Annotated in this window: 58 protein-coding genes and 2 pseudogenes (1 of these 60 only partly in view); 28 read left to right on the forward strand and 32 right to left on the reverse strand. The window is 72.1% G+C overall.

Features of this window, described 5'->3' with window-relative positions:
* Positions 1-21: 21 nt before the first annotated feature.
* Positions 22-306, reverse strand: a complete 285-nt coding sequence (locus ACFPFQ_RS33265) for a hypothetical protein (protein ID WP_379626041.1) — start codon at positions 304-306, stop codon at positions 22-24.
* 87 nt (positions 307-393) lie between these two features.
* On the opposite strand from ACFPFQ_RS33265, the gene ACFPFQ_RS33270 reads away from it, so the two are divergent.
* The 3 genes from ACFPFQ_RS33270 (at position 394) to ACFPFQ_RS33280 (ending at position 3,189) form a co-directional block, all read left to right on the forward strand.
* The gene (locus ACFPFQ_RS33270; protein WP_379626043.1) at positions 394-2,118 is read left to right on the forward strand and encodes a WXG100 family type VII secretion target; all 1,725 of its coding nucleotides are present in this window, start codon (positions 394-396) and stop codon (positions 2,116-2,118) included.
* Positions 2,118-2,453, forward strand: coding sequence for a hypothetical protein (locus ACFPFQ_RS33275; RefSeq protein WP_379626045.1), 336 nt, complete (start codon positions 2,118-2,120; stop codon positions 2,451-2,453). Before ACFPFQ_RS33270 ends, ACFPFQ_RS33275 begins: the two co-directional genes overlap by 1 nt.
* A 406-nt stretch (positions 2,454-2,859) precedes the next feature.
* On the forward strand, positions 2,860-3,189 hold the full coding sequence (locus tag ACFPFQ_RS33280) for a hypothetical protein (RefSeq protein WP_379626047.1): 330 nt from the start codon (positions 2,860-2,862) through the stop codon (positions 3,187-3,189).
* 164 nt (positions 3,190-3,353) lie between these two features.
* Here ACFPFQ_RS33280 and ACFPFQ_RS33285 read toward each other — a convergent pair whose 3' ends face one another.
* Positions 3,354-3,527 (reverse strand): hypothetical protein, encoded by a 174-nt coding sequence (locus tag ACFPFQ_RS33285; protein WP_379626251.1) that lies wholly within the window; start codon positions 3,525-3,527, stop codon positions 3,354-3,356.
* Between ACFPFQ_RS33285 and ACFPFQ_RS33290 the strand changes: the two genes are divergently transcribed.
* Together ACFPFQ_RS33290 and ACFPFQ_RS33295 are read left to right on the forward strand one after the other, a co-directional pair.
* On the forward strand, positions 3,483-3,608 hold the full coding sequence (locus ACFPFQ_RS33290; protein ID WP_379626049.1) for a hypothetical protein: 126 nt from the start codon (positions 3,483-3,485) through the stop codon (positions 3,606-3,608). The genes ACFPFQ_RS33285 and ACFPFQ_RS33290 overlap by 45 nt on opposite strands.
* 48 nt (positions 3,609-3,656) lie before the next feature.
* Positions 3,657-5,633 (forward strand): M13 family metallopeptidase, encoded by a 1,977-nt coding sequence (locus tag ACFPFQ_RS33295; RefSeq protein WP_379626051.1) that lies wholly within the window; start codon positions 3,657-3,659, stop codon positions 5,631-5,633.
* Between the two features lie 45 nt (positions 5,634-5,678).
* Here ACFPFQ_RS33295 and ACFPFQ_RS33300 read toward each other — a convergent pair whose 3' ends face one another.
* Positions 5,679-6,257 carry a TerD family protein gene (locus ACFPFQ_RS33300; protein WP_379626053.1) on the reverse strand — a complete coding sequence of 193 codons (579 nt, stop codon included), beginning with the start codon at positions 6,255-6,257 and terminating at the stop codon, positions 5,679-5,681.
* Between the two features lie 138 nt (positions 6,258-6,395).
* On the opposite strand from ACFPFQ_RS33300, the gene ACFPFQ_RS33305 reads away from it, so the two are divergent.
* The gene (locus ACFPFQ_RS33305; RefSeq protein WP_379626055.1) at positions 6,396-7,052 is read left to right on the forward strand and encodes a GntR family transcriptional regulator; all 657 of its coding nucleotides are present in this window, start codon (positions 6,396-6,398) and stop codon (positions 7,050-7,052) included.
* A gap of 26 nt (positions 7,053-7,078) precedes the next feature.
* Positions 7,079-8,083, forward strand: a complete 1,005-nt coding sequence (locus ACFPFQ_RS33310; RefSeq protein ID WP_379626057.1) for a 1-aminocyclopropane-1-carboxylate deaminase — start codon at positions 7,079-7,081, stop codon at positions 8,081-8,083.
* Here ACFPFQ_RS33310 and ACFPFQ_RS33315 read toward each other — a convergent pair.
* Both ACFPFQ_RS33315 and ACFPFQ_RS33320 read right to left on the reverse strand, forming a co-directional pair.
* The gene (locus tag ACFPFQ_RS33315; protein ID WP_379626059.1) at positions 8,062-10,272 is read right to left on the reverse strand and encodes a DEAD/DEAH box helicase; all 2,211 of its coding nucleotides are present in this window, start codon (positions 10,270-10,272) and stop codon (positions 8,062-8,064) included. The two genes, ACFPFQ_RS33310 and ACFPFQ_RS33315, sit on opposite strands and share 22 nt — an antisense overlap.
* A gap of 49 nt (positions 10,273-10,321) precedes the next feature.
* Entirely contained in the window at positions 10,322-10,675 is a 354-nt protein-coding gene (locus ACFPFQ_RS33320) for a hypothetical protein (protein WP_379626061.1), read from the reverse strand.
* 59 nt (positions 10,676-10,734) lie between these two features.
* Between ACFPFQ_RS33320 and ACFPFQ_RS33325 the strand changes: the two genes are divergently transcribed.
* Entirely contained in the window at positions 10,735-12,738 is a 2,004-nt protein-coding gene (locus ACFPFQ_RS33325; protein ID WP_379626063.1) for an ADP-ribosylglycohydrolase family protein, read from the forward strand.
* 261 nt (positions 12,739-12,999) lie between these two features.
* Here ACFPFQ_RS33325 and ACFPFQ_RS33330 read toward each other — a convergent pair whose 3' ends face one another.
* From ACFPFQ_RS33330 to ACFPFQ_RS33340, 3 genes are read right to left on the reverse strand one after another with little or no spacing between them, the layout of a single operon-like run.
* Positions 13,000-13,461 carry a MarR family winged helix-turn-helix transcriptional regulator gene (locus tag ACFPFQ_RS33330; RefSeq protein WP_379626065.1) on the reverse strand — a complete coding sequence of 154 codons (462 nt, stop codon included), beginning with the start codon at positions 13,459-13,461 and terminating at the stop codon, positions 13,000-13,002.
* Positions 13,462-13,480: 19 nt separating this feature from the next.
* Positions 13,481-14,044, reverse strand: coding sequence for an NADPH-dependent FMN reductase (locus ACFPFQ_RS33335; protein ID WP_379626067.1), 564 nt, complete (start codon positions 14,042-14,044; stop codon positions 13,481-13,483).
* A 45-nt stretch (positions 14,045-14,089) separates the two neighbouring features.
* A complete protein-coding gene (locus tag ACFPFQ_RS33340) occupies positions 14,090-14,803 on the reverse strand; it encodes a FadR/GntR family transcriptional regulator (protein WP_379626069.1) in 714 nt (237 codons plus the stop codon).
* Between the two features lie 117 nt (positions 14,804-14,920).
* Here ACFPFQ_RS33340 and ACFPFQ_RS33345 point away from each other — a divergent pair, with 117 nt between their 5' ends.
* The 4 genes from ACFPFQ_RS33345 (at position 14,921) to ACFPFQ_RS33360 (ending at position 19,667) form a co-directional block, all read left to right on the forward strand.
* On the forward strand, positions 14,921-16,702 hold the full coding sequence (locus ACFPFQ_RS33345) for an FAD-dependent monooxygenase (RefSeq protein WP_379626071.1): 1,782 nt from the start codon (positions 14,921-14,923) through the stop codon (positions 16,700-16,702).
* Between the two features lie 11 nt (positions 16,703-16,713).
* Positions 16,714-17,556, forward strand: coding sequence for a fumarylacetoacetate hydrolase family protein (locus ACFPFQ_RS33350; RefSeq protein WP_379626073.1), 843 nt, complete (start codon positions 16,714-16,716; stop codon positions 17,554-17,556).
* A 14-nt stretch (positions 17,557-17,570) separates the two neighbouring features.
* Positions 17,571-18,485: a VOC family protein gene (locus ACFPFQ_RS33355; RefSeq protein ID WP_379626074.1), complete on the forward strand. Its 915-nt coding sequence runs from the start codon at positions 17,571-17,573 to the stop codon at positions 18,483-18,485.
* Positions 18,486-18,614: 129 nt separating this feature from the next.
* The gene (locus ACFPFQ_RS33360; protein WP_379626075.1) at positions 18,615-19,667 is read left to right on the forward strand and encodes an alcohol dehydrogenase catalytic domain-containing protein; all 1,053 of its coding nucleotides are present in this window, start codon (positions 18,615-18,617) and stop codon (positions 19,665-19,667) included.
* 95 nt (positions 19,668-19,762) lie between these two features.
* On the opposite strand, the gene ACFPFQ_RS33365 is transcribed toward ACFPFQ_RS33360, so the two are convergent.
* Complete coding sequence (locus ACFPFQ_RS33365) at positions 19,763-20,215, reverse strand: DUF5709 domain-containing protein (RefSeq protein WP_379626077.1); 453 nt, start codon at positions 20,213-20,215, stop codon at positions 19,763-19,765.
* Positions 20,212-20,901 carry a GNAT family N-acetyltransferase gene (locus ACFPFQ_RS33370; RefSeq protein ID WP_379626079.1) on the reverse strand — a complete coding sequence of 230 codons (690 nt, stop codon included), beginning with the start codon at positions 20,899-20,901 and terminating at the stop codon, positions 20,212-20,214. Before ACFPFQ_RS33370 ends, ACFPFQ_RS33365 begins: the two co-directional genes overlap by 4 nt.
* Before the next feature lie 158 nt (positions 20,902-21,059).
* On the opposite strand from ACFPFQ_RS33370, the gene ACFPFQ_RS33375 reads away from it, so the two are divergent.
* Positions 21,060-21,677: a hypothetical protein gene (locus ACFPFQ_RS33375; protein WP_379626081.1), complete on the forward strand. Its 618-nt coding sequence runs from the start codon at positions 21,060-21,062 to the stop codon at positions 21,675-21,677.
* A 21-nt stretch (positions 21,678-21,698) separates the two neighbouring features.
* Here ACFPFQ_RS33375 and ACFPFQ_RS33380 read toward each other — a convergent pair whose 3' ends face one another.
* Together ACFPFQ_RS33380 and ACFPFQ_RS33385 are read right to left on the reverse strand one after the other, a co-directional pair.
* Positions 21,699-21,977, reverse strand: a complete 279-nt coding sequence (locus tag ACFPFQ_RS33380; RefSeq protein WP_379626083.1) for a hypothetical protein — start codon at positions 21,975-21,977, stop codon at positions 21,699-21,701.
* A gap of 96 nt (positions 21,978-22,073) precedes the next feature.
* Entirely contained in the window at positions 22,074-22,928 is an 855-nt protein-coding gene (locus ACFPFQ_RS33385; protein WP_379626242.1) for a PaaX family transcriptional regulator C-terminal domain-containing protein, read from the reverse strand.
* Between the two features lie 21 nt (positions 22,929-22,949).
* Here ACFPFQ_RS33385 and ACFPFQ_RS33390 point away from each other — a divergent pair, with 21 nt between their 5' ends.
* Complete coding sequence (locus ACFPFQ_RS33390) at positions 22,950-23,639, forward strand: VC0807 family protein (RefSeq protein ID WP_379626085.1); 690 nt, start codon at positions 22,950-22,952, stop codon at positions 23,637-23,639.
* 10 nt (positions 23,640-23,649) lie between these two features.
* Positions 23,650-23,745, forward strand: a pseudogene (locus ACFPFQ_RS33395) (HIT family protein); the annotation flags it as partial.
* Positions 23,746-23,975: 230 nt separating this feature from the next.
* Here ACFPFQ_RS33395 and ACFPFQ_RS33400 read toward each other — a convergent pair.
* Positions 23,976-24,374, reverse strand: coding sequence for a hypothetical protein (locus tag ACFPFQ_RS33400; RefSeq protein ID WP_379626087.1), 399 nt, complete (start codon positions 24,372-24,374; stop codon positions 23,976-23,978).
* 84 nt (positions 24,375-24,458) lie between these two features.
* On the opposite strand from ACFPFQ_RS33400, the gene ACFPFQ_RS33405 reads away from it, so the two are divergent.
* Together ACFPFQ_RS33405 and ACFPFQ_RS33410 are read left to right on the forward strand one after the other, a co-directional pair.
* Positions 24,459-24,770, forward strand: a complete 312-nt coding sequence (locus ACFPFQ_RS33405) for a hypothetical protein (RefSeq protein WP_379626089.1) — start codon at positions 24,459-24,461, stop codon at positions 24,768-24,770.
* Between the two features lie 56 nt (positions 24,771-24,826).
* Complete coding sequence (locus ACFPFQ_RS33410; RefSeq protein WP_379626091.1) at positions 24,827-25,396, forward strand: hypothetical protein; 570 nt, start codon at positions 24,827-24,829, stop codon at positions 25,394-25,396.
* Here the strand turns inward: ACFPFQ_RS33410 and ACFPFQ_RS33415 are convergent.
* Both ACFPFQ_RS33415 and ACFPFQ_RS33420 read right to left on the reverse strand, forming a co-directional pair.
* Positions 25,351-26,415: a hypothetical protein gene (locus ACFPFQ_RS33415; protein ID WP_379626093.1), complete on the reverse strand. Its 1,065-nt coding sequence runs from the start codon at positions 26,413-26,415 to the stop codon at positions 25,351-25,353. The two genes, ACFPFQ_RS33410 and ACFPFQ_RS33415, sit on opposite strands and share 46 nt — an antisense overlap.
* A gap of 85 nt (positions 26,416-26,500) precedes the next feature.
* Entirely contained in the window at positions 26,501-26,965 is a 465-nt protein-coding gene (locus ACFPFQ_RS33420; protein WP_379626095.1) for a hypothetical protein, read from the reverse strand.
* Between the two features lie 89 nt (positions 26,966-27,054).
* Between ACFPFQ_RS33420 and ACFPFQ_RS33425 the strand changes: the two genes are divergently transcribed.
* Positions 27,055-27,720: a plasmid pRiA4b ORF-3 family protein gene (locus ACFPFQ_RS33425; protein ID WP_379626097.1), complete on the forward strand. Its 666-nt coding sequence runs from the start codon at positions 27,055-27,057 to the stop codon at positions 27,718-27,720.
* 142 nt (positions 27,721-27,862) lie between these two features.
* Here ACFPFQ_RS33425 and ACFPFQ_RS33430 read toward each other — a convergent pair whose 3' ends face one another.
* Together ACFPFQ_RS33430 and ACFPFQ_RS33435 are read right to left on the reverse strand one after the other, a co-directional pair.
* Entirely contained in the window at positions 27,863-29,065 is a 1,203-nt protein-coding gene (locus tag ACFPFQ_RS33430; protein ID WP_379626099.1) for a glycoside hydrolase family 10 protein, read from the reverse strand.
* Positions 29,066-29,105: 40 nt separating this feature from the next.
* Entirely contained in the window at positions 29,106-29,543 is a 438-nt protein-coding gene (locus ACFPFQ_RS33435) for a MarR family winged helix-turn-helix transcriptional regulator (RefSeq protein ID WP_379626101.1), read from the reverse strand.
* Positions 29,544-29,639: 96 nt separating this feature from the next.
* Between ACFPFQ_RS33435 and ACFPFQ_RS33440 the strand changes: the two genes are divergently transcribed.
* Positions 29,640-30,302: a DUF4386 domain-containing protein gene (locus tag ACFPFQ_RS33440; protein ID WP_379626103.1), complete on the forward strand. Its 663-nt coding sequence runs from the start codon at positions 29,640-29,642 to the stop codon at positions 30,300-30,302.
* A 30-nt stretch (positions 30,303-30,332) separates the two neighbouring features.
* A complete protein-coding gene (locus ACFPFQ_RS33445) occupies positions 30,333-30,713 on the forward strand; it encodes a nuclear transport factor 2 family protein (RefSeq protein WP_379626105.1) in 381 nt (126 codons plus the stop codon).
* A gap of 24 nt (positions 30,714-30,737) precedes the next feature.
* On the opposite strand, the gene ACFPFQ_RS33450 is transcribed toward ACFPFQ_RS33445, so the two are convergent.
* The 3 genes from ACFPFQ_RS33450 to ACFPFQ_RS33460 are packed head-to-tail and all read right to left on the reverse strand — an operon-like array spanning position 30,738 to position 32,376.
* Entirely contained in the window at positions 30,738-31,286 is a 549-nt protein-coding gene (locus tag ACFPFQ_RS33450; RefSeq protein ID WP_379626107.1) for an NADPH-dependent FMN reductase, read from the reverse strand.
* Positions 31,283-32,140, reverse strand: a complete 858-nt coding sequence (locus ACFPFQ_RS33455; protein ID WP_379626109.1) for a DMT family transporter — start codon at positions 32,138-32,140, stop codon at positions 31,283-31,285. The genes ACFPFQ_RS33450 and ACFPFQ_RS33455 overlap by 4 nt, the downstream gene beginning before the upstream one ends.
* The gene (locus tag ACFPFQ_RS33460; RefSeq protein WP_379626111.1) at positions 32,134-32,376 is read right to left on the reverse strand and encodes a hypothetical protein; all 243 of its coding nucleotides are present in this window, start codon (positions 32,374-32,376) and stop codon (positions 32,134-32,136) included. Before ACFPFQ_RS33460 ends, ACFPFQ_RS33455 begins: the two co-directional genes overlap by 7 nt.
* A 320-nt stretch (positions 32,377-32,696) precedes the next feature.
* On the opposite strand from ACFPFQ_RS33460, the gene ACFPFQ_RS33465 reads away from it, so the two are divergent.
* The 3 genes from ACFPFQ_RS33465 (at position 32,697) to ACFPFQ_RS33475 (ending at position 36,014) form a co-directional block, all read left to right on the forward strand.
* Positions 32,697-34,454: a sensor histidine kinase gene (locus ACFPFQ_RS33465; protein WP_379626113.1), complete on the forward strand. Its 1,758-nt coding sequence runs from the start codon at positions 32,697-32,699 to the stop codon at positions 34,452-34,454.
* Positions 34,451-35,107 carry a response regulator transcription factor gene (locus ACFPFQ_RS33470; RefSeq protein WP_379626115.1) on the forward strand — a complete coding sequence of 219 codons (657 nt, stop codon included), beginning with the start codon at positions 34,451-34,453 and terminating at the stop codon, positions 35,105-35,107. The genes ACFPFQ_RS33465 and ACFPFQ_RS33470 overlap by 4 nt, the downstream gene beginning before the upstream one ends.
* 61 nt (positions 35,108-35,168) lie before the next feature.
* A complete protein-coding gene (locus ACFPFQ_RS33475) occupies positions 35,169-36,014 on the forward strand; it encodes a PhzF family phenazine biosynthesis protein (RefSeq protein WP_379626117.1) in 846 nt (281 codons plus the stop codon).
* Between the two features lie 23 nt (positions 36,015-36,037).
* Here the strand turns inward: ACFPFQ_RS33475 and ACFPFQ_RS33480 are convergent, their stop codons facing one another.
* The 4 genes from ACFPFQ_RS33480 to ACFPFQ_RS33495 form a co-directional block, all read right to left on the reverse strand.
* Positions 36,038-37,018, reverse strand: a complete 981-nt coding sequence (locus ACFPFQ_RS33480; RefSeq protein ID WP_379626119.1) for an LLM class F420-dependent oxidoreductase — start codon at positions 37,016-37,018, stop codon at positions 36,038-36,040.
* Between the two features lie 62 nt (positions 37,019-37,080).
* Positions 37,081-37,395: a DUF2695 domain-containing protein gene (locus ACFPFQ_RS33485; RefSeq protein ID WP_379626121.1), complete on the reverse strand. Its 315-nt coding sequence runs from the start codon at positions 37,393-37,395 to the stop codon at positions 37,081-37,083.
* Positions 37,396-37,596: 201 nt separating this feature from the next.
* Positions 37,597-37,833, reverse strand: a complete 237-nt coding sequence (locus ACFPFQ_RS33490) for a hypothetical protein (protein WP_379626244.1) — start codon at positions 37,831-37,833, stop codon at positions 37,597-37,599.
* A 237-nt stretch (positions 37,834-38,070) separates the two neighbouring features.
* Positions 38,071-40,323, reverse strand: coding sequence for a helicase-associated domain-containing protein (locus ACFPFQ_RS33495; RefSeq protein ID WP_379626123.1), 2,253 nt, complete (start codon positions 40,321-40,323; stop codon positions 38,071-38,073).
* A 155-nt stretch (positions 40,324-40,478) separates the two neighbouring features.
* Between ACFPFQ_RS33495 and ACFPFQ_RS33500 the strand changes: the two are divergent.
* Positions 40,479-41,905 (forward strand): annotated as a pseudogene (locus ACFPFQ_RS33500) (amidase).
* A 6-nt stretch (positions 41,906-41,911) separates the two neighbouring features.
* Here ACFPFQ_RS33500 and ACFPFQ_RS33505 read toward each other — a convergent pair.
* The 6 genes from ACFPFQ_RS33505 to ACFPFQ_RS33530 form a co-directional block, all read right to left on the reverse strand.
* Positions 41,912-42,979 (reverse strand): VWA domain-containing protein, encoded by a 1,068-nt coding sequence (locus ACFPFQ_RS33505; protein WP_379626125.1) that lies wholly within the window; start codon positions 42,977-42,979, stop codon positions 41,912-41,914.
* Positions 42,979-43,965 (reverse strand): vWA domain-containing protein, encoded by a 987-nt coding sequence (locus ACFPFQ_RS33510; protein ID WP_379626127.1) that lies wholly within the window; start codon positions 43,963-43,965, stop codon positions 42,979-42,981. The genes ACFPFQ_RS33505 and ACFPFQ_RS33510 overlap by 1 nt, the downstream gene beginning before the upstream one ends.
* Positions 43,962-44,873 (reverse strand): DUF58 domain-containing protein, encoded by a 912-nt coding sequence (locus tag ACFPFQ_RS33515; RefSeq protein ID WP_379626129.1) that lies wholly within the window; start codon positions 44,871-44,873, stop codon positions 43,962-43,964. Before ACFPFQ_RS33515 ends, ACFPFQ_RS33510 begins: the two co-directional genes overlap by 4 nt.
* Before the next feature lie 5 nt (positions 44,874-44,878).
* A complete protein-coding gene (locus tag ACFPFQ_RS33520) occupies positions 44,879-45,889 on the reverse strand; it encodes an AAA family ATPase (RefSeq protein WP_379626130.1) in 1,011 nt (336 codons plus the stop codon).
* Between the two features lie 27 nt (positions 45,890-45,916).
* Positions 45,917-46,684, reverse strand: a complete 768-nt coding sequence (locus tag ACFPFQ_RS33525; RefSeq protein ID WP_379626132.1) for a S1C family serine protease — start codon at positions 46,682-46,684, stop codon at positions 45,917-45,919.
* Positions 46,685-46,871: 187 nt separating this feature from the next.
* Positions 46,872-47,591, reverse strand: a complete 720-nt coding sequence (locus tag ACFPFQ_RS33530) for an ABC transporter ATP-binding protein (RefSeq protein ID WP_379626134.1) — start codon at positions 47,589-47,591, stop codon at positions 46,872-46,874.
* 494 nt (positions 47,592-48,085) lie between these two features.
* Between ACFPFQ_RS33530 and ACFPFQ_RS33535 the strand changes: the two genes are divergently transcribed.
* Positions 48,086-48,577, forward strand: coding sequence for a tautomerase family protein (locus ACFPFQ_RS33535; RefSeq protein WP_379626136.1), 492 nt, complete (start codon positions 48,086-48,088; stop codon positions 48,575-48,577).
* Positions 48,578-48,666: 89 nt separating this feature from the next.
* The gene (locus ACFPFQ_RS33540; protein WP_379626138.1) at positions 48,667-49,641 is read left to right on the forward strand and encodes a helix-turn-helix domain-containing protein; all 975 of its coding nucleotides are present in this window, start codon (positions 48,667-48,669) and stop codon (positions 49,639-49,641) included.
* Between the two features lie 22 nt (positions 49,642-49,663).
* Here the strand turns inward: ACFPFQ_RS33540 and ACFPFQ_RS33545 are convergent, their stop codons facing one another.
* A complete protein-coding gene (locus tag ACFPFQ_RS33545) occupies positions 49,664-50,509 on the reverse strand; it encodes an LLM class flavin-dependent oxidoreductase (protein ID WP_379626140.1) in 846 nt (281 codons plus the stop codon).
* A gap of 84 nt (positions 50,510-50,593) precedes the next feature.
* Entirely contained in the window at positions 50,594-51,328 is a 735-nt protein-coding gene (locus ACFPFQ_RS33550) for an aspartate/glutamate racemase family protein (protein WP_379626246.1), read from the reverse strand.
* Positions 51,329-51,607: 279 nt separating this feature from the next.
* Between ACFPFQ_RS33550 and ACFPFQ_RS33555 the strand changes: the two genes are divergently transcribed.
* Positions 51,608-53,083 carry an MFS transporter gene (locus tag ACFPFQ_RS33555; RefSeq protein ID WP_379626142.1) on the forward strand — a complete coding sequence of 492 codons (1,476 nt, stop codon included), beginning with the start codon at positions 51,608-51,610 and terminating at the stop codon, positions 53,081-53,083.
* A gap of 39 nt (positions 53,084-53,122) precedes the next feature.
* On the forward strand, positions 53,123-53,880 hold the 5' portion of the coding sequence (locus tag ACFPFQ_RS33560; RefSeq protein ID WP_379626144.1) for an ABC transporter substrate-binding protein. The gene runs 145 nt beyond the window's last position; 758 of the gene's 903 nt are visible here — the first part of the coding sequence; its start codon is at positions 53,123-53,125; its stop codon lies off the right edge, out of view.

Below are 53,880 nucleotides of genomic sequence, written 5' to 3' on the forward strand. Positions count from 1 at the left end.
ACAGCACGACATCGACCAAGGTCACCTATGACACTTCGACCTCGCTCTCCGTCTTCGTGGCACACAGAAGACCTCGGGATCGTCGGCGATCAGGGCGTGCTTGACCCCTTCATCCACGACCCGGGCGCCCAGGATCGGACCGTCGGGGGCGGCGGCGCCGAGCGCCTCGATGTCGGAGCGGCGCAGCGGCCGCTCCCACACGAACCCCTTCGCCTTCACCCGCCAGCTCGGGGTGTCGCGCGAGGAGTACTCGTCGGTCTCGGGCAGCGCCAACGCGATACGGCGCACGTCGTCCCAGGTGGCCACGGGGGCAGTGTAGGGCGGCTCCGTGGCAGTTCGGCCAAACGCCCACGGTGCGGGGTGCCGTCGTGAGACGGTCGCGGGGTGCGAGTGATGGTGCGGCCCGAGGCACTGGGGAGCTGGTCGAGCGCGGCGCGCAGCAGCGCCGGTCGGCTCACCACCACGTTCGCCGGTCTCGACGGCGACGTCGCCCGGCTCGCGCCGGTCTGGAGCGGAGCGGCGGCCACCGCCTTCGCCCACCACCAGCAGCGGTGGCACGCGGCGTCGGCGGGCCTGCTCACCACACTCACCCGACTGATCACGCTGGTCAACACGGCCGAGACCAACTACCGGGCCGCGGCCACCGCCAACGCGCAGATCTGGTCCGGCACCGCCGGCACCGTGACCGTGGCGCCGGCTGCAGCGGGTGGTCGTGGCGGGATCGACGCGGAGACCGAGGACATCCGAGCGGCCGTGGTCGCGCTCGTCGAGATCGGCGACGCGCTGGCACGGGCCTGGGCGCAGCTGGCGGCCGCACTCGCCCCGTCGACGGCGATGGCAGGCGATGACGACGTCGGTAGCGGCTTCGGCCGTGATCACGACGCGATGGTGGCCGCGAGCTGGTCGGGCTGGCGCGGCACCACGATCCTCGTCGACGCGCTCGCGGGCGGACTCGCGCAGACCGGCAACAACATCATCACCGCGGAGCGCGCCTCCGGAGCCGGCACCGGCGATCCGATCACCGCCTCGGCGGCCCCGGTGCCGGCGCCTGCGGCGCCACCGGGATCGATCGGCGACAACGGCAACCGCTCACTCGTCCCCCCGCTGTCCTGGTACTGGCCGACGGCCGACCCGGCGCTGCTGCGGGCGGCGGCTGCGGCCTGGCGCTCGTCGTGCGCCGACCTGCGCGACCTCACCACGCGCGCCCGTGCGACCGTCACCGGGCTGGTCGCGGCCAACCCGGACCCGGCGCTGGAGCAGATGCGCACGTTCACCGACCAGGTGCTCTCCCCCGACCCGGTGAGCGGGTTGGTGGGTGTGTTGCAACTGTCCGGCATCGATCTCGCCGACGCCTGCGAGCGCCTCGCCGACGCCACGGAGCAGACCCGCACCCGGATGCGCGCCGTCGTGGCCTCGATCCTGGACGGCGACGAGTGGTTCCACCCCGTCGCCGCGATCCTCGACGCCGTGCTCACCCGCGGAATGGCCCACCTCGTCGCGATCGGCGGCGACGCGCTGATGCTCGACCTGCGACTGTCGGAGATCCACGACGACCACGCCCGCACGGTCGCGCTCATCCGCCACGAGATCGGCCCCGCGGCGGTCGATCACCTGGCCCGCCTCAGCTCGGCGCTCGTCCCGCCGACACCGGTGGTTGCGGACACCTGCGCCGTCATTTCCCCCGCGGGGAGTTCCGGGGCGCCGCTGGCCGACGCCGACCGCCAGTCGCTCATCAACGAGCTGGTGGCGCGGGGTACGAAGATCAACGCGGCCGAGGTGCTGCACATCGCCCGGGCGCCGGATGGACGGATCGTGTGGATCGAGCGGGGGAACGGCATGGCCGGGTTGAGCCACATCCTGCGAGCGGGGCGGATCCGCGACTTCCTGAATATCGGGGTTTCACCGACCGACGTCCCCAGGCTGGCGATCAAAGCAGTGATGGACGGCATGCCGCTGGGCCAGGTTGGAAAGGATGGCGTCGCCTACGACGTCGACATCGGCGGAGGACGGCGGGCGATGATCGTCGTCATCGTGGGCTCCAACGGATTCGTTGTGTCCGCCTACCCGGCGGGGAAGCAAACGAAGATCGTTCCGTTCGAAGAAGGAGGTGGCAACTAATGGCCAAAATCATCCGTCTGTTGTGCGATTGGGGCCTCTACCCGTTCTACTTCGACAACGGTGACGGGCTCTTCGACCTCATCGATCCGGACGACTTCCAACAGATGTTCGGGCTCCCCGAGCATGTCATGCGGGAGCTCCTCGACTGGGACAAGCTCTACGAGAGCACCCTTAACTGGGACGACCCGCTGAGCTCCGGCTGGGCCACGCCGGAGGACGAGGAGCACTACCTCGAATGTGGCCGCAGAGCGGCAAAGGTGCTGCGCCAACACATCCCGGCAGATGTCTCGATCATGTACGTCGCCGAAGGCAACAGCCCGGTTGAGTTCTTCTGAGACGGAGGTGGACAGGAGCGTGATGACCATCCGCCTGATGTCCGACTGGGGCCTCTACCCGTTCGATGTTGACGACGGCAATGGGCTCTACGAGCTGACCGAGCCCGAGGACTTCCAGCCAAGGAGGGCCGCGCCGCCGCACGCTTGCTCCGCCAACACATCCCACCCGAGGTCCAGATCCGCTACCTCGGAGCCGACAACCTCGCCGCATGCACCGAGCGAACGGCACTTTCGTCCACTCGAGGGGTACGAACGTGCCGTTCGTTCGACTGCGCGGGGCGCTCATCAAATAGCTGGTGGCACGAGACACGAAGATCAGCACGGCCGTATGCCGTGGACGCCGGCGGTGGACGGCGCACAAGAGTCGAAGCTCAGGCCACTGTGATGGGGGTGATGCGCTGTGACCATGCCCATCCGTCTCATGTCGGACTTCGGGCTCTACCCGTTCTACGTCGACGAGGGCAACGGGCTCTACGAACTCACCGAGCCCGAGGACTTCCAAACCATGTTCCAACTCCCCGACCACGTCATGAAGTCGCTCCTGGAGTGGGATCAGATCTACCAGCGCCGGATCGACTGGGATGACCCTGCCAGCGTGGCGTGGGCCAGCCAGCAGGACGAACTCCACTACATCGAAGAGGGCCGCGGCGCCGCCCGCCGGCTCCGCGACCACGTTCCACCCGATGTCCGCATCGAGTACACCGGCGCCGACAACATCGCGTCCGAGTACTACTGAGCACCCGACCTCGCCGCAAGCACCACACCACCACCGAGCGAACGGCACCTTCGTCCACTCGCGGTGTACGAACGTGCCGTTCGTTCGACTGCGCGGGGCGCCGAGATCTGCATGAGCGTGATCACCGCCGCGCCCGTCGCCGGGCGGCCTTTCACGCCCACGATCTACCTGTTCACCCGCCGGGCGTCCGGGACCGGCTGGCCCGCAACGCCCGCGCCGACCTGGACGGACAGCTGGAGGCGACGATCGCGGCGCTGCGCGACCTGCCGGCGGCCCAGCGCGACGTCGTGGTGATGCGGATCGTCCTGGGCCTGTCCGCCGAGGAGACCGCGCAGCACCTGAGCACCACGCCGGGCGCGGTCCGCGTCACCCAGCACCGGGCGCCGGCCCGGCTCCGGAGGCTCCTGCCGCCCGAATGAGGAACGGCCTGCTCGACCGCACGGGCGCCGGCCAGGCAGGATTGGTGCATGACCACCTCGACACGGCCCACGGCCACCGGGCTGGACCTGCAGTGGGTCGATGCAGCCATCCGCCCCCAGGACGACCTGTTCGGCCATGTCAACGGCAAGTGGCTGCAGTCCTACGTGATCCCGGAGGACCGCTCGCAGGACGGCGCGTTCCGGGTGCTGCGCGACCGCGCCGAAGCCGACGTCCGCACGATCATCGACGAGACGGCCGCCGCGCGGGCCGAGCCCGGCACCGACGCCCGCAAGATCGGCGATCTCTACGCGTCGTTCATGGACGTCGAGCGCATCGAGGCGCTCGGCGTCGCACCGCTACAGCCCCTGCTCGCCGCGATCGACGGCGCCACCGACCGCGCGGCGCTCGCGCGGGTGCTGGGCCGCAGCCAGCGCCAGGGCCGCACCGCCCTGTTCGGCGCCTTCGTCAGCACCGACGCCAAGGACTCGTCGCGCTACCTGCCGCACCTGTCGCAGTCGGGCCTGGGCCTGCCCGACGAGTCGTACTACCGCGAGGACGGCTACGCCGAGATCCGCACCGCGTACGTCGAGCACCTGACGACGCTGGCCGGGCTGGTCGGGCTGCCCGATCCCGCCGGGCTGGCGGCCACCGTGATGGAGCTGGAGACGGCGCTGGCCGCCGTGTCGTGGGACCGCGTCACCAACCGCGACGCCGAGAAGACCTACACCCTGATGACGTTCGCGCAGCTGCGCGAGCACGCCCCGGCCTTCGACTGGGAGCCATGGCTCGCCGGGCTCGGCGCCCCCGATGCGACGTTCGACGAGGTCGTGGTGCGGCAGCCGAGCTTCGTGGCCGCGGCCGCCGAGCTGTGGGCGCAGCGCCCGCTCGAGCAGTGGCAGGCCTGGCTCACGATCCGCACCGCGTCGGCGTGCGCCGACTACCTGACCGAGGCCATCGTCGAGCAGGACTTCGCCTTCTACGGCCGCACCCTGTCGGGCACGCCGCAGCTGCGCGAGCGGTGGAAGCGCGGGGTCGGGCTCGTCGAGGGTGCGCTGGGTGAGGCAGTCGGGCAGCTCTACGTGGCGCGGCACTTCCCGGCGGCGGCCAAGGACCGCATGGTCACGCTCGTGGCCAACCTGGTGGAGGCCTACCGGCAGAGCATCAGCGCGCTGGACTGGATGGGTCCGGCCACGCGCGAGCGCGCGCTGGCGAAGCTCGCGCTGTTCACGCCGAAGATCGGCTACCCGGAGGTCTGGAAGGACTACTCCGCGCTGGAGATCCGCGCCGACGACCTGCTGGGCAACGTCTCGCGTGCCGGCGAGTGGAGCACCGACGTCGAGTTCGCGAAGATCGGGAAGCCGGTCGACAAGGCGGAGTGGTTCATGACGCCGCAGACCGTGAACGCCTACTACCACCCGCGACTCAACGAGATCGTCTTCCCGGCCGCGATCCTGCAGCCGCCGTTCTTCGACGCCGACGCCGACGACGCCGCCAACTACGGCGGGATCGGCGCGGTGATCGGCCACGAGATCGGGCACGGCTTCGACGACCAGGGCTCTCGCTACGACGGCGAGGGCAACATGACCGACTGGTGGGAGCCCGCCGACCGCGCCGAGTTCGACCGGCGCTCCCAGGCCCTGATCGAGCAGTTCGACGCGCTGTCCCCGCTCGGCCTGCCCGACCACAAGGTCAATGGCGCGTTGACGGTCGGGGAGAACATCGGCGACCTCGGCGGCGTCACGATCGGCCTCAAGGCCTACGAGATCGCGCTCGACGGCGCCCCGGCCCCGGTGCTCGACGGCCTGACGGGCATGCAGCGGGTGTTCTTCGGTTGGGCGCAGTGCTGGCGTGCGGTGACGCGGGAGGCCGAGGCCGTGCGCAGGCTCGCGGTGGATCCGCACTCCCCGCCGGACCTGCGCTGCAACGCCGTGGTGACGAACCTCGACGAGTTCTACGCGGCGTTCCAGGTGCACGAGGACGACGCGCTGTTCACCGCGCCGCAGGAGCGCGTGCGGATCTGGTGACCGTGTTCCGGCCTCGCACACCCCGCGCGAGGCCGGAACAGCGGTTCAGCCGACGTTGACGCCGTAGTCGCGGGCGATGCCCGCGAGGCCGGACGCGTAGCCCTGTCCGACCGCACGGAACTTCCAGTCGCCGCCGTGGCGGTAGAGCTCGCCGAACACCATGGCCGTTTCGGTGGACGCGTCCTCCGAGAGGTCGAAGCGGGTGAGCTCGGCGCCACCATCGCTGTTGACGACCCGGATGTAGGCGTTGTTGACCTGCCCGAAGCTCTGCCGGCGCGACTCCGCGTCGTAGATGCTGACCGGGAAGACGACCTTGGCGACATCCGGTGACATGGCCGAGAGGTTGACCTTGATGATCTCGTCGTCGCCCTCGCCCTCACCGGTGAGGTTGTCGCCGGTGTGCTCGACGGTGCCGTCGGGGCTGACCAGGTTGTTGAAGAACACGAAGTGCAGGTCGGAGATGACCTTGCCGCTCGCGTTGAGCAGGATCGCCGAGGCGTCGAGGTCGTAGTCGGCACCGGTGGTGGTGCGCACGTCCCAGCCCAGTGCCACGAGGACATTCGTGAGGCCTGGCGCTTCCTTGGTGAGACTGACGTTGCCGCCCTTGGCAAGACTGACGCCCACGTTCGCTCCCGTTCGCGGTCGAGGATGAAGACCTTCCGATCACGACCCTATCGGGAGCACCCGACAGCCGCTGCCGCCCGAGACCCGATCGACGCGGGCGGGCGACAAACACCCCATCCGTCCATTAACATGTTAGATGTGAGTCTCCCTCGGGTGCGCCGCACCCTGCTGCGCGACGAGGCGTACCGGCTGATCCGGGACGCGATCGTCGACGGCTCGCTGGCCGCAGGTGCCGTGATCCGCGACGCCGACCTGGCCGAACGGCTCGGCCTGTCGCGCGCCCCGATCCGCGACGCGCTGGCGCGCCTGTCCGCGGAGGGCCTCGTCGAGAGCAAGCCGCAGAGCTTCACGCGCGTCACGGCGCTGGCGCTGCGGGAGGTCCGCGACGCGGGCGTGGTGGTGGAAGCCATGCACGATCTCGCCGTGCGCGCGGCCGTGCCGCACATCGGGGAGCCGGAGCTCGCGGCCATGCGCGCGGCCAACGCCCGCTTCGCCGACGCCGTGCGCACCGCCGACGTCGACGCCGCACTGCTCGCCGACGACGAGCTGCACGACGTGCTCGTGCTGGCCTGCGGCAATCGCGCGGTCCTGGCCACGATCGAGCGCTACACGCCGCTGATCCGCCGGCTGGAGCGGCGCCGGTTCGCCAGCCTGTCGGGCCGCCGTTCCATCCGCCTGCACGAGCAGCTGATCGCCGCCTGCGCCGCGGGCGACGTCGATGCCGCCGCCGCGGTGAACCACGAGATCTGGTCGACCCTCGACGAGCTGATCGAGGCCGAGGAACAGCAAGCCTGAGCAACAACACACCCGAGGAGCCCGCCATGGCACTGCAGGACTTCGCTCGCCATCCCCTGCTGTTCGGACCGTCGCCGCTGCAGCACCTGCCGCGCCTGACCGCCCACCTCGGCGGCGCGCAGGTGTGGGCCAAGCGCGAGGACTGCAACTCCGGGCTCGCCTTCGGCGGCAACAAGACCAGGAAGCTCGAATACCTGGTGGCCGACGCGCTGGCCACCGGCTGCGACACGCTCGTCTCGATCGGTGGGGTCCAGTCCAACCACACGCGCCAGGTCGCCGCGGCCGCGGCGGTCGCCGGCCTGAAGTGCGTGCTGATCCAGGAGAGCTGGGTCGACTGGACCGATCCCGGCTACGACAAGGTCGGCAACATCCAGCTGGCACGCATGATCGGCGCCGACGTCCGGCTCGTGCGCTCGGAGTTCGGCATCGGCGTCAAGCAGAGCTGGGAGGCGGCCATCGCCGAGATCGAGTCGGCAGGCGGGCGGCCCTACGCCATCCCGGCCGGGGCCTCGGACCATCCGCTGGGCGGGCTCGGGTTCGCCAACTGGGCCGTCGAGCTCGCCGCGCAGGAGGGCCCGCTGGGCATCCGGTTCGACACGATCATCGTCTGCTCGGTCACGGGCAGCACGCAGGCCGGGATGATGGCGGGTTTCGCCTCGATGCCCGACGACGGGCCGCGGCGCATCCTCGGCATCGACGCCTCCGCGAAGCCCGCCGAGACCCGCGCCGCCGTCGACCGGATCGCCAAGGGCACCGCCGCACTGATCAATGCCGCGGAGCCGGCCCCTGCCGAGCTGGACGAGCGCTACCACGCCGGCGTCTACGGCATCCCCGACGACACCACGCTCGACGCGATGCGGCTCGCGGCCCAAACCGAGGGCATGATCACCGACCCCGTCTACGAGGGGAAGTCGATGGCCGGGCTGATCGACCTGGTGGGCCGCCAGGAGCTCGACCCCGGTTCCACGGTGCTCTACGCCCACCTCGGCGGGCAGCCCGCGCTCAACGCCTACAGCACGCTGTTCGGCTGAGCCTCCCCGTCCACGGGGAGTCCCAGTCGGTGCCACTCCGCCAGCAGGGCCCGCTGCTGCAGCGGCAGTGACTCGTCGTCGAGCGCCGCGGGCCGGTGCTCGGCGGTGTCGACGGCCCGGCTGTCGGCGTCCTTCGCGTCGCTCTTGCGCGCGAACTCGTCGAAGAGCAGGCGCTTGCCCTGCTGGATCTCGCGGATCCGCTCGTCGATGCCGTCCTTGGCCAGCAGCCGGTGCACTCCCACGGTGCGGACCTGGCCCATCCGGTGCGCGCGGGCGATCGCCTGCTCCTCGGTGCTGGGCTTCCACTGCGGCTCGACGAGGATCACCACCGACGCGGCCTGCATGTTGATGCCGACGCCACCGGCCTCGATCTGCGAGAGCAGCACGGCGTGACCGGCCCGACCCGTGAACCCGTCGACGAGCCCCTGGCGCAGCGCGGGGGCCACGGCACCGGTGATGGTGCCGACGACCGCGGCCCCGAGCGCCTCCCCGATCTCCCGGATCGCACCGAGGAAGTAGGAGAAGACCACGACCTTCATGCCGTCCTGCGCGGCCTCCTCGACGATCTCGGTGAGCCGTTCGAGCTTGGCGGCGCCGAACGTGGCCTGGCGCATGCCCATGAGGTTGCGCTTCGCGACCGCCGCCGCGTAGGCGGCCTCCTCGGCGGCGCCCAGCTGCACCCAGGCCTCCGTCTCGATCCGCTCGGGGAGCTCGGTGAGCACGTCGTCCTGGTTGCGGCGCAGGTAGACCGGTGCCACGGCGCGGCGGAACACGGTGGCGCCCGCGACGGCGTCGGCGGCGCTCACCGACCGTGCGACGGCGGGCTGCAGGTAGCCCACGAGCGAGCGGAACTCCTCGACGCGGTTCTCCATCGGCGTGCCGGTGAGGAACAGCGCGCGCTGGGCGTGGTCGACGGCCCGCCGCACCGCCCTCGACCGCGCGGCGTCGGGGTTCTTGACGTGGTGCGCCTCGTCGACGACGAGCATCGCCACATCGGCGTCGCGGACCTCGGCGGGCAGCCGGGCCAGCGTGCCGAACGTGGTGACGGCCACGCCGCCCTCGTGCAGCCAGCGCCGCCCGGCGGCGTCGCGATCGGGCCCGTGCAGGCCGTGGGTGTGCAGGAGGCTGTGCTTGGCGGTCTCGTTGAGCCAGTTGATCTGCACGCTCGCCGGGCACACCACGAGGAACCGGCGCTGCCCGCTCGCGGCGAGATGCGCGAACACCGCGAGCGCCTGGATGGTCTTGCCCAGCCCCATCTCGTCGCCGAGCATCGCGTGGCGCTGGTGGATCGCGTACTGCGCACCGAAGACCTGGTAGCCGCGCAGGGTGGCGGTGAGCAGCCCGGTGTCGAGCGGCACCGCGGTGATGCGCTGGCGCAGCTCATCGGGGACGAACCCGCGCGCGGCCTCCTCGTCCGGCGCGGCGCCACCACCAGCTCCGGTGCCGCCGACCGTCGACAGCACGGCGTTCGTGGTGGCGGCGTCGGTCAGGTAGTCGCGCCACAGCCGCTCGGGCGCGTGAGCGGCGGGATCGGCCACGTGCAGCCGCGCGTCGACGGCATGTTGCAGCCCGCCGATGGCGGGGTCGGCGAGCAGCTTCTCCAGCCGGGCGAGCGCTTCGAGCGCGGACTCCTTCGTGGCCCGCCGGGAGAACAGCATGGCGAGCCTGCTGCCGGCGCGCTCGGCGTCGGCGACGAGCGGGGTGGCCTCGATCGTGAAGCGCTGCAACGGTTGCCGCAACGTCGCCACGGCCGCGTCGGCGGCGCGCACGGCGGCCAGCGTGGCGAGCAGGTGGCCCTGCGCGAGATCCTGGCGGTCGGCGTCGAAGCGGAAGCGGACGTCGCGGTGCACCTGCTGCGCGACGGCCCGCGCTGCGCGACGCACCTCCGCCACGGTGGCCGGCCCGACACCGGGCACCTGGTCGAGCCGGTGGTCCGGCGCGGCGAGCACGGCCGCGACCGTGCCGTAGCCCGCCTGCTCCAGCGCTCCGAACCGGACGCCACGGCCTGCGACCTCCCGCAGCGCCCCGACCGGGGTCTGCTCCAGCCGGGCCTGCACCTGGGAGCCGTTGAGGATCTCGAGCTGGCGGCGGGCGCTCTCGCGCAGCACGCCCGGGGCGGCCAGCAGCGCCGCGGCGCTGTCGACGAGCTGCCGGACGGCCGCGATGGTGGCCCGCGCCGCTGCGCTCATGCCCGCCTCCCCCGCCTGTGCCGAGAACGGTAGCGGGGCTCCCCGACGGTCAGCCCCCGACGGCCGCGGCGTAGCCCGCGATCCCGGCCACGAGCGTCGCCACGCACAGCAGCAGCGCGCCGACCGCGAACGGCCACGAGATCCGCCGCCGCGTGATCCGCACGATCGCCACGACCATCCCGGCGAGCCCGATCACGACGGCGACGAGCAGTGCGATGCCCACCGCCGTCCAGGCGCCCTCCGCGCTGCAGCGCTCCGGCGGGCAGTGGTCGAGGAAGGCCACCGAGAAGAACCCGATCACCACGCCGCCCGCCACGAGCAGCCCGGTGAGGGCGAGCGCGATCACCGACAGCGTCACGTCCCAGGCGATGAGCGGGGGTTTCACCGCTGGATAGGGGGTCATGGGCGCAGATTCTGCCGGGCGGATCACCGCGCGGTCAGCCGTACTTCTACGTTCACCCCATGGCGCACACGATCTCGCGACGGCCCGACCGCCGCTCACGCGTGCGAGGCAGCCTGCTGGCAGGGGCCGTCGGTGACGCGTTGGGCGCACCGGTCGAGTTCCTGTCGCTGGCACAGATCAGGCAGCAGTACGGTCCTGCGGGGGTCACCGAACTGGTCGCGTCGTCCTACGGGCCTGCTGGCCTGGTCACCGACGACACGCAGATGGTGCTCTTCACCGCAGAGGGACTGCTCGCGCCGGATCCGGGTGACCTCGCCGAACGGCTCCACGCCGCGTACCGCCGCTGGCTCACGACCCAGCGCATCCCGCTCCCGCCCGAAGGCGCGAAGGGCCTCGCGGCCCGGCCGTGGCTCTACGCGCAGCGCGCGCCGGGCAACGCCTGCCTCTCCGGGCTGCAGGCGGCACAGCGCGGGACGCCATCGCACCCCGTCAACCCGGGGTCGAAGGGCTGCGGCACCGTGATGCGGGCGGCCCCCTTCGGCCTCTTCGCCGGCCTGACCAGCATCGACGACGTCGCGGACGCCGCCGTCACGGGATCGTATCTGACCCACGGGCACCCGACGGCCGGGATCGCGGCCGCCGCGTTCGCCGTGATCGTGCGGCGGTTGCTGGACGGCCGCACGCTCGCCCAGTCGGTGGACACCACCCTCGACCAGCTCACCGCCTTCCCCGGCCACGAGGAGACGATCTCGGCGCTGCGCCGGGCGGTCGACGCGGCCGCGGCCGGGCCGCCGTCCCCGGAGCGGTTGCGGGCACTGGGCGAGGGCTGGGTGGCGGAGGAGGCGCTCGCGATGAGCGTCTACTGCGCGCTGGCCCACCCGGGTCCCGACGCCGTGCGTGCGGCGCTGCTGCTGGCCGTCAACCACGACGGTGACAGCGACTCGACCGGCTCGCTCACCGGCAACCTGCTGGGCGCGCTGCACGGCGAGGCCGCGGTGCCGCCCGACTGGGCCGCGACCGTGGAGGGCCGCAACACGATCATGGGGCTGGCCGACCGGCTCGCGGAACCGGCCGCCGTCACCCGTCAGATCCCGGTGCGCAAGCCCAAGCCCGCCGACGTCGCCCGGTTCGACCGGCGCTCCCGGGTCCGCGGCATGGTGCTGGGGCTCGCGCTCGGCGACGCGCTGACCCGCCCCGTCCAGCCCGACGTCGGACGGCTGTTCGGCACCGCCACCTCGCAGCTGGTGTCCTTCACCCTCGAGGGCCTGATCCGGGCGATGGTGCGGGCCGACAACCGCGGCATCGGACCGTCGCCGACCGTCGTCTGGTCGGCCTACCGGCGCTGGGGACGCATCCAGGGTCTCCCCGTGCCCGCGCCGATCGATCTCACCGGCTGGCTGCACCGGGTGCCCGCGCTGCACGAGCGGCGCGGCGACGCCCCGACCACCGTCGCCGCACTGCTGGCGGCCACCGACGAGACGCCGGGGCCCGCGCCGATCACCGCCAGCGACCACCAGGCGCTCACCCGGTCCCTGCCGCTGGCGGCCGTCCCGGCGGGAGCGGGCTGGATCCGGGAGAACGTCACGGCCACCCACGGTGACCCCGGCACCGTCGACGCCGCCGTCCGGGGTGTGCTCCTGGTGCGCGACGTGCTGGGCGGCACGTCCATCGCGAACGCCGCGCGCAGCGCCGGCATCCCGGAGGCGGTCCATCCGACCACGCCGCTGGCGGCGCTGGCCCCCGACCGGACCGCGCTGGCCGCGCTGCGGGGCGGGGTCGCCGTCGCGGAGCGCTGCCCCGGCACGGCTGCCATCGCCGACGCGCTGCGGGCGGTGCGCGACCTGCCCGCGCCCGATGCCGTCGGCCCGATGGCGGGCGCGCTGCTCGGTGCTGCGCACGGGGCCGATGCGCTGCCCGTGGAGCTGATCGCCGATCTCGAGCTGGGCTGGGTGCTCGACACGCTCGCCCGCGACCTGGTCACGCAGCTCACCGACCGGCCTGCCGGCACCGAGTACTCGACGGGTGCCGATCCGCGCTGGTGGACTCGCTATCCGGGTGGGTGAGGTAGGGCGGGCAGTCACCTGGTTCCGGGTGGCTGCTCGCGGGGGAGCCCTGGACGGCTCGGGTTCGGGTAGCCACAAGGTCCCAGGTGGCTGGTCGCGGGCGGCTCTGGTCAGCGACAAGGATCCACAAGGCCGCTTGCGCACGGTCCGGGCAGCCACAAGGTTCCATGAGGCGCCCCGAGCACGCCTCAAGACAGCCACAGGGTTCCATGAGGCCGCACCACCAGGCATCGAGCAACAGCGCCCAGCCAGCGATCACAGCTATGAAGAAGGATCCCCCGGCAACCCCGCCACGATCCGCTCCATCACCCCGGCGAACATGTCACGTTCCACATCGGAGGCGAAGGCGTCGAAGAAGTAGCGCCGCACCGCCTCGACGTGCTGGGGCGCCCCAGCCTCGATCGCGGTGCGACCGGCCGGGGTGATGCGCACCATCGATCCGCGGGCGTCGCGCTCGCACTCCTCGCGGACCACCAGCCCGCGCTTCTCCATGCGGCTGACCTGGTGCGACAGCCGGCTACGGTCCCAGCCGACCGCCGCTCCCAGCTCGCGGGCCCGCACCACGCCCTCGGCGCTCTCCGAGAGCGTCACCAGCACGGCGTACTCGGGTCCGGACAGCCCGCCCAGCCGCTGCTCCAGCGTCGTGTTGAGCTCGGCGGCCAGCGTGCGGTAGGTCAGCCAGATCTGCGCCTCGCGCTCGTCGAGCCACCGCGGTTCGCTCATGATCGGAAGGGTACGACGGTCAGGCCGCGCGGACGGTCGCGAGCGCGTTGCTCCAGGACACCACCTGGTCGAGCATGGTGCCGACGGCCTCGGTCTGGTGAGCGCCCGGGTTGAACTCGCTGAAGTTGACGAAGTCGGTGAACAGCGACAGCGCCACCTGCGCACGCACGTCGGCGACCTGCAGCTCGCCCATGACCAGGCGCAGGTGCTCGACGGCGCGGGTGCCACCGGCGCTGCCGTAGCTGACGAAGCCCGCGGCCTTGTTGTTCCATTCGGCGTAGAGGAAGTCGATCGCGTTCTTCAGCGCGCCGGACGTGGAGTGGTTGTACTCGGGCGTGACGAAGACGTAGCCGTCGAAGGAACCGATCTTCTCGGCCCACGCCTTGGTGTGCGGGTGCGCGTACTGGCCCAGCGAGGGCGGCATGGCCTCGTCGAGGTGCGGGAGGTGGAACTCGGCGATGTCGACGAGCTCGTACTCGGCGTCGCTGCGCTGCTTGGCGATGTCGAACACCCAGCGGGCCACGGCCTCGCCGTTGCGGCCGGGACGGGTGCTGCCGATGATGATCGCAATCTTTGCTGACATGACAACAAAATAAGCCCGAAGATGCTGACGCGTCAACATATGTGTTCAGGGTGACGCGACGAGGCCGCTCTTCACCCGGTGCACCTCGATCAGGCGGTCCACCTCCGCCCGGTCGCCGGCAGCGATCGCCTCCACCAGATCGGCGTGCACCCGACACCGCGCCGCCATGACCTCCGCCATCGGCGCGGCGCCGTGCGGGAGCACCGCGATCAGGTGCGCCTCCACCACCTCCAGCAGGGAGAGGTAGATCGAGCGCAGCAGCGCACTCGGGTTGACCTCGGCGATCAGCGCGTGCAGCCGCCAGTTGGCCCGCAGGAACGCCACCCCGTCGAGCTCCTCGACCGCCGTCGCCATCAGGGCGACCTGCTCCCGGTAGCCCGCGAGCGCGGCGGGTGAGGAGTGCGCGACCGCGTCGCGGATCAGGAGCGGGTCGAGCGCGTCGCGGATCCGCACGGCGTCGGCGACGGTGCCGGCCTCGGCGTCGAGCGCGAGCACCGAGTTGCCCAGTCGCACCATCGGCGGCTGCTCCGCTACGAACAGGCCCCCGCCCGGACCGGGCCGTACTGCGACGATCCCCCGCGACTGCAGCAGCCGCAACGCCTCGTTGAACGTGCCGACCGAGACGCCGCACAGCTCACGCAGCTCGTTCTTGGTGCCCAGCCGCGCCCCGGACTCCGAGGCGCGAGCCAGGGCCGCGATCCGCTGCGCCGCCCGCTCCGAGCGCGGGAGTGCCGCCTCGTTGATGAGTCCGCTGGTCATCGGGCCTCCCAATTAGTCATGATGATTATGGCGCATCCCTTGACACCGGTCCAGAGCGGGTCCAATACTTCCACCATATTCATCATGATGGTTTCGGCGCACTGTCAAGGAGGACAGATGGACGAGATCCGGGTACCCGTGTTGATCGTCGGCGGCGGTGGCGCCGGGCTGACCGCATCGATGCTGCTCTCCCAGCTGGGCGTCGAGTCGCTGCTGGTGTCGCGGTACGCGGGCACGTCGCTGCTGCCGAAGGCACACGTGCTGAACCAGCGCACGATGGAGATCTTCACCGAGGTCGGGGTGGCCGAGGCGGTGCTCGCCCGCAGCACGCCGCCGGAGAACATGCGCTCCACCGCCTGGTACGCCGGCGTCGCGGGCGATCACGACGGCTACGGCCGCAAGCTGGGCGGGCTCGAGGTCTGGGGCGGCGGCTACACCGATCCCGACTTCGTCGCCGCGAGCCCGTGCCGCACCGCGAACCTGCCCCAGATCCGGCTCGAGCCGCTGCTCAAGGCCCGTGCCGAGGAGCTCGCGCCGTCCGGGGTCCGCTTCCACCACGAGCTCCTCGCGCTGGAGCAGGACGCCGACGGCGTCACCGCGACGATCCTCGACCGCGATGCCGCCGAGCAGTACCGGGTGCGCGCCGACTACCTCCTGGGCGCCGACGGCGGCCGCGCCGTCGGCGAGCTGGTCGGCATCGAGCTCAGCGGCGTCCGCAACATCATGCGGATGGTCTCCACGCACCTCACGGCCGACCTGTCGCCGTACCTCGACGATCCGGACGTGCTGATCCGCTGGCTCGTCAACCCCGACTTCGGCGGCTCCTGGGCGTCGGGCGTGCTCGTCGCGATGGGACCCGAGAACTGGGGCCCGCAGTCCGAGGAGTGGGTCTTCCACCTGCAGTTCGCGCCCGACGACACCGACGCCGCGGATCCGGACAAGATCCTCGAGCGGATGCGCGCGACGCTGGGGATCCCCGACTTCGCGCCGACGATCCACCAGATCAGCCCCTGGATGATGGAGGGGGTGCTCGCCGATCGCTTCCGGTCCGGGCGCGTGTTCCTGCTCGGCGACGCCGCGCACCGGCACCCGCCGACGGGAGGGCTCGGGCTCAACGGCGCCGTCCACGACGCCTACAACCTGTGCTGGAAGCTCGCAGCGGTGCTGGCCGGGCGCGCCGGTGACGCGCTGCTCGACACCTACGACGCCGAGCGGCGGCCCGTCGACAAGGCCAACGTCGACGCCGCCGTCGCGGCAGCGATGAACCACTTCGCGATCGACGAGGCGCTGGAGCTCTCGCCGGAGCGCACCGCGGCGGAGAACTGGGCCGCGGTCCGCCCGCTGTGGGAGGACCTGCCCGGCTCCGCGGAGAAGCGGCACGCTCTCAACCGGGCACTGGGCGCGCAGACCATCGAGTTCCGCCACCACAACGTCGAGTTCGGCTACACCTACGACTCCGCGGCGATCGTCGACGACGGGTCGCAGCCCTACGTCCCGCTCGACGCGGTGCGCCTCTACGAGCCCAGCACCCGGCCCGGCCACCCGATGCCGCACGCCTGGGTGGAGCGCGAGGGCACCCGGATCCCGTTGAACACGCTCGTGCACGGCGGCCACTTCGTCCTGATCGCCGGCGAGGACGGCCAGGACTGGGTCGACGCCGCCGAGAAGCTCGCCGCCGAGCGGGGCATCGCGCTGCGCGCCGCCCGCGTGGGCGTGCTCGACAGCGACTACGTCGACGTGCGCTGCGCCTGGCTCAAGCACCGCGGGATCACCTCGACCGGGGCGGTACTGGTGCGGCCCGACCGCTACGTCGGGTTCCGTTCCGCCGCGGGCGTCGATGATCCGCTGTCCGCCCTGACCACCGCCTTCGGCCAGATACTGGCCACCGATCCCCACTGAGGAGAACCACGATGCGTTCCGGAAACCTGGCCGGCAGGCTGACCCTGTTCACCGAGGGGGGTGCCGTCGACGTCGAGCGGGCGAGCGGCGGGCGGTTCGACGCCGACCCGCAGGCGGTGTACGCGCGGTGGGCCGAGTTCGTCGAGTGGGCGGCGACGGCGCCGGTCGACTCTGCGGTCGCGTTCGACGCCGCCGAGCTCGGCCCGCCCGCCCCGCGCCCAGCGCAGGTGTTCGCGATCGGGCTCAACTACCGCGACCACGCGGCCGAGGCCGGTCTGGCGCTGCCCGACGCCCCCGTCGTGTTCACCAAGTTCGTCTCGTCGTTCGCGGGTCCGGAAGGTGAGATCGTGCTGACCGGACCGACCGTGGACTGGGAGGTGGAGCTCGTGGCCGTGATCGGCACCGCCGCGCGCAACGTCCCCGTCGAGCGGGGCTGGGAGCACATCGCCGGGCTGACGGTCGGGCAGGACGTGTCGGACCGGACGGTCCAGTCGGCAGGCCCGGCGCCGCAGTTCAGCCTCGCGAAGTCGTTCCCCGGCTTCAGCCCGACCGGGCCGTGGCTGGTCACGCCCGACGCGTTCGCCGATCCCGACGACATCGCGCTCGGGTGCAGCATCGACGGCGAGTCGGTGCAGAAGGGTCGCACGTCCGACCTCGTGTTCTCGGTGCCGCAGCTGGTGGCCGAGCTGTCGGCCGCGCTGCAGCTGCAGCCGGGTGACGTGATCTTCACCGGCACTCCGGCCGGGGTCGGCATGGGTCGCAACCCGAAGCGGTTCCTCGCCGCGGGCCAGCGGCTCGACACGTTCATCGAGGGCATCGGCGAGATGCACCACCGGTTCGTCTCCCCCGCATAGGAAGGATCGCCACGATGGGACTGCACCGACTCACCGAGATCACGATCGGCGTTCCGAACGTCGCGGAGACCGCCGGCTACTACGCCGAGTTCGGTCTCACACCGACGGCCGACGGTTTCAGTACCGTCGACGGCGGCCAGCAGCTGCGGGTGGTGCACAGTCCGTACCGCAGGCTGATGTCGCTAGGGGTGGGCGTCGACGATCCCGATGACCTGGACCGGATCACCACGCAGCTGGCCCGCCTCGACATCGCGGCCGACCGCGACGGCGAGCGGCTCCGCGCCGTCGACCCCGCCACCCAGCTCGACGTCGTCGTGTCCGTCGCGCCACGGATCGAACAGCAGGCCACGCCGGCGCCGCCCTACAACGCGCCGGGCGACGTGGAGCGACCCGGGGTGCGGGCACCGGGGATCCTGCGCCCCGACCCGGTCCGGCCGCGCAAGCTGGGGCACGTGGTGTTCGGCTCGGTGGACCAGGAGGCGACGCAGAAGTTCTTCCAGCACGGCCTCGGGTTCAAGGTGAGCGACGAGGCACCCGGGCTGGCCGCGTTCATGCGCTGCTCCACCGATCACCACAACGTGCTGGTGCAGCAGGCGCCCGTGACGTTCCTGCACCACACGTCGTGGGAGGTCGACGACGTCGACGAGGTCGGGCGCGGCGCCACCGCGATGCTGGAGGAGCACCCCGAACGCCACACCTGGGGCCTGGGCAGGCACTACATCGGTTCCAACTTCTTCTGGTACCTGCGCGACCCGGCCGGCAACTTCTCGGAGTACTACTCCGACATCGACTGCATCCCCGACGACCAGCTGTGGGAGCCGGGCGTCGTGTCGGGGGCACGCAGCCTCTACGCATGGGGCCCGCCCCCGCCGCCCTCGTTCCTGAAGCCCGACGACCTCGCCGAGCTGATGGTGGGCGTGCACGGCTGAGCCGCGCGGTCCCGGCGGCGGCCCGTTCCGGACGTCAGCAAGGTGGCCCTCCTGACGTCCCGGTGGCCGCGTGACCCGTGACTCCGCACCCCGGCGACCCCGATACTCACCCGCACACCATCGGAAGGGGTGACCGCGGTGCGGGCCGTCGTCGTGGAGCGTTTCGGCACGCCCGACGTGCTGGTCCCGGCCGAGTTGCCCGATCCCGTCCCGGGCCCCGGCGAGGTGCGCGTCCGCGTGCAGGCCGTGGCCGTCGCCCGCACCAAGGACGTGGCGACGCGGGCCGGGAAGCCCCCGTTCGCCCCGGCCGTCACGTTCCCGCACGTGTTCGGCACCGAGCACGCCGGTGTCGTCGACGCGCGCGGCCCTGGCGTGCCGACGGACCTGCTCGGCCGTCGCGTCGCGGTCTCCGCGGTGCTGGGCTGCGGCGAGTGCCGCGCCTGCCGGACCGCGCGCGAGGAGGCGTGCCCGCAGCTGCGGCTCGTCGGCGTGCACCGCCAGGGCAGCTACGCCGAGTTCTGCGTGGTCCCGGCGGCCAACGTCCATCCGATCCCCGACGACCTCGACGTCGCCGAGGCGGCGGCGCTGGCGGCGAACGGCCCGGTCGCACGGGCGCAGCTCGACGCGGGCGGTGTCGGGCCGGGCTCCACGGTGCTGGTGATCGGGGCGGGCGGCGCGCTCGGCTCGGCCGCCGCCGCGCTGGCCGCGTTCCGGGGCGCCGACGTCATCGGGCTCGAACAGCTCGCCACCAAGCCCGGATCGCTCGACGGGCTGCCGCTGCACGCCGGGCTCGACGGGGACCGGCCCGACCTCGCCGACGCCCTGCTCGAGCTGACCGGCGACTGGGGCATCGACTGCGTCATCGACAACCTCGGGTTCGCCGGGCTCTGGGAGCGCTACTGGCCCGCGCTGGCCGACATGGGTCGCATCGTCGTGTCGGGAGCCATCGGTGGCGAGCCGATCCCGGTGCGGCTGGCGCCGCTCTACCTGCACAGCCAGTCGCTGCTCGGGGTGCGCACCGGCAACCGGGCCCAGACGGCCGCGCTGTGGGAGGACGTCCGCGCCGGGTTCCGGCTGCCGCCGTCGCTGGTGACGGTGCTGCACCTGGAGCAGGTGGCCGCCGCACACACCCTCATCGAGGAGGGCGGCAACCGCGGCCAGGTGGTGGTGACGGTCGGCTGACCGCGCGCCGGGACCGCAGCATGGTGGCCATCCCAGCGTTCAACCGCATGATGGTGGCCATCCTGCGATGGGAGAGCCCCGCCGCCGCGCCGCGATCAGCGGTCGTCGTCCTCGTCCTCGTCCCGCTCGGCGATGATGTGCACGGCCGCCTCCTCCGCCGACGCCCCGGCGCCGTCGATGCCGGCGTCCTCGGCGTAGAGCTCCTCGTCGTCGTCGAAGTCACCACCGGTGGCCACGAGCCGCCCGGCGCGCTCGGTACCGACCTCGTCGTCGAACAGCTCGCCGTCGGTGTCGCTGGAGTCGCCGAGGCCGTCGCCCTCGTCCTCGGCCACCTCGGGGAGCTCGCGGGCGAGCCGGCCCTCGATGCTCTCGCCCTCGGCCGCCTCGTTGGCGGTGTTGCCGAAGTCGTCACCCACCCACGAGCGCTCCGGCGGCGAGTAGCCCTCGTCGAGCGCATCGACGACGCCGCGGTCCTCGAGGGTGTCCTCGGACTCGAGGAGCTCGTTGGCGTCGAGGTCGTCGTTCTCGTCGGGATCGAAGGCGTTCATCGTGGCCTTTCCTGGGGTCGGTCCTCGTCGTCGGGTGCCGACAGCACGCGCAGTGCGGTCGTCACCGGCAACAGCACGATATGGGCCAGCGCATCGGAGACCTGGACCAGGCGTCGCAACGGGCCGGGGATGCACACGATGTCACCGCGGGCGGCCGCGGCGATCGCGATGTGCGCGGAGACGACGGGCCCGAACGACTCGGTCTCCACCGTGCCGAGTGCGGGCAGCATCGCGAGCATGGCCTTGTTCTCGGCCAGCACCTCGGCGGTGAAGTAGGCGATGCCGAGCTCCGACGCCCGTTCGCTGAGCCGGTCGAGCAGAGCCGTCCCGAGGCCGCGACCCTGCCAGGAGTCCACCACGGTGACCGCGAGATCGGCGGTGTCGGGCCGGTCGGCGTAGCGGACGAACCGGCACTCCGCCACGATCTGATCCCGCTCCGCCGGGGTGCCCAGCAGCGGGGTCGCCACGAACGCCTCGTGGTCGTGGTGGTCGACGTCCGTGGCTGCGGTCAGCACCGTCCCGGAGAGCTCGGGGATGAGGGTGAAGAAGCGCCGGTAACGGGACTGCTCACCGAGGTTCTCGTACGCCGCGGCGAGCGCCGGGGCGTCGCGGGGTTGCACCTGCCGCGTCTGCACGAGGTCGCCCGACCGCAGCCGGACGACCCGCGGACCGCTCGCAGCCGTCATGCGCGCATCCTCGCAGCTCCCCGAGGTGTGATCGCGCCGGGGCGATCGTGGCACCCCGCCGATCACGTCGTCGGGGGAGGCGAGAGATACCGTGCGAAACCTGCCGTACCGCTCGGCCATCGAGTAGTCTTCGCGTCACCTTGCGTGAGGAGCGCGTCGTGGTCGGCAGCAGCCCGAACAGGCTCGTGGTCGGCATTCTCGAAGCTTGTTGCCGGCAGCTCTGGGGCTTCCCGCCCCGGATGATCCCGTACATCCTGCGGCGGATGGGCACGGCGCGGGGACTGTGGTGGTTCATCGTCAACATGCCGCGCTACCTGTCCACACTGCACGCGCTCGGGCCGCTGCGCACCCACCTGGCCTGCGTGGCCGTCTCGCTGCACAACGGCTGCGTCTACTGCTCGTTCGGCCACACGTTCGCCATCGAGCTGCTCTACTTCCGCGAGCGCAACCGCCTCTTCCCCCTCGACCGGCATGTGCTCTCGGAGTGGATCGACCTCGAGCCGCGACAGCTCTCCGCGCAGCTGCACCGGGTGCTACAGGAGGCCGGGCTGCACGCCGAGGCGATCTGGGTCGATCGCGCGCTCGCGCTGGCCTCCGGGTCGATCCAGCCGGTCGACCGCACGGAAGCCCGGCTCGCCCGGCTGGTGCAGATCATCAGCCGGATGAACGAGGTGGCCATCGCCTACGGGGTCGCTCCGGACGAGGCTCACGACACGATCAACAAGGACGTCGCGCTCAAGGAGCGCTACGCCACGGTGCGCGCGGGCGTCGCCTGATCCGGCGCACCCGCCGAGAGGTCACGGACGGGGAAGTGCCGGCGCCGTCGTGCTCGCCGGCCGCTCGACCGGCGACGGCGGCGTGCGCTCCGTCGTGGCCCCGATCAGCACCACGCCGACGAGCACCGTCAGCAGGACCGCGCCCACCACCCACGGCCACACGGCAGCTCCGCGCTGGGACTCGGGCATCGGCGGTGGACGGTGCGTCGTCGGCCACGGGCCGTACTGCGGTGGGGGCTGCTGGTAGACCGGCGGCGGGTAACCGTCCGGCTCGGTCGGATGGCCCGCAGGATCAGCCATCGATCCTCCGTTCCGTCCGGTGTGCCCAGTGCGTCGCCAGCAGCGCGTCGTCGAGCAGCGCGTCGACACGGAAAGTCGGCGATCAGGTGCTGCGCGTTACCTCCCGGACCCGCTCCTGACCGCGATCACGGCGTGGACGTGCTGCGCTGCGGGCGGCCCGAACCGGGCGTTGACCCGCTCGAAGAGGACGCCCAGCTCCGCGACCGGCCAGCCCGCTGGCAACAGCGCGCCCGGCAGCCGTGGGTCGTCGATGAGGTCGACGGCGGCGTCGTTGACGATCCGCGCGAGCGTGCGCAACGTGTCGGTGGTGGGTGGCGGTGGCGTGCTGTCCACCAACGCGGCGGACAGGGTGGTGCAGTGCCCGCGGAACGTGTCGGCCAGCGCGTCGAGCTCCCAGGTGCTCCTGGCGATCTCGGCGGCCGTCTCCGTCGGGAACCCCAGCGTGGCCCGGTGCACCCGCACGCCGGTCGGGGCGGCGGCCAGCACGCCCGCCATCTCGCCTGCGACGTCGCGCGCGGCGATCAGGATGCCGGGCTGCAACTGGCCGTAGCCGACGAGCTGGGCGATCCGCCGCAACCGGTCGCGGTAGGCGCGGTGCTCCTCGGGCATCTGGTAGACGAGCGCGTGGAAGTGGCCTTCCCAGGAGGGAAGGCCCCGCGAACCGCCGTCGCGAAGGCGGCGGAACGTCGCGGCGAACGGTCCTGCCATGCGGTAGTCGACCTCCCGGCCCCGCCGCGACGTCGCGAGCTGCCCATCGGAGCGCATCCGGGCCAGCAGCCCACGCGCCGCCGACGTGCTCATCCCCAGTTCGCCCAGCAACTGCACGAGCGCGAGGCCCGGCAGCTCGTCCACGTCGGCGACGCCGAACAGGAAGGCGACCAGCGACAGTGAACGGCTGCGGCGCGGCCGTTCAGATGTTACCTTTTCACTCGTGACCGTGACTTCATTCATCACATGTCGATCCTACCGCCGATGACCGGCGCGGCGGCCGCAGAACCGGGCCACTCCTTCGACAGCAGGTCGATGCTGCTCAACCTGGCCCTGACGGCGATCTTCGACATCGGGCTGGCGATCGTCGCGTTCAACGTGGCGTCGAGCTGGGGCGCGAGCGACCAGGTGGCGTACCTGATCTCCGGGATCGGCCCGCTGGTCATGATCGTCATCACCTGGATCCGGGCGCGGAAGCTCAGCGGGGCGTCGATCGTGATCCTGGTGTTCCTGCTCCTGTCCTCGGCAGCGGCGTTCATCGGCGGCTCCGATTCACGGTTGCTGATCGTCAAGGACTCGGTGGTCACCGGCGGCTTCGGCCTCGCCTGCCTGCTCTCGGTGCTGCTCGCGAAGCCGCTCATGTTCTACTTCGGCGCGAAGTTCGCCACCGACGGCACGAGGGAAGGCCTCGACCGCTGGTACGGCCTGTGGCAGTACCCCGACTTCCGCCGCTCCCAGTACCTGGTCAACGCCGTCTGGGGTATCGGGTTCCTCGTCGAGGCGGGCCTGCGGATCCTCGTCGCGTACACGGTCGCGAGCTTCGACACCGCGTACACGATCAGCACGATCCTGCCGTTCGTGTTCCTGGCCGGGCTGATCACGTTCACGATGGTGGCCGGCATGCGCACCCGCAACGCCGCCGCCGCCCGGATCGCGAACACCGCAGCGCGCTGACCGCGCTCGCATGAGCGATCAGTGCCTGTTCAGCGGGATCGTCGAGGGCCGCGTCCCGAGCGTGAGGGTGGCCGAGGACGACACGACCTACGCCTTCATGGACATCAACCCGGCCTCGGACGACCACCTGCTGGTCATACCCAAGCGGCACAGCCAGGACTGCTGCGGTGCCGACGCCTGGCAGACCGAGTTCCACTTCCACCTGCACGTGGTGCCGCGCTACGTCGACAAGGCGAAGGACCGGCTGACGCTGCCCTGGCGGCCGGAGGTCCCGGGCGAGGGCACGCGATCACGGCGCTGGGCGAGCGGCTCGCCGCGGCGCTCAGCTGACGACCGTCACCACGCCGGTGCCGCGCCGACGGCATCGGAACGGGGCTCGGGCACGCGGTCCCGGACGAGCACGACCCCGAAGGTCACGACCCACACCAGCCACAGCAGGAACCCGGGGAGGTCGACGTAGGCGAAGGCTGCGAGGCCACCGCCGAGCGTCACGGGCGTCAGCACCGCACCGGCGAGCAGGACGGCAGCGGACACCAGGCCGAGGCCCCCGTGCCAGGCCCGCAGCGCTCTCGTGCGCAGACCCACGACCGAGAAGCCGATCAAGGCGGTGGCGAGCGAGACGCCGTTGATCGAGAACACGGCGTTGTGCAGCTCCCACAGCCCACCGGCGGGCGGCGCCCCGGACAGCAGCGCTGCCTGCGCGGCGACGGTGCCCGCGAACAGCACGTTCTGCATGATCAGCCCGATCGGCCCGACACGACCCGCGGCCTCGCCGACCTGGCCGCGGCCGAGGGTGACCCGGCCGGGCAGATCGCGGCGATGGTGGCCTTCGACCGGCGGTTCATGGAGCGCGGCGGCGACGTCATCGCCACACTGCGCGACGCCGGGCGCGTCGAACCCGACCTCGCCGCCGCCCACCGGCAGGGCCGGAGCCGGGCGATGGACCTGCGACGTCGGGTGATCGGGGCCTGGCCTGCGGGAACCGTCCGCGACGTCGAGGAGGCGTGCGCCACCTACGCCGGCCTGTGCAACATCGACACCTACCGCTCGCTGATCGAGGAGCAGGGCTGGTCGCCGGATCGGGTGGAGCGGTGGTGGCGGGAGTCGCTGGTGCGGCTGCTGCTGCCGTGAGGGGGCATCCCTCGATCGGCGGCGCACCCCGGCGCCGATCGGCGCGTTGATCCGGCGTGACACGAGCAGCGCTGCGGGCCTTCGGGTGGACGGGCCACCCGATGGCGGAGACCACGATCTTCAACTGCCGGTTCGTCCCGGTCGTCAGCCTCAGCCCGTCCGCGCACCGGCTCCGGGTGGAGGATGGTGCAGGCCCGCAGTTCGACGACGACACGCTCGCGATGTGGGAGTGGCCGAAGAGCGCCGGCCTGGCGCCGCCCCCGTCGGCGGTGCAGCTGGTGGCGGCCCTGTTCGTCGCGCCGAAGGGCTGCCGAAGGCGTGACCTCACCGCGGCGTCGGCCTGGCGCGGCTTCGGCCCGTCGGCCGTGTTGGCGGCCGAGCCGGCGGGTGATCTGCTGCGGATGGAGTTCGGCATGCAGGGCATCGGCCTGGCCGTCGGCACAGCGGATGCGCCGGTGGTCGAGGTGGTCGTGCCGGCCGCAGAGGGCAGGCGGGCTCCGGCCCGGCGTCGGGTCGCCGACCGCTGGGTGGAGGAGTCGCTCTACCAGCAGGCCATCGAGCAGGGCCTGTTCGACGTCACTCAGGGTGAGACCGCCCTCGTCGGCACCTCCACCTCGAACCAGTAGCGCAGCGCGTCCGGCCGGTTCCACCCCAGCGCGACGTCCTCCATCTCGAGGTAGCGGGTCAGCGCGTGGTCGCAGTGCCCCCGCCAGCTCGCCTGCCGCACCACCGGGTCGGGATCCTGCAGCAGGCCCGCCCGCAGATCGAACAGGGTGACCAGCGCATGGACGAACGCTGCGCGCCCCTGCTCGTCGCGACTGCTCAGGCGGGCGAGCCGGTCCAGCGGCTCCCCCTTGCATCCCGGGCACGGGCACTCGCGCCACAGCGAGCTCTCCGGATCGGACTGGACCGCGACGGCGATCCGCTGGATGTCGACGTAGGCGAGGCAGTCGCGCACGAGGGTGGAGACCGCCGGCGCGCCCCCGAACCCGCTGGAGCCGATCGGGTACAGGTGCCGCAACCCCGACCGCGTGCCGACCGCGGCGGCGAGCGCGCCGTGGCACAGCAGCCCCAGCGCCGAGACGTCGCACCGCAGCTGGATCACCGGCACCCCGGCCCCCAGCAGGGCGAGCAGCCCGCGGAGCGTCCGCTGCACCCCGAGCGGGTCGCCGCGGTGTTCGAGGACGACCGCGATCGGTACCCCCGCGGCCCGCACCCGTTCGACGAGGTGATGCAGCCCGCCGTCGGGCGCGAGCCACCAGGTGTGCAGCGGCAGCACCGCGACGACGTCACCGAGACCGGCGGCGGCGTCGAGGACGGTGGCCAGACCGTGACCGTCACCCATGGCGACGTAGCCGGAGTCGGTGAGGACGGGGAGGCCCGCCTCCCGCTGCACGGCCAGCCAGCTGCGGTCGAACGGCTCGGCGGCAGGCACCCGCCTCTTCCCGGCGTAGCGCGCCGCGTCGACGAGGAACGGGCGCCCCTTCGCCACATCCGCGTACGCGCGGACCGCGCGGCGATCCCGGGTGGTGACCACGACCCCGGTGCCGGGACGGTCGATCAGCTCGAAGGCGGCACGGGCCTCCGGGACGTCGCACTGGACGAGGAGCACGTCCCGGAGCGATTCGAGCAGCGCAGCGTCCAAGAGCAACCCCCTCAGCGACACCCGCCTACGAAGGGTAGCAACGGGGTGACCGTGTGATGGGGGCTTTGGACGAAGTCGTGCGCCGTCAGAGCGGGACGACCAACCGTGCCTTCCCCTGCTCGGCGGCGTAGTTGAGCGTGTACCAGGTGCCGCCGCCGACGGACTCGTCGCCGCGCGGGAACCCGATCACGAGAGCGGAGTGATCCACCATCCACCGGTTCCGCGCGTGGTAGGCGGCCTTGCCGAGCAGCGTGGCGCCCATCTCGACGACCTCGGACAAGCGGTCCTCACCGCGCAGCCGCTCGATGACGTCGGCGGAACCCGTCGGTTGATCGACGATCCGGCAGGGCACCACAACGGTCAGCTCGGCCGCGGAGTTCGTGGCCAGCCACTGCAGGGCGGCGGTGTCCACGCCGGACGCGCCGCCGACGTAGAAGTGGGACTTGAGCTCGGAGAAGGGCCTCAGATAGGCCTCGAAGGCCTCCGCCAACTCGTCGACGGGAGCGTCGCCGATGCTGCGGGTGCCGGTGATCGCCACACTGCGTTCCACTCGGTAGCGCTCCTTTGTGAGTCCATCAGTGCCTCGGATGAACGTACCGCTCCCAGCGGCCCGTGGGCCCGGCATCAGACCTTCGGTTGATGCCGAATCCGGCGCGGGTCGGGAAACCCGAGGCTGACGTAACCCGGCGCCCGCTTGGCCAGCGACGACGCGAGCACACCCGTCTCGACGTCGTGGTAGTCGCGCACCTCGACCAGGTGCTTTCCCGGGCACGGCCGCTGGGCCGGCCCGACGAACCTCCCGCCGGACTCCCGGAACAGCGCGCCGACCCCAAAGACATCGTCCAGCTGAAGATCCGACTGGACCGATACCGGCCGCAGGTCTGGCGCCGCATCCTCATCCCGGCGGGCGCAAATCTCGAACTGCTCCATCACGCCATCCAGGTCACGTTCCAATGGGGCGGCGACCACCTGCACAAGTTCACCGTCGAGGAGACGGACTACTCCCATGCGGGCTTCGAGCTCTACAACTGTCTGGACGAGAGGGAATCCGCTCTTCACGCCGTCCTCGCACGGCCCGGATCGAAGATCTGTTACCTCTACGACTTCGGGGACTGCTGGAACCACACCATCACGTGGGAGAAGACGGTCGAACGGGATGCCGGCCTGCGCTACCCGCACTGTGCGAGCGGAGGTGGCGACTACCCGATCGAGTACTGGGACCCGGATTCGGACCGGAAGGCCGACCCGTTCGATCGGGACGCGCTCAACGTGAAACTGCGTTGCCTGACCCGGATGTCCCGCTGACGACCGGCCCGTGCGCACGAGCCGACTTCGCATGCCGTCGCCAGTCCGCGCATACGTTCCAACTCCTGCGAACACGGGTAACGGTATGCGAGGTCGGGAGGACGCCTCCCGCTGCGGCGGCAGGCCGCTGAGAGGCGACACCTCACCGGGGCCCACAACCGCCCTCGGCCACCACCCGCTCCATACCCACCCGGGCGTTGGTCGCCAGCGAGGTGGCACTGAAGTACGCGTTGCCCCGCACCTGCGGATACCGGGCGTTCACCGCGAGGTGGCGGGCGAGCTCCCCATCGTCCCAGGCCGGTGACGAGCCGACCTTGTACGCCGCCTGCCCCACGTACAGGGCGCACGGCGTGCCCGCCACCAGGCCCGCCCACCAGGCCACCAGCGTGGAGTAGTCGGCCACCGGGTGCCCGATCTCCCAGTAGATCTGCGGGATCACGTAGTCGAGCCAGCCCTGCTTCACCCATGTCCAGGTGTCGGCGTAGATCGCGCTGAACGACTGTGTGCCGCCCGTCGCCGAGCCGCGGGGGTCGGCGGCGGCGGTGCGCCAGATGCCGAACGGGCTGACGCCGAACGGGACGCCCGGTTTCGCGGCGTGCACGCGGTCGGAGAGGCTCTTGATCAGCTGGTTGACGTTGTCGCGGCGCCAGTCGCCGAGGTCGGCGAAGCCGTTGGCGTGCGCCGCGAACGCCGCCCCGTCGGGGATCTCCTCCCCCGCCACCGGATACGGGTAGAAGTAGTCGTCGAGGTGCACGCCGTCGACGTCGTAGCGGGTGACGGCGTCCATGATCGCCGAGGTCACGAAGTCGCGGACCTCCGGCAGCCCCGGGTCGTAGTAGAGCCCGCCGCCGTAGCCGAAGATCCAGTCCGGGTGCCGGCGCGCCGGATGGTTCTCGGCGAGCTGTCCCGGGTCACCCTGCGTGCTCACGCGGTAGGGGTTGAACCAGGCGTGGAACGCCAGCCCGCGCGCGTGCGCCTCCGCCACGAGGAACGCCAGCGGGTCGTAGCCGGGGTCCGCACCCTGGGTGCCGGTGAGCCACGCCGACCACGGCTCGAACGGTGACGGCCAGGAGGCGTCGGCCGTCGGGCGGACCTGCACCATCACCGTGTCGAGGCGCAGCGCCACCGCGTTGTCGAGGATCGCGCGGTACTCCTGCTGCTGGTCGGCGACGCTCAGACCGCGGCGGCTGGGCCAGTCGATGTTGGCGACCGTGGAGATCCAGACCGCGCGCATCGTGGCGCTCGCCTCCCCGCACGACGCCGCGGGCCGCGCCGCGCCCGTCATGCACAGGCCGGCCGCACACGCGCCCAGGATGGTCAGCATGCGCCGCCGGTCGACCTGCATCACCGGAGTCTGACGCACCGCGGCGTGGCCGGGTAGCGCGTCACCCGTCGGAGTCGGAGACGTTGGCGTGCATGCGGTCCAGCAGCTCGGCCAGCGTCGCTTGATCCTCAGTGGACAGTCCGGCGCGCAGGCGCACGTCGTGCTCGACCGCGGCGTCGCGCAGCTTCAGGAACAGTGCCTCCCCGGCCGGGGTGGTCTCGACCAGGTGCACCCGACGGTTGGCCGGATCGCGGCGGCGCGTGATGAGCCCGTCGCTCTCCATCGCGTTGAGGTGATGGGTGAGCGTGGCGCCCTGGATGCCGACGGCGGCCGCCAGCTCGCGCTGGTTGCCCAGCTGCTGGGTGTGCAGCGAGAGCAGCACCAGCCAGATCGGCAGCGACCCGCCGGCAGTGGCCAGCCGCGCGTCGAAGGCCCGGCTGACGGCCTTGGACGTGCGACTCAACGTGAGCCCGATCGGGCGGTGGACAGGTGGCGGCACGAGCCGAACCCTATCACACGGTTCGACAGCTAATCGATTGACAACGAATGATTTGACATCTATGTTTCTGGCCGAACCCACCCTGGAGGAATCGCGATGACGATCACCGAAGCTCGCCGGAACGGCCCACCGCCCGTGCTGCTGGCCGGCATCTCGCTCGGCCTGCTGGTGGCGGGCCTGGCCATCAGCGCCGCGCTGGGCGGCACGATCCCCTCGCCCTTCGGCGACGCCACCGCGATCACGTCCTACTTCGCGCAGCACCCCGCCGCGGTGCAGGCGAGCGCGCTGTTCACGTTCGGCTCGGCGGTGCCGCTGGCACTGCTCGCCGCGACCGTCAGCACCCGCCTGCGCACGCTGGGTGGGACGGCGCCCGGGGCGACGATCGCGCTGGTCGGCGGCGTGGTCAGCGCCGCGATGCTCAGCATCTCCGCGCTGCTCGGATGGGTGCTGTCGCGCCCCGAGGTGAGCGCCGATCCGCCACTCGTCCGCGCCCTGCACGACCTGACGTTCCTCACCGGTGGTGTCGCCCATGTGGTGTTCCTCGGCCTGCTCGTCGCCGGCGTGGCGGTGCCCGGCCTGCTGGCGGGCGTGCTGCCCCGGTGGCTCGCGATCACCGGGATCGCCATCGCCGCCGTTGCGGAGCTCGCCACGCTCTCGCTGCTCTGGGACGGGGTCTCGATCCTGCTCCCCATCGCCCGGTTCCCCGGCCTGATCTGGCTGGTCGTCGCGGGCTACCTGCTCCCCCGTCGCGCTGTCTGACCCTGCCGCACTCCACCGAGAGGAAACATCATGAGCACCGACCAGATCCGCGAAACGGGCCGCCGCTGGGCCGCCGCCGAGGTCCGTGGCGACGTCGCCGAGCTCGCCGCCATGGCCACCGCCGACGTCATGCTCGTCGGGCCGCTGGGCTTCGTGCTCGACCGCGACCAGTGGGTCGAGCGCTACCGCAGCGGTGACCTCGTCACCCACGAACTCGACTGGGACGACGTCACGATCCGCGAGTACGGCGACACCGCGGTGGCCATCGGGCGGCACACCCAGCGGGCCAGCCACCAGGGACGACCCGTCGACGGCCGGTTCCGGGCCACGCACGTGCTCGTCCGCGTCGACGGCCGGTGGCTGGTCGCCAGCATCCACCTGAGCCCGATCGCCGCCCCGCCCATGCCCTGAGCGGGGACCCGTGCTGCGGCCCCGTTAACGGGTGGCAGCACGGACGTGGGCCGCCACCGCTGCGAGCTGGGCAGCCAGCCCGGCCCGCACGGCGGCGTCGGCGACGGCGCCGTCCGGTGCCAGCGCGTCGCGCCGGACCTCGATGCGCACGCAGGCCGGCCCGATGACGTCGGCGTCGACGTAGCCGAGCACGCCGGCCAGCGCGGCCGTGGCACCCTCGCCGCGGCCGGGGGTGCCGACGTTGATCCAGGCCACCGGTTTGCGGTACAGCTCGCCGCTGCCGACCACCCAGTCGAGGGCGTTCTTGAAGCTGCCCGGCAGGTTGCCCGCGTACTCCGGCACGCAGAACACCACCGCGTCGGCTGCCGCGAGCCGCCGCCGCAGATCGGTCACCGCGGCGGGTGGCTCCCGCTCGTCCTCGGGAACGAAGGCCGGCAAATCCACCAGCCGTTCCCACAACGCGGCGTCGACGCCGTCGGGGGCCACCTCGATCGCCGTGCGCAGGGCAGCGGTGTTGGTGGAGCCGCTGCGGGTGCTCCCGGAGACCAGCAGCACCCGCACCACATCCGTCATCGTGAGGCTCCCCACGCCATGCCGCAGCAGACCAGCGCGGCAGCGACGACCAGGATCGGCGACAGCGGCTCGCCGAGCAACAGCACCGCACCGACCGCCGTCAGCACGGGGATGGCCAGTTGCACGGTGCCGGCCATGGTCGCCGAGACGGAGCGCTGGGCCGCGTACCAGGCGACGTAGGCCAGCGCCGTGGTGCCCGCGCCCATCGCCACACCCCAGACCAGACCGGGAACGGAGACCGCGACGCCCGTTGCCGCGGTCACCCCGGCCACCGGCAGGGCCGCGACGGCGACCACCACGAAGTGCCCGGTGGTGGCCACCCGCGGATCGGCGACGGTGCGCCCGGCGGCGGTGTAGAGGCCCCAGGCGATGCCGGTGGCCGCGAGCAGCAGCACGCCGAGCGCCGTCACCGTGCCGAGCGCGTCCCAGGCCAGCAGCGCCACCCCGGCCAGCGCCACCGCGGCTCCGAGCATCCGGCGGGGTGGCACCGCGGCACGCGTCACGATCTCGTGCGCCAGCAGCGTCAGCAACACCGCGGCGTAGAAGACGAACGTGCCTGCTGCTGCACCGATGTAGAGGTAGCCGATCGAGATGCAGGCGGCGTAGCAGCCCAGCCAGAGCGCCGGCAGCAGGTTCGCCCGCCCGACCACCGGTCGTTCCCGGCGTGCCAGCGCGATCCCGACGAGTGCGACGGCACCGGCGATGAACCGGACGGCGCTCAGCAGCGCCGCATCGAGCAGCCCGTCCCCGACGACATGGCGGGTGATCAGCGAGTTGGCCGCGAAGGCAACGAGGACAGCAGCCAGCAGCAACGTCGTGCGGGCGGTCCCGACCCGCGGTTCGGTGATCACCATGACGGCGCGCTCGCCGGACGCGGCACCTCAGGTTCGTCCACGATGAGGCGGCCGCGCCGGGCGAGCAGGGCGAACAGCAGCCGCAACGGGCGCCGGACCGTAGGGGCGTTGCCGCCGGGGCGCTCCGTGGTGGCCTCGCGGACGGACTTCGCGAGCCGGAACTCCGCGGCCGCGCGCTCCATGTCGTTGCGGTGCAGGCGGACGAGCTCGGCGGCGAGCGAGGTGTGGTGGTGCATCGGGGGCTCCTCGGAGTGGGCCACCCAGGGAGTTGTCCCGCGATGTGCCACAGCGGTACGGGCACTGGGTGGGTCAGGACGGTCATCAGCAACGCTAAGCACCGGCGAGGCCCACGAGATCGGGATCAGTTCCCCATATTCACCGGCGGTTCCCCATCTTTCGACCCACCTGACCACGGAAGTCGTACTGTCAAAGCCCCAATCGCGGATTGAGTGCTTCCCACCACTCATAGCGGGCAAAGCACGCAGGCCGACCATCCCGCCCGCGCAGTCGGTGGATAGGATTCGTCCGTCTGAGTCCGGGGGGATCGGTGAAGTCCATGCGCGCCGACGTGGCCTTGACGGTCCATCTCTCCGCGGCACCCCCCGCACCCGTCGCGTCCACCCGGCTCGCGTTGCCGCTGCTGGGTTTCACGGCGCTCGCAGTGCTCGGCGCGGTCGCCTCGTGGTGGCACCTGTGGCGCACCGAGGCCGCCACCGGGGTCGTCAACCTCGTCGTCGCCGTCTCGTTCATGATCACCGCAACGGTGCTGCACGCCGACCCCCATCAGCGGCGGACGGCCCGCGAGATCGGGTTCTCCACGCCGTTCTACCTGACGTCGTGGGGATGGACCTGGCCGCCGGAGTGGCAGCACAGCCCGTTGCCGCTGGTGTCGTTCGCCGGCGGCTACCTCTGGTTCGTCTTCCTCGGCTCGGCGCTCACCCGCTACCCGCACAACCGGCTCGACCGCCGCTACGAGCGCTTCCTGCTCCTCGGATTCGGAGCCTGGATCGTCGGGATGAAGCTGGTGCTCGCGGCGCTGTCACAGCCCGAGTGGGCCGGTTTCGCCCCCGGTGCGTGGTGGCTCACCGTCGCACCCGACCTTCCCGTCTTCACGCTGCTGACCACGATCTTCAACGGCGTGCTCGTGGTGTTCGTGGTCGGGCTGCTCACGGTGCTGCTGCTGAAGATCCGCCGCAGCCTGGGCGTCGACCGGATCGATGCCCTGCCCGCGGTGATGGCCGCGAGCGCGATCGCGCTCGTCGGTGTCCCCTACGTGATCACCAAGATCCTCGGCCTGCCCGGCGGCGTCCAGGACGCGCTGCGGGTCGCCACGGCCCTCGCGGCGCTGTGCACACCGATCTCGTTCCTCGCCGTCGTCGTGCGCCAGTACGTGATCCGGTCGGCCGCGGCGGAGGTGCTCCCGCGGATCTACTACGCACCCACCGTCCACGACGTGCGGGCCGAGCTGCGCCGCACCCTGCAGGACCCGGCGCTGGACCTGTGGTTCTGGCGGGCCGCCGAGGGAAGGCACCTCGACATCGACGGCCACGCCGCCGAACCGACGGGTGCCGGCGGCCGGTTCCTCGTCGACGTCCGCTCCGCCGCCGACCGGCCGCTGGCTGTCATGGGCACGAGCACGTCGCTGCAGCGCCACCGCAAGCTCGTGGAGTCGGCCGCCTACGCGCTCGGGTTGGCCATGGAACGCCAGGCCGGGGCCGCCGCGGCCGCCGCGTCGAGCGCCCGCCTCGGCGAGGCCGAGCTCTCCGCGCGTCGCGCCGTGGCCCGTGACCTGCACGACGGCGCCCAGCAGATCCTGCTCACCGCGCAGCTGCGCCTGGCCGTCGCGCAGCGCCGGGCCGACCCCGCCACCCTGGACGCCATCGAGCACGCCCGGGCCGACGTCACGGCGGCGCTCGGCGTGATCAGGGGCCTGGCCAGCGGAAAGGCCTCGGAAGGTGGCCTCACCGCCGCGCTCGCCGAACTGGCCGGCACGGCCGAGATCCCCGTGGAGCTCGGCGTCACCGACGAGGAGCTGCCCACCCGGATACAGCGCCAACTGTGGTTCATCGTCTCGGAAGGACTCACCAACATCCGCAAGCATGCGAGGGCCGCCACGGCCGCCGTCTCCGTGGAACGCAGCGGCGACGATGTGGTGGTCCACATCCTCGACGACGGGCGCGGCGGCGCCGACGCGGCCCGTGGCAGCGGGCTGGCCGGGTTGGCGGAGCGGGTGCACGAGCTCCACGGCTCGCTGCAGGTCGTGAGCCCTGTGGGCGGCGGCACCACCATCACCGCGAGGTTCCCGTGCGCGTGATCATCGCCGATGACCACCCGGCCTTCGTCGAGGGTCTGCGCTTCTGGCTCACCGAGATCGGCATCGACGTGGTGGGTGCCGCGCGCAACGCCGACGAGCTCATCGCGCTGGTGCGCGCCGACCCACCCGACGTGGCGATCACCGACATCAGCATGCCGCCGGGCTTCGACGACGAGGGGTTGCGGGCTGCTGAGACGCTGACGGCGGTGCAGCCCGACGTCGCCGTGCTGGTGCTCTCGGCCTACCGGGAGCCGGAGTGGGCCACCCGGCTGCTGCATCGGCGCCCTTCCCGGGTCGGCTACCTGCTCAAGCACAACGTCACCGATGCGGCCCGGCTGGGTGAGGCGCTCGAGCGGATCACCCAGGGTGGCGTCGCGATCGACCCGGAGATCGTGGCCGACCTGGTGGCCCGGCGTTCGGTGACGGCCGCGCTGGAGTCGCTGACCGACCGGGAGCAGCTGGTGCTCACCCACGCGGCACAGGGCCGGAGCAACCGCGGTATCGCGACGGTGCTGGGCATCGCGGAGCGGACCGTGGAGAACCACATCACCCGGCTGTTCCAGAAGCTGGACCTGCCCGACGGCAACCAGCGGGTGCTGGCGATCCTCGAATGGCAGAAGGCGCAGGGACAGCGGGCGCACGGCTCCCGCTGACCAGACCACCGTTGCCGGATTGGCCCTGGGCCGGTCATCGCGTGCGGCTCAGGATCGGTGCATGGTCACTCGCCGTTTCGCCCAGGTCGACGTCTTCGCCACCACCCCCTACAGCGGCAACCCGCTCGCCGTCGTCGTCGACGGCGACGGGTTGAGCGGCGCGGAGATGCAGCGCTTCGCGAACTGGACGAACCTGTCGGAGACGTCGTTCCTGCTGCCGCCGACGACCCCGGACGCCGACTACCGCGTCCGGATCTTCACGCCGGTGGAGGAGCTGCCCTTCGCCGGCCATCCGACGCTCGGCAGCGCGCACGTGTGGCTCGCCCACAACGACGACCACGACCGCGACGACCACGACCGCGACACCGTCGTGCAGGAGTGCGAGGTGGGGCTGGTGACGTTGCGCCGCAGCGACGAGGGCCTGGCGTTCGCGGCGCCGCCACTGCGCCGTTCCGGCCCGGCCGACGACACCACCCGCAAGCACGTGGCGGCCGGCCTGCGCATCGACCCGGAGGCGATCGAGGCGATCGAGTGGGTCGACAACGGCCCCGGGTGGGTCGCGGTGCTGCTGGCGGACGCGAAGGCCGTGCTCGCCGTCTCCCCCGGCTACGTCGACTCCTCGGTGGGGCTGGTCGGCCCGCACCCCGCGGGCTCCGAGCACGCGTTCGAGGTGCGGGGGTTCTTCCCGAAGGACGGGGCGACGGTGGAGGACCCGGTGACGGGAAGCCTGAACGCCAGCATCGCCCAGTGGCTGCTCGCGAGCGGCCGGGCCACCGCGCCCTACCTCGCCAGGCAGGGCACGGTGCTGGGACGCAGCGGGCGGGTGCGGATCGACCAGGACGGCGACGGCACGATCTGGGTGGGTGGCAACACCCTCACCTGCGTGCGGGGCGAGGTGGAGATCTGATCGGCGGTCGGCTCCTGGGATGCTCAGCCCACGAGCTTCTTCAGGGTGCGGCCGGCCAGGTCCACCACGCCCGGCTCGTGGCCGTTGGTGACCAGGTTGACGATGAGGCCGTCGATGCCCGGGTCCAGGACCCTGGCCTGCAGGTCGGCCGCCACCGTGTCCGGGTCGCCCACGAACTGCCGCGACGTGGCCGCCTTGCGCTGCTCCTCGGACAGGGTGTCCAGGTCGACACCGCGTGCCCGCAGAAACTCCCGCTGCGCCTGGCGTGCCCGGTCGCCGTCCTCGTCGATCATCACGAACGCCAGGAAGCTGGTCTCGAGAGTGGAGCGGTCCCGGCCGGCCTCCTGGCACCGCTGCGCCAGTGCGTCGAGCTTGCGCGGCAGCTCCGCCGGATCGCAGATGATGTTCATGTGCTGGGCGAACCGGGCCGCGAGCGCGAAGGTCTTCTTCTCGCCGCTGCCACCCAGCATGACCGGCAGGTCGTCGCGCAGCCGCGGCTCGTTCATGGCGGACTCGGTGCGGTACCACTTGCCGTCGAACGTCGGGCGCTCGCCGCGCAGCATCGGCACGATGATCTGCAGGGCCTCGTCGAGCCGTTCGAACCGGTCGGTGAAGGTGCCGAAGTCGAACCCGAGCTGCTGGTGCTCCAGCTCGTACCAACCGGCGCCGATGCCCAGCACCGCGCGGCCGCCGCTCACGACGTCGAGGGTGGTGACGGTCTTCGCCAGCAGCGTCGGGTTGCGGTAGGTGTTGCCCGTGACCAGCGCCGAGAGCTGGATGCGCGACGTGGCCGTGGCGAGCGCGCTCAGCGCCGAGTACGCCTCGAGCATCGGCTCGTCGGGGGCACCGATGCCGGGCAGCTGGTAGAAGTGATCCATGACGAACGCGGCGTCGAAGCCCGCGCTCTCGGCCTCTCTGGCCTGCGCGATGACGGTCGGGAACAGCTCCGCCACCGAACCGGAGTAGCTGAAGTTGGGCATCTGGTAACCGAGGCGAATGCTCACGATCGAACGCTACGACTTCGAGTGCGCTCGAAGTCAAGCGCGGCAGCACCGCGAGGCCCCGATCAGGCATCGTCGTCGTCGAGATCGGTGACGCGCTCGGGATCGGGGAAGACGTTGAACAGGACCTCGCAGTCGCAGAAGCCGCCGTTGTCCTCCAGCTCGCCCTTCAGCCGGGGCCACGGCACGTGGGCACCCACGGCCCACAGGCGTGCGCCGCGCAGCGTGTTGTCGCAGCCCCGCGCGGCCAGCGCGGTGTCGAGCGCGGCGACCAGATCGCCGATCTGGGTCGGGGTCAGCGTGACCGCGGTTCGCGCCGCCCCGTCGTCGTCGTCGAAGGCATCACCGAGGGCGTGGTCGAGGTCATCGAAATCTCTCATGGCCCGACGGTGTCCGGGCGGTCCGACAGGACCGGACGCACCGGTCCCGCAGGGCCGGAGTTATCCACAATTCGACGGGCCTGTTCGGGCTAGCAGTGCGTCGTCACCACATGGGGCGCGGATGGCCGGAAGGCCACCTTCCCGCAAGAATCTTGCGGGAAGGTGGCAGTGGCCTTCCTGCAACCCGTTCGGGGGCGCCGATCAGGGCATCGCACCGGCAACGGCGAAGAAGAACACCACGTACAGCGCGCAGACGATCAGTGCCAGTCCCGAGCAGACGAGGCCGGCGATCGCCATCCCGTGTCCTGTCTGCCCTCCGCTGCGCGTCGCCGGCAGCGCCACGCATCCGAGCACGATGCTCACGATCAGGAGCGGCCAGGCCACGACACCGAAGAACGGTATCCAGCAGAACAGGATCGCCAGGATGCCGAGGATCATCGACGTCACGGCGGCTCCGCTGGTGCGAGGCACCGCTGAGACCACGACGTACTGCGGATGCTGGTAGGGCGGCGGGTACACGTGCGTCAACTCCCTGGGTTCGACGAATGGTCGCTCCCTGTCGGGTCGCCGTTACCCATCGCAGATCAGCCGGCCGGATCACCGTTCGGGTCGCCCCACCGCGCGGCGCGATCGCACCCCGGTACGTCAGGAGGGACGCCCTGCTGACGTCGCACCTCACCCCGCCGGCGCCACCGACTCGATCCCGGGCACGGCGAACTCCCGATCCCCCGACCGCAGGTAGCACCACGAGTAGAGCCACCGGTCCCACAACTCCTTGGGCGCGATGTCGCGCTCGCTGAGGTTGCCGTCCTTGTTGCGGTACCGGATGTGGACGGCGCGATGGTTGTCGAGGGCGTCGGCGAGCAGGGCGAGCTCGGCGAAGTCCAGCTGCGCCGTCATCGCGCCGAGACGCAGGAAGGTCTTCGACGGCGGCGGCGGGACATGGGTGGGGCTCGACAGCCGGGTGGCGAGCTCGGCGGCATCCAGCGTCGCTCGTCGGGGACGCTCCGCACCTGCCGGCTCGGGCGGTGCGACCTTCCGGGCGACGACCACGGCCCCGGCGGCGCTCTCCTGCACCGGGGCGAATCCGGCGGCCCGGAGCTTGGCCAGGACCTCCTTGATCTCGACCGAGCTGCTCAGGACCGTGGGAGCGAGCTGGGTGAGGTGCAGCTTCGCGAGGGAGCGGGTGTGGAGGATCTCCGCGATCTCCGGCTCCGAACCGACCAGGCACGAGCGCGATCCGCGCACCCGGACGCTCCCGTGGCGGCGGGCGACGTCGGTGAGCAGGTAGTCCAGCGGCTGCGGCAGCTCGCGGCCGGAGACCGCGGCGAGCTGGGTGCGGAGCTCGTCTGCGGTCCACCCGGCGTCGAGTGCGGCCCGCACGCTCGCCGGCGTGAACCGCCAGGTGGCGGCCACCCCCTTGCCCTCCGGCACGGCGCTCGCGGCGAGCAGTTCGGCAGCCTTCGAGCTGGCCTGCCCGGAGACGACCGCGGTGAGGTCGGACTGCAGCACCAGCAGGCCGCGGGTCTCCGGGAGCAGGTCCGCCGCCCGTGCCGCCAGCTCGGCGGCGGCAGCGGGCCCGGCAGCCGCTTCGACGAGCAGCTCCCCCAGCTCCGTGAGCCGGTCGCCGGTCAGCACGCCCAGCAGCGCGCCCTCGTGCTCGGCGGCGGCCACCTTCCGGGCCCGGCCCTCGTCGTCGTAGTGGTGCATCGGGCTGAACCAGTCGAGCTGCTCGGCAGCCGCGCGCAGCGACCGGCCGCCCGCCGCGGCCCGCAGCAACGCCCGGCGGACCACGCCGGCCATCGACCCCATCGCCAGCGGTGGGGACACCTCGCCGTCGTCGGTCTCACGGCTGGTCGGCGCCAGCTCCAGCGCGAACCAGGCGAGCGCCGCCTGCGCCCAGCGCGCCGCGAGGGGCTCGTCGCGCCAGCGCGCGTACGCTGCGGCAGGGGCGTAGCCCGCCAGGGTGGGCACGAGCTGGCCGATCGCGTGCGCGACGTCGATCCACAGCGCCGGGTCGGCGACGCCCAGCCGCGTGGCCAGCCGTTTCCGTTCCCGCGTCCCGATCCCGCCCTTCCGCAGCTCCGCGAGCGGGGCGACGGCGGCCTCGTCGAGCAGCGAGGTGAGCGCGAGGAGGGCGGCCTCGGCGCCCGCGCGGCCGTCGTCGGTCGCCGAGGTCGCCGGGGGCAGGTCCGGGTGTCCGGTCAAGGGATCCGGCTCGTGCATCATCAGCGCGACGGCCACCTCGCGGGGCAGCTCTCCGTTGCGGAACCGGCCACCGATCAGCAGCCCCGCCTCGATCAGTTCTGTCTCCGGGCCGCCGATCGTGCCGAACCGGATCTGCCCGGCGAGTCGCAGCAGCTGGTCCAGGTGCCGCTGCGCGGGCGGCGACAGGGCCATCACGGATCGGACGACCGTTGCCGAATCGGCGAGCCGGGCGGCGAGCTGCTCGGTGAGGGCGGTCTTGCTCGTTCCGGCCGGGGTGCCGCCGAGCCCGGCGAGCGCATCCCGGAGCCCACCGACCGGAGCTTCCTTGGCGAGCACCGACAACGGCCGGAATCCCTGCAGCGCCTCGTTGAACTGCCGCGCCAGCCGCTCCGGGAGCTCCAGCGTGCCGTCGGACTCCCAGACCAGCCCTCGCTCGCCCAGTCGATCGACGACGGCCCGCACCACCGCCTCGGGGCTGTGCAACCGCTGCGCCACCACCGCGACGGACACGCTTCCCAGCAGCGCGACCGCCCGCACGACGGCCACGTCGTCGCTCGTGAGCTGCACCAGCTCGCGCACCAGTGACGTGGTGCCACCGAGGCGCAGCGCCAGCTCGTCGAGCGTCCGCGGGGCCGGTTCGACCAGCACATCGGGGCGGCGCTGCAGCAGTGCGGTGAGCGCGCGAGCGCCCAGTGTCTGGAGGTGGTGGTCGAGCGACATGGCCCTTATCGCACCACCGCCGCCGATCTGGCGGTGGAGCGGGTCGCGCGAGTTACGGTGTCTCGATCCCGCCTGGAGCGGCTCGGAGACCGGAGAGGCTCTGCCTGGACCACCCGGACTACCGCCGCCACGACGCCGTCGGGCTCGCCGAGCTGGTGGCCAAGCAGGATGTCTCCCCGGAGGAGCTGCTCGCGGCGGCGATCGACCGGGCCGGTGTCGTCGACGGGCGGATCAACGCCATCAACCGCCCGATGCACGACCTCGCCGGGCAACGGGCGCGCGCACCGCTGTCGGGGCCGTTCGCCGGCGTCCCGTTCCTGATCAAGGACCCGGGTCAGCACTACGCGGGCCTGCCGACGGGCAGCGGTTCGCGCTCGCTGGCCGATCACCCGGTGGCGGCCCACGCGGAGGTGGTGCAGCGCTGGCTCGACGCCGGGCTGGTCGTCTTCGGCAAGACCAACACACCCGAGTTCGGCGCCAAGGCCATCACCGAGCCCGTCGCGGGCGGTCCCACCCGCAATCCCTGGAACACCGCGCACACGCCGGCGGCTCGTCGGGAGGATCGGCCGCAGCGGTCGCCGCCGGCATCGTCGCGGTCGCCGGGGCGAACGACGGCGGCGGCTCGATCCGCATCCCGGCCGCCTGCTGCGGGCTGTTCGGGCTCAAGCCCGGCCGCGGGCTCGTGCCGGACGGCCCGCAGGTCGGCGAGCACCTGCACGGGGCGGCCGTCAACGGCGTGATCTCACGGTCGGTCCGAGACACCGCCGCCATGCTCGACGTCCTGACCGCGCCCGATCCGACCGGCCCGTTCCTCACCTCGCGGCCGGACGGCACCTTCCGCGACCTCGCCGGTCGCGACCCGGGCACCCTGAAGATCGGGTTCACCACCACCTCACCGCTGGGCACGGCCGTGCACCCCGAGGCGATCGCGGCCGTCGAGGACGCGGCGGCGCTGCTCACGTCGCTCGGGCACCATGTCGAGCCCGCCACCAGCGGCGTCGACGAGCGCAGGCTGGCCACGGACTTCCTCACGATGTGGTTCGCCGCCGTCGCGGCCCAGGTCGACGAGGCCCGGCGCACCACCCGCTGCGGCCCGGAGGCGTTCGAGCTCGACACGCGGATCATGGCCGCGATGGGGCGGGCCACCTCGGCGCCGGCCTACATCGCCGCGCACGACAACTGGAACGACCACACGCGCCGCCTCGCCGCCTTCCACCAGCGCTACGACCTGCTGCTGACGCCGACGCTGGCGCGTCCACCGGTCCGCATCGGGGAGCTCGCGGCCCCCCGCGCGGTCGAGACGCTCAGCAAGGCGCTGCTCGCGGTGCGGGGCGCGGGGCTGCTGGCCCGCACGAACATCGTCGACACCCTCATCGACCAGAACCTCAGCCCGGTCCCGTTCACCCAGCTCGCCAACATCACCGGACGGCCCGCCATGTCGGTGCCGCTGCACTGGACTGCTGCGGGGCTGCCGCTCGGCGTGCAGTTCGTGGGTCCGCTGGGTGGTGAGGGCCGGATGCTCGGCCTCGCCACCCAGCTCGAGTCCGCGCGGCCGTGGTTCGACCGCGAACCACCGCTCTGAGAGCGATCAGTTCGGGAACGCCGTCCAGCGCGCCGCCGCCCACACCCCGAGCAGCAGCAGCGCGGCCGCCACCGCCACCAGTGCGACGCTGATCTCCTCGTCCCGGTGCTGCGTCGCGACGCTGCGCGGCAGGTCTTTGAGCACGGTCTGCAACCGGTCGGCGTCGCTCGCGGCGAAGTACTCGCCCCCGGTCACCCTGGCCACCTCCCGCAGCGTGGCCTCGTCGGCCACGAGGAAGTTACCGCCCCCGCCACCGCCGCCGCCCCGGCCGCCGCCACCGCCGAACCCCTCGAACCCCCGGCCGCCCAGCTGGGCCGCCGTGCACACCATCGACGTGGGGTTGCGGGTGCCGAAGCCGATCGGGTAGACGCGCACCCCGCGCGCCGCGGCGATCTCGGCGGCCGCCACCGGCTCGGCGCCGCTGGTGTTGGCGCCGTCGGTGAGCAGGACGACGATCTCCGGTGCGTAGGTGCCCGGCGCACGGGTCACCGGAGGCGTGGCGCCGGGCACGGGGTCGGCCTTGGCGACGGCCGGGTCGATCTCGGAGATCGCGTCGACGGCCTTGAGGATCGCGGCGCCGATCGTGGTGCCGCGGCCGGTCGTGAGCGTGTCGATGGCGTGCAGCAACGGGTCGCGTTCGGTGGTCGGGGCGACCGCGACCTGCGCGAACCCGGAGAACAGGACGAGCCCGATGCTCGTGCCCGCGTCCTGCGCCTGCACGAACTCCCGCACGGCCGCCTGCGCGGCCGAGAGGCGGTTGGGGGCCACGTCGGTGGCGCACATCGAGCCCGACACGTCGAGCGCGAGGATCAGCGCCGACTCCGAGACGGGCACGTCCAGGCTGACGTGCGGGCGCGCCGCGGCGACCGCGAGGAACGCGAACGCGCCCAGTACCAGCGCGAACGCGGCGTGGCGGCGCCACGTCGAGCGCGGCGGCGCCGCGGCGCGGATGACGGCGAGGCTCGAGTACCGCACCGCGTGGCGCCGCCGTCTGCGCAGCTGCCAGACGTACACCGCGATCAGCAGCGGCACGGCAAGGAGCGCCAGCAGCGCCCACGGCCATTCGGCGCCCATCACCACACCGCCCGTCCGAACCAGGCGAACGAGAGCCCGACGCCCACCAGCACGAGCAGTGCGGCCACGGCGGCGAACAGTGCGGTGATCTCGATGCGCTCGGGTTGTGCCGTCCACTCCAGATCGATGGAGCGGTACACCTGCGCCAGCTCCTGCTCGTCGGCGGCCGCGAAGTAGCGGCCGTCGGTCAGCGAGGCGATCTGCTTGAGCAGCGGCTCGTCCAGCGCGGTCGCCACCTGGAAGCCATCGATGTCGAGCACGGTCCCCTCCGGCCTGCCGAGCCCGATCGGGTACACCTTCACCCCCGCGCTCGAGGCCAGCTGCGCGACGTCGAGCGGGTCCGGTGCCACGGTGTTCTCGCCGTCGGAGAGCAGCACGATCGCCGCCGATCCGTGGTAGCCCAGGTCCTGGCCCTGCGGTTCGACGGAGTCGCTCGGGGCGTCCACCAGCACGGTCCTCCCGACGATGGCGCTGAGCGCGGTCTGCAGGCCGCGCGCGAGCGCCGTGCCGCCCGACGGGGTGAGGCGCTGGATCGCCGCGAGCACGCTCGTCCGGTCGGCGGTGGGCTCCTGGGCCACGAGCCCGCTACCGCTGAACGCCACGACCCCGAGTCGGACGCTCGCCGGTTGCTGCTCCACGAACGTGCGGGCGGCCGCCTTCGCGGCGTCGATCCGGCTGGGTGTCAGGTCCTTGGCGCCCATGCTCGCCGACACGTCGAACGCGAGGATCACCGTGCCCTCGCGACGCGGGTTGGGCACGGTCGCCTCGGGCCGGGCCAGTGCCGCCAGCAGCAGCACCAGCGCGACGAGGAAGAGCGCGGGGGGCACGAACCGCCGCCGCCCACCTGCGGCCGCCGGTGCGACCAGCCCGAGCGCGGCCAGCTCGGCCCGCCGCGCCGCGCGCGACCGCAGCAGCTGCCGGTACCACCACACCACCAGCGGGACGACGAGCAGCCCGAGCAGCAGCCACGGCCAGCCGAAGGTCATCGCTGCGCAGCCCGTCGCGGGTGGCTGCGCAGCGCAGCGATGCGGAACAGCGCGCGCACCATGTCCTCGTCGGTGGAGACGGTGAACAGGTCGAGTCCGGCCGAGCGCAGGTCGGCGACGAGCGTGGCCTGCCGCTCGTCGGCGCCGGCACGCAGGCGCCGCTGGAAAGCCGGATCGTCGGTGTTGACGAGGATGACCTCACCGGTCTCGGCGTCCTCCACGTAGATCATCCCGGCGGCCGGGAGGTCGAACTCGCGCGGGTCCACCACCTGGATGGCCACCACATCGTTGCGGCGGGCGAGCTGGCGCAGCAGCCCCTGCCAGCCGGTCTCGCTGAGGAAGTCCGACACGATCACGACGAGCGAGCGGCGCCGCAGTATCCCGAGCGCGGCACGCAACGCCGTGGTCAGGTCGGTGGGGCCGGCGTCGGGCGGCGGTCCCTGCAGCAGCCGCGAGAGGATGCGCAGCACGTGGTTGCGCCCGTTCCCCGGCGGGATGGTCTCGCGGATCCCGGAGTCGAACAGCAGCGCGCCGACGCGGTTGCCACCCCGCGACAGCACCTGCGCCACGGCGGCGGCGACCTCGGTGAGCACCACGTGCTTGCGGCGCTCGACCGGTCCGAAGTCCATCGAGGCGGAGCTGTCGAGCAGCAGCCATGCGGTGACCTCGCGGTCCTCGCGGTACTCCCGCACGTGCGTGACGTCGGTGCGGGCCGTGACGTTCCAGTCGACGTGGCGCAGGTCGTCGCCGTACTGGTACTCGCGCAGGTCGGTGACGTCGACGCCGGTGCCGCGGAAGATCGTGCGGTAGTCGCCCTGCAGCCGCCCGTCGAGGCGGCGCAGCACCCGCCACTCCAGGCGGCGCAACACGCGTTCGGGTGTCAGCGCCGCCGGACCGGTCGCGGCCATGCCGGTCACGGCCTGCTGGCAGTGGCGGCGCCGCGCTCGGGGTGCTCGATCGTCGGCAGCGGCACGGCTGCGAGCAGCGGGGAGAGCAGGTCGTCTGCGGAGACGTCGTCGGCGAGCGCCTCGTAGGACAGCACGATGCGATGGCGCAGCACGTCGCGCGCCAGCTCCTTGGCGTCGCTCGGCAACGCGTAGTCGCGGCCACGCAGGAACGCGAGCGCCTTCGCACCCAGCACCATGTTGATCGACGCGCGCGGGCTGGCCCCGAACGAGACGTACCGGGCCAGTTCGGGCAGGCCCACCGTGGCGAGGTCGCGCGTGGCCGCGCTGACCCGCACCGCGTACTCGATGATCTGCGGGTCGACGTACACGGCGTCGGCCGCGCGCTGGAACGCGAGCAGGGTGGCGGTGTCGAGCACCGGTGCCGGGGGCTCCTGCGCGGAGATCATCCGTTCGACCACCACGTACTCCTGCGTCGCGGTCGGATAGCCGACGAGGACCTTGAACATGAACCGGTCGAGCTGCGCCTCCGGCAGCGGATAGGTGCCCTCGGACTCGATCGGGTTCTGCGTGGCCATCACGAGGAACGGATCAGGTGCCGGGAAGCTCTCGCGCCCGATCGTCACCTGCCGCTCCTGCATCACCTCCAGCAGCGCGCTCTGCACCTTGGCCGGCGCGCGGTTGATCTCGTCGGCGAGCAGGAGGTTGGCGAAGACGGGGCCCAGCGAGATCTGGAACTCGCCCTCGCGCTGGTTGTAGATGCGCGTGCCGACGACATCGGCCGGCACGAGGTCGGAGGTGAACTGGATCCGCTGGAACTGGCCGCCGATCGACTGGGCCAGCGCCTTGATCGCCATCGTCTTGGCGAGCCCCGGCACGCCTTCCACGAGCAGGTGGCCGCGGGCGAGCAGGGCCACGAACATGCGCTCCAGCAGCCCGTCCTGGCCCACGATCGTCTTCTTGACCTGGTAGAGCGCCTGCTCGAGCGGGAGCGTCGGCGCTTCGGCGTGCTGGTCCATGAGACTCCCGGTCCGCAGGTGTCGCGATCAGTACTGGGGGCCGCCGGCGGCGCCGCCCGCGGTGGCGATCGGGACGGCGAAACCGATCCCGACGAAGAAGTCCTGCTTGGCCGGGTTGGCCAGTGCCGTGACGATGCCGACGACCTGGCCGGCCCTGTTGAGCAGCGGGCCGCCGCTGTTGCCCGGGTTGACCGCGGCGTCGAACTGGATGAGCCCGGACAGGGCGTGCCCGGTGTCGGCGTCGATGCTGCGGTTGGTGGCCGACACGACCCCCGCGCTCAGGCTGCCCCGCAGGCCCAGCGGGTTGCCGACGGCGAAGACGGTGGCCCCGACCGGCGGCGGCACGGCCATCACCGCGGGCACCACCACCTGCGGGAGCCGGTCGACGGCCAGCACGGCGATGTCGTTGGCGGCCTCGGAGCCGGCGATCGTGGCGACGGCCTTCGTGCCGTCGGCGAACTCGACCTGGATCTGGGCGGCGCCGTTGACGACGTGCAGCGCGGTGAGGACGGCACCGCGGGCGTTGATCACGACGCCGCTGCCGAGCCGCGACTCGGTGGCGCCCGCCGCGACGTCGGGTCGTTGCGAGGTGACGGTGACCAGCGACGGCCCGATCGACTGGTAGGCCGCGGTGGCGTTCTCCGGTGCGGCCTGCTCGGCCTTCTGCTGCGCCTCGATGCCGTGCTGCACCGCCTGGTCGACGTCGGCCCGGGTCAGCGGGGCCGGCCCGGGCGCCGCGATCCACCACACCACGAGTGCCAGCACCACGATGGTTGCGGCCGCACAGACCAACACGATCCACCGTCTGCGAACACGATCCCGGCCGGGCGGGGCTGCGGCCGGCTCGTCGACCGGCGGGGCCGTCCCGACCGCTCGCATGCGTCGAACGCTACGCCCGGAACGCCCTGTTCGCGGCGCTCCGGAACCCGGATGCCCCGGATGCCGCAGCGCCGCGATGCTGCGGCGCCGCGGCCCCGGCCCATCAGCCGGCCAGCGAGAGGCTCCAGAACTCGGCGTACCGGCCCCCGCGGGCCAGCAGCTCGTCATGGCTGCCCTCCTCCACGATCCGGCCGCCGTCGAGGAAGACGACGCGATCGGCGCGCCGGACGGTCCGCATCCGGTGCGCGACCATCACCACCGTCCGGCCCGCCATCAGCCGCTCGATGCCGTCGTGGACGGCGGCCTCGTTCACCGGGTCGAGCGCGGAGGTCACCTCGTCGAGCAGCACGACGGGTGCGTCCTTCAGCAGCGCCCGCGCGATCGAGACCCGCTGGCGCTCGCCCCCGGACAGCAGCGCACCCCACTCGCCGACGTTCGTGGCCGCACCGCCGGGGAGCAGCTCGATCACCTCGTCGAGCCGCGCCGCGGCCACCGCGGCCCGCACCTGCGCCGCGGTGGCGTCGGGACGGCCGAGGCGCACGTTCTCCTCGATCGTGGCGTCGAAGAGGCAGACGTCCTGGAAGACGACGGCGAACTGCGCCATCGACGTCGCGGTGTTGATCGCACGCACGTCCACGCCCCCGATGCGCACCGCGCCCGCATCCACGTCGTGGAACCGCGCGAGCAGCTGCAGCAGGGTGCTCTTGTCCGCGCCCGACGGTCCGACGACGGCGAGCCGCTGCCCCGCAGGCACCGGCAGCGACACGCCGTCGAACAGGTCGCGCGCGCCGACCAGGTCGTCCTGCTTGAACGTCGGATCCACGGGATCAGCCCTCCGATCTGCCGCGCGTTGCCGGCGGCGTCCTTCGCACCGCTGCCCGCGGCATCGATCGCCTTGAGCGCGACCTCGCGGGCCGCGTCGATCCCGCTCATGTTGCGGAACATGGCCCCGTCGCGCAGCGCGCCCAGCAGGTCGCACGCACCGGCGGCCGCGGACAGCGGCCGGTCGTCGGGACCGGACCCCTGCTGGGGCGCTGCCGCCGGGTCGAGCCGCCCGGTGCTCAGGTCGACGGGACCGGAGGTGTGAGCGAGGTCGAGCGGCTTGATGTCGGTCCGGATCGGAGGTCGGGTCGTGCGGGCAGGGCCTTACAGGCCGCCCGCTCGGTCGTCGCGCGCACTTCCGTGGCGAGGGCCTTCCAGTTCCTGGCAGCCATGTTCATGACCCGGCCGGGTCCGGGCGGCGATCGTGGTTCCCGGCGGATTCGACCGTCACCACGCCCATCACCGCACGTCGACCCACCGAAGCGGAGACCCGTCATGCCACTCGTCGAGATCATCCACCCCACCGGCGCGTTCGACAGCGCGGCGAAGGAGAAGCTGCTCTCCTCGCTGTCCTCGGCGTGCCTGCGCTGGGAGGGCATCGCGATCACCGAGGCGTCCCGGTCGATCGCCTGGGCGTACCTGGACGAGCGGCCGGCCGCGTCCATCTCGGCAGGCGGCCGGCCGCTGCAGCAGCACGTCTACAAGGTCACCGTGAGCGTGATGGTCGGGTTCATGGACTACGCGCGCATCGAAGGGATGATCCGCGAGATCACCGATCTCGTCCTGGAGGCCGACGGGACCGAGGGCACCGGTGACGCCCGGGTGTTCGTGATCGTCAACGAGGTGCCGAGCGGGGTGTGGGGCGTCGACGGGAAGGTCTGGCCGACCGTGTTCACCGCCGAGGCACTCGACATCGAGCCGGAGCGGGTCAAGCGGATGGAGGCCGCCGTCGCGGACCGCCCGCGGCTCGACGTCACGCTGGTCTGACGCCCACGGCGCCACCGGGAGCTTCCCGCGGGCCTCCCGGTGGCGCACGCTGTGCGCGGTGCTGCTCGACGATGGGGAGAGGTGCGGCGATGGAGCCCGACCCGCTACCGCGCGAGGAGTGGTGCTCGCTCGAGTCGACGCCGCCGCAGAACCGCGAGGAGGTCTGGCAGGACGTCCTGTCCAGGACATTGATGCCGATGTCGGTCGGGCTGCCTGCCGGCGCCGAGCGCGGCTTCCGCGGTCGCGTCCGCCGTCAGTGGGTGGACGACCTGGCGCTCGTCGAGTGCTCGAGCGACCCGTTCCGCGGCCGCCGCGGCCGCGACCACCTCGCGGCCGACCACGGCGAGTACATCGCGGTCATCGTCGACGTCACCGGGCAGGAGTACGTCGGCCAGCGAGACGCCGTGGTCGACGTCCGGCCCGGCGGCGGGGTCGCACTCAGCGCCGGCGCCGCCATGCACTTCGAGGTCACCACCGCCTACCGCAAGCGCTGCCTCGTCCTCCCCAGCCGCGTGCTGCTGGACGCCACCGGTGTGGGCCCGCAGCTCGGCTGCGTGGAGCTGCGCCCGGACAACCCCGCCGTCGCGCTGCTCGACGGGTACCTCGCCACGCTGGCCAGGACGCTGCCGGGGATGTCAGGGCCGGCGCGCACCGCGGCCCGGCAGGCCGCGATCCAACTGGTGGCCGGGGCACTGCAGCCCGACCACGGCGGCTGGGTCACCGACCTCGCCGACCCGGCGCTGCGCGCGAGCATGGACGGCTGGATCGACCAGCACCTGCTCGACGCCGAGATCTCGCCGGGGGCGCTCGCCGCCGCGCACGCGGTGTCGGTGCGCACGGTCTACCGCCTGTTCGAGCGCAACGGCGACACCTTCCGGCAGGTGGTGCGCGCCCGCAGGCTCGACCGGGCCCGGCAGGAGCTCGCCGACGGGGACCGGCCGGTGGCCGCCATCGCAGCGCGCTGGGGATTCGCCGACGCCAGCCACTTCTCACGCAGCTTCAAGACCGCCTTCGGGATCTCCCCGCGGGACTTCCGGGCCTCCGCGGCGGCCGGGGCCCGGTGATGATCACCGCCGAGGTGGGCCGTCACCGGGACCCCGCGGCGGCGACCGGGCCGTCCCGCAGGACGCCGCGGACCTGGTCCACCGTCACGGAGTCCGGCGCGAACTCCGCCAGCCACCACGTGGCGCCCGCCTCGACGTACGGGGTCACGTCGGTGCCGGGCGGGAGGGCGACGGCGATGTCGTAGGGGGTCGTGTCATCCCGGCGGAGCTCGGTGATCGAGGCGACGACGGCGGCGACCTGGTCGGGGTGGTCGAGGTTGACCGGGAAGAAGCCGTCGTGCCGGGCCGCTCGGCGCAGGGGCTTGACGTTGCCCGGGAATCCCGCGGCCCACACCGGCACGCCGGGGCGCTGGACCGGCCGCGGCAGGAAGGTGACGCCGTCGACGGTGTGGTGGCGGCCCCGGTGGTGCACCGGCTCACCCGACCACGCGGCGGTGAGGATCTCCAGCGACTCGTCGAGCAGCCCGCCCCGCAGCCGATCATCGACTTCCTCGCCCGTCGCGCTGAACTCCGCGGCGAAGCGGTCGCTGCCGAGGCCGACGCCGAGCGTGAGCCGGCCGCCGCTGAGCCGGTCCAGCGTCGCGGTCTCCTTGGCGACCTTGGCCGGCCGGCGGCGGGCCAGCGGCGTGACCATGGGTCCGAACCGCAGGCGCTCGGTGGCGGTGGCGATCGCTGCCAGCGTGATCCACGGGTCGGCCACCTGCCGGACCGGTGCCCGCCAGCGCAGGTGATCCCAGACGAACACGCCGTGCCAGCCCGCCTCCTCCGCCTCGGCGGCGATCCGGGCCACCAGGACCGGGTCGGCGAGCTCGTCGAAGATCGGCAGCCAGAGCGCCGACCGCAGTCGTGGCGGGGTGTCATCGGTCATGACAGCAACGCTAGGGCGAGAGCTCCATGGTGAAAACCGATTGTCCGCGATCAAGTCGATCGCGATCAGCGATGACTGCGGCCATCAGATCCGCGCCGGTTGCGGGAGCGGCCAGCCGGCGACGTGCTTGGGCCGCGGCGGCGCATAGGTGCGCACCTTGCTGGTCGAGAGGCCGAGCGCGACGAGGCTCTCGGCGAGCTTCACCGCCGCGGTCACACCGTCCACGACCGGGACGCCCGTCATCGCGCGCACCGCCTCGTCGAGCCCGGCCATCCCGCCGCAGCCCAGGCAGATCACCTCGGCCCGATCCTCCCGCACGGCGAGCTCGGCCTCGCGGACGATCGTCTTGAGGGTGAGCTCCGGATCCTCCTCGAGCTGCAGCACCGAGAGCCCGCTCGATCGCACCGATGCGCAGCGGGCGTCGAGGCCGGCGAGCTTGAGCCGGTCCTCGATGAGGGGCACGGCCCGGTCCAGGGTGGTGACCACGGAGTACCTGTACCCGAGCAGGCCCGCGACGTGCCCGGCCGCCTCTGTGATGTCCACAACCGGCACGTCCAGCAGCTCCTGGAGGCCCTCTCGGCCGTGCTCACCGAAGCCCGCCTGGATCACCGCGTCGTACGGGCCGGTGTAGCGGGTGACGGCGTCCATCACCGCAACGGCGGCGAGGTAGCTCTCGAAGTTGCACTCGACCGAGTCGGCGCCGAACGTCGGCGTCAGCGGAACGATCTCCGTGTCCGGGCCGGCCACGGCCCGCGCCGATGCCGCGATCGCGTCGGTCATGGAAGCGGTCGTGTTGACGTTCACCAGCAGGATTCGCATGTTCACCCCGTCAGAGCCACCGTGGGTCTCCCGCGGAGAGCCGCCGGGAGCGAGATCCCTTCTGGTATACCACCCGTCGTGGCCACTTGGTATCCCATCTGAATGTATTCTTCGGCGTCCTTCCCTATCTTGCTGGCACAACCCCTTGACATGACCTCAAATGGTATACAAACTCTGCGTTGTCGCAGCCGCTCTGGCGCTCCGATGGAAGGCAACACCACCTCACGTGGCCGCTGGTCAGCGGCCGATCCCCCAGCAACTGGCAAGGGAAGGTGCGTCGTGGCAATTTCCGAACAAGATCGCCGCTCGATGTCCGAGGCGCCACCCCCCGCGCCTGCTCGCTTCCGGACGGTGGCCGCGGCGCTGGACTCGCTCCCGTTCACCCGCGCGCAGAAGTGGGTGATGGGCCTGGTCATGGCGGGCATGCTGTTCGACACCCTGCAGCAGGACGCGCCCGGTGCCATCGGCCCGGCGCTGAAGGAGGTCTTCGGCATCTCCAACGCCGGGCTGGTCACCGTCAACACCGTGACGGTCGTCGGTGGCCTGATCGGACGGCTCGTCGGTGGCTACCTCGCGGACCGCAAGGGGCGCCGGTACGCGCTGAGCCTCAACCTGCTCATCTACACCCTCGGCGGGGTCATCAGCGCCATCGCCCCCAACTTCGAGACGCTGGTCGCGAGCCGGCTGATCGTCGGTATCGGCCTCGGCGGCGAGTTCACCATCGGGCTGGCCATGATCTCCGAGATGGTGGCCACCAAGCGCCGCGGCACCGCCGTCGGCATCCTGGGGTTCGCCTCCGGCGGTATCGGCAACTTCCTCGCCTACGGCCTGTTCGTCGTGCTGCTCGGTCCGCTCAACGACCTGCTCGGTGGCGACCTGCACTCCTGGCGCTGGATGTTCGCCTTCCTCGCCATCCCGGCCGTGCTGGTCGTGATCTACCGTCGGTACCTGCCGGAGTCGCCCCGCTTCCTGGTCTCCACCGGACGCGTCCAGGAGGCGAACCGGGCACTGACCATCCTCGCGTCGGACGACATCCGCCACCGCCCCACGCCGCAGGAGGTGACCCGGTTCCTCGACGCCGACGCTGCCGCGCCGGTCGAAGCCGCGATCAGCCCTGTCGAGATCTTCAAGGGCAAGCTGCTCAACCGCACCGTCGCGATCGGCGCGGCGTCCTGGATGGCCTTCGGCGCGCAGGTCACCCTGCTCGCGCTGCTCCCGACCCTGCTGGTCTCCAAGGGCTACTCGATCTCCACCAGCCTGGTCTTCACGATGATCATGTATGCGGGCAGCATGTTCGGAGCGCTGGCCGCCGCGCTGGTGGCGGCCCGGCTCCCCCGGCGCACCACCGTCGCCGTGGCCGCGGTACTGGGCTGCGCATCGGCGATCTGCTTCGCCCTGTTCGCCGACGGTGCCGGACTGATCCTGCTGTTCGGATCGATCTTCCAGTTCTTCTCCCTGTTCCTGAACTCGACACTCGCGCTGTGGTCCCCCGAGCTCTACCCCACCCGGGTGCGGGCGCTGGGCACCTCGGTCGTCAACGGCATCGGCAACGTCGCAGGCGCGGTCATGCCGTTCGCCGCGGTGTTCATCTTCGAGCGGTCCGGCATCTCCGGGGTGTTCCTGATGATCGCCGTGATGTACACGCTGCTCGCCGTGGCCTGCCGGTTCGCGCCGGAGACCCTCGGGGTACCGCTGGAGGACATCAACGAGCTGGTCATCCTCGAGCCCCAGCCCCAGCCCACTCGCACCAGCTGACACTCACCGACCCCAACCTCACCGACGCGGAAGGACACCATGAAGAACCTTCGGATCAGCGCAACCGCCCACGGCATCAACTACCTGCCGGAGTACTACGCCCGGGAGCACGGGCTGTTCGCCGACGCCGGCCTCGACGTCACCGCCGAGCCGCGCAACCCGTGGGACGGTGTCATGCACGACCTCGCCGACGGCTCCGCCGACGTGGCGCTCGGCGGGCTGTGGGTGCCGGCGATGTACGCCCACCGCGGCCGTGACTTCGTCGCCTTCGCCCAGCTGAACAACCGCTTCCCCATGACCATCGTGACCCGCGAGCCCGTCGCGGACTTCGAATGGTCCTGGCTCGCCGGGCGCACCCTGCTCGTGCCCGGGCAGGGCGGCACCGCCCCCTACGAGTTCACGGCGGGCCTGATGCGCCGCGACGGCGCGGACCCGGCGCAGACCCGCTTCGGGCGGGACCTGTCCACCGCCATGCTCGTCGAGCTGTTCGTCAACGGGCTGGGTGACGCGATCGTGGCCGACCCCGGCACGGCCGCCACCCTCGTGCGCGCCGGACAGGGCCACGTCGCGGTCAGCCTCGCCGACGCCGGCGGCGTCATGCCCAACAGCGTCTACTACGTGCGGCGGGAGCGGCTCGACGAGCTCACCCCGCTGCTCGTGCCGTTCGCCCAGGCCATCCAGGACGCCACCGTGCAGGTAGCCGCATCGACCGCGGAGTCCCACATCGCCCTGATCGGCAAGGAGTGGCCCGACGCCGACACGGCCGCACTCGTCGACGCCACCGACTTCCTGATCAG

The sequence above is a fragment of the Pseudonocardia sp. GCM10023141 genome, from assembly GCF_042653605.1.

Bases quoted from the DNA above. Each gene is read 5' to 3' on its own strand.
- ACFPFQ_RS33335 (WP_379626067.1), bottom strand. From the start codon at position 14,044: ATGTCAGCAAAGATTGCGATCATCATCGGCAGCACCCGTCCCGGCCGC.
- ACFPFQ_RS33340 (WP_379626069.1), bottom strand. From the start codon at position 14,803: ATGACCAGCGGACTCATCAACGAGGCGGCACTCCCGCGCTCGGAGCGG.
- ACFPFQ_RS33490 (WP_379626244.1), bottom strand. From the start codon at position 37,833: ATGATCCTCGGCATCCTGGCGATCCTGTTCTGCTGGATACCGTTCTTC.
- ACFPFQ_RS33315 (WP_379626059.1), bottom strand. From the start codon at position 10,272: ATGAGCGCAGCGGCGCGGGCCACCATCGCGGCCGTCCGGCAGCTCGTC.
- ACFPFQ_RS33345 (WP_379626071.1), top strand. From the start codon at position 14,921: ATGGACGAGATCCGGGTACCCGTGTTGATCGTCGGCGGCGGTGGCGCC.
- ACFPFQ_RS33325 (WP_379626063.1), top strand. From the start codon at position 10,735: ATGGCGCACACGATCTCGCGACGGCCCGACCGCCGCTCACGCGTGCGA.
- ACFPFQ_RS33540 (WP_379626138.1), top strand. From the start codon at position 48,667: ATGGAGCCCGACCCGCTACCGCGCGAGGAGTGGTGCTCGCTCGAGTCG.
- ACFPFQ_RS33465 (WP_379626113.1), top strand. From the start codon at position 32,697: ATGCGCGCCGACGTGGCCTTGACGGTCCATCTCTCCGCGGCACCCCCC.
- ACFPFQ_RS33505 (WP_379626125.1), bottom strand. From the start codon at position 42,979: ATGGGCGCCGAATGGCCGTGGGCGCTGCTGGCGCTCCTTGCCGTGCCG.
- ACFPFQ_RS33450 (WP_379626107.1), bottom strand. From the start codon at position 31,286: ATGACGGATGTGGTGCGGGTGCTGCTGGTCTCCGGGAGCACCCGCAGC.
- ACFPFQ_RS33520 (WP_379626130.1), bottom strand. From the start codon at position 45,889: ATGGACCAGCACGCCGAAGCGCCGACGCTCCCGCTCGAGCAGGCGCTC.
- ACFPFQ_RS33290 (WP_379626049.1), top strand. From the start codon at position 3,483: ATGCGGATCGTCCTGGGCCTGTCCGCCGAGGAGACCGCGCAGCACCTG.
- ACFPFQ_RS33515 (WP_379626129.1), bottom strand. From the start codon at position 44,873: ATGGCCGCGACCGGTCCGGCGGCGCTGACACCCGAACGCGTGTTGCGC.
- ACFPFQ_RS33390 (WP_379626085.1), top strand. From the start codon at position 22,950: ATGACCGGCGCGGCGGCCGCAGAACCGGGCCACTCCTTCGACAGCAGG.
- ACFPFQ_RS33385 (WP_379626242.1), bottom strand. From the start codon at position 22,928: ATGAATGAAGTCACGGTCACGAGTGAAAAGGTAACATCTGAACGGCCG.
- ACFPFQ_RS33330 (WP_379626065.1), bottom strand. From the start codon at position 13,461: ATGAGCGAACCGCGGTGGCTCGACGAGCGCGAGGCGCAGATCTGGCTG.
- ACFPFQ_RS33405 (WP_379626089.1), top strand. From the start codon at position 24,459: ATGGTGGCCTTCGACCGGCGGTTCATGGAGCGCGGCGGCGACGTCATC.
- ACFPFQ_RS33400 (WP_379626087.1), bottom strand. From the start codon at position 24,374: ATGCAGAACGTGCTGTTCGCGGGCACCGTCGCCGCGCAGGCAGCGCTG.
- ACFPFQ_RS33550 (WP_379626246.1), bottom strand. From the start codon at position 51,328: ATGCGAATCCTGCTGGTGAACGTCAACACGACCGCTTCCATGACCGAC.
- ACFPFQ_RS33430 (WP_379626099.1), bottom strand. From the start codon at position 29,065: ATGCAGGTCGACCGGCGGCGCATGCTGACCATCCTGGGCGCGTGTGCG.
- ACFPFQ_RS33295 (WP_379626051.1), top strand. From the start codon at position 3,657: ATGACCACCTCGACACGGCCCACGGCCACCGGGCTGGACCTGCAGTGG.
- ACFPFQ_RS33320 (WP_379626061.1), bottom strand. From the start codon at position 10,675: ATGACCCCCTATCCAGCGGTGAAACCCCCGCTCATCGCCTGGGACGTG.
- ACFPFQ_RS33350 (WP_379626073.1), top strand. From the start codon at position 16,714: ATGCGTTCCGGAAACCTGGCCGGCAGGCTGACCCTGTTCACCGAGGGG.
- ACFPFQ_RS33510 (WP_379626127.1), bottom strand. From the start codon at position 43,965: ATGACCTTCGGCTGGCCGTGGCTGCTGCTCGGGCTGCTCGTCGTCCCG.
- ACFPFQ_RS33455 (WP_379626109.1), bottom strand. From the start codon at position 32,140: ATGGTGATCACCGAACCGCGGGTCGGGACCGCCCGCACGACGTTGCTG.
- ACFPFQ_RS33270 (WP_379626043.1), top strand. From the start codon at position 394: ATGGTGCGGCCCGAGGCACTGGGGAGCTGGTCGAGCGCGGCGCGCAGC.
- ACFPFQ_RS33485 (WP_379626121.1), bottom strand. From the start codon at position 37,395: ATGAGAGATTTCGATGACCTCGACCACGCCCTCGGTGATGCCTTCGAC.
- ACFPFQ_RS33275 (WP_379626045.1), top strand. From the start codon at position 2,118: ATGGCCAAAATCATCCGTCTGTTGTGCGATTGGGGCCTCTACCCGTTC.
- ACFPFQ_RS33440 (WP_379626103.1), top strand. From the start codon at position 29,640: ATGACGATCACCGAAGCTCGCCGGAACGGCCCACCGCCCGTGCTGCTG.
- ACFPFQ_RS33365 (WP_379626077.1), bottom strand. From the start codon at position 20,215: ATGAACGCCTTCGATCCCGACGAGAACGACGACCTCGACGCCAACGAG.
- ACFPFQ_RS33425 (WP_379626097.1), top strand. From the start codon at position 27,055: ATGCCGAATCCGGCGCGGGTCGGGAAACCCGAGGCTGACGTAACCCGG.
- ACFPFQ_RS33355 (WP_379626074.1), top strand. From the start codon at position 17,571: ATGGGACTGCACCGACTCACCGAGATCACGATCGGCGTTCCGAACGTC.
- ACFPFQ_RS33370 (WP_379626079.1), bottom strand. From the start codon at position 20,901: ATGACGGCTGCGAGCGGTCCGCGGGTCGTCCGGCTGCGGTCGGGCGAC.
- ACFPFQ_RS33280 (WP_379626047.1), top strand. From the start codon at position 2,860: ATGCCCATCCGTCTCATGTCGGACTTCGGGCTCTACCCGTTCTACGTC.
- ACFPFQ_RS33380 (WP_379626083.1), bottom strand. From the start codon at position 21,977: ATGGCTGATCCTGCGGGCCATCCGACCGAGCCGGACGGTTACCCGCCG.
- ACFPFQ_RS33475 (WP_379626117.1), top strand. From the start codon at position 35,169: ATGGTCACTCGCCGTTTCGCCCAGGTCGACGTCTTCGCCACCACCCCC.
- ACFPFQ_RS33445 (WP_379626105.1), top strand. From the start codon at position 30,333: ATGAGCACCGACCAGATCCGCGAAACGGGCCGCCGCTGGGCCGCCGCC.
- ACFPFQ_RS33460 (WP_379626111.1), bottom strand. From the start codon at position 32,376: ATGCACCACCACACCTCGCTCGCCGCCGAGCTCGTCCGCCTGCACCGC.
- ACFPFQ_RS33535 (WP_379626136.1), top strand. From the start codon at position 48,086: ATGCCACTCGTCGAGATCATCCACCCCACCGGCGCGTTCGACAGCGCG.
- ACFPFQ_RS33495 (WP_379626123.1), bottom strand. From the start codon at position 40,323: ATGTCGCTCGACCACCACCTCCAGACACTGGGCGCTCGCGCGCTCACC.
- ACFPFQ_RS33310 (WP_379626057.1), top strand. From the start codon at position 7,079: ATGGCACTGCAGGACTTCGCTCGCCATCCCCTGCTGTTCGGACCGTCG.
- ACFPFQ_RS33545 (WP_379626140.1), bottom strand. From the start codon at position 50,509: ATGACCGATGACACCCCGCCACGACTGCGGTCGGCGCTCTGGCTGCCG.